Annotated in this window: 37 protein-coding genes (2 of these 37 cut by a window edge); 20 read left to right on the top strand and 17 right to left on the bottom strand. The window is 54.2% G+C overall.

Features of this window, described 5'->3' with window-relative positions:
- A protein-coding gene (locus KIS77_01180; GenBank protein MCW5920926.1) for a TonB-dependent receptor crosses the window boundary here: on the bottom strand, positions 1-83 show its 5' portion. The gene continues 2,254 nt to the left of window position 1, outside the view; the window shows 83 of its 2,337 coding nt (coding positions 1-83); its start codon is at positions 81-83; its stop codon lies off the left edge, out of view.
- Positions 84-554: 471 nt separating this feature from the next.
- On the opposite strand from KIS77_01180, the gene KIS77_01175 reads away from it, so the two are divergent.
- Entirely contained in the window at positions 555-1,349 is a 795-nt protein-coding gene (locus KIS77_01175; GenBank protein MCW5920925.1) for a hypothetical protein, read from the top strand.
- A 299-nt stretch (positions 1,350-1,648) separates the two neighbouring features.
- Here the strand turns inward: KIS77_01175 and KIS77_01170 are convergent, their stop codons facing one another.
- Together KIS77_01170 and KIS77_01165 are read right to left on the bottom strand one after the other, a co-directional pair.
- Positions 1,649-4,195 carry a hypothetical protein gene (locus KIS77_01170; protein MCW5920924.1) on the bottom strand — a complete coding sequence of 849 codons (2,547 nt, stop codon included), beginning with the start codon at positions 4,193-4,195 and terminating at the stop codon, positions 1,649-1,651.
- Between the two features lie 48 nt (positions 4,196-4,243).
- Positions 4,244-4,894, bottom strand: coding sequence for a hypothetical protein (locus tag KIS77_01165; protein MCW5920923.1), 651 nt, complete (start codon positions 4,892-4,894; stop codon positions 4,244-4,246).
- Positions 4,895-5,047: 153 nt separating this feature from the next.
- On the opposite strand from KIS77_01165, the gene KIS77_01160 reads away from it, so the two are divergent.
- Together KIS77_01160 and KIS77_01155 are read left to right on the top strand one after the other, a co-directional pair.
- Positions 5,048-6,700, top strand: coding sequence for a hypothetical protein (locus KIS77_01160; protein ID MCW5920922.1), 1,653 nt, complete (start codon positions 5,048-5,050; stop codon positions 6,698-6,700).
- A 115-nt stretch (positions 6,701-6,815) separates the two neighbouring features.
- Positions 6,816-7,319 (top strand): hypothetical protein, encoded by a 504-nt coding sequence (locus KIS77_01155; GenBank protein ID MCW5920921.1) that lies wholly within the window; start codon positions 6,816-6,818, stop codon positions 7,317-7,319.
- A gap of 181 nt (positions 7,320-7,500) precedes the next feature.
- Here the strand turns inward: KIS77_01155 and KIS77_01150 are convergent, their stop codons facing one another.
- Together KIS77_01150 and KIS77_01145 are read right to left on the bottom strand one after the other, a co-directional pair.
- On the bottom strand, positions 7,501-7,950 hold the full coding sequence (locus tag KIS77_01150; GenBank protein ID MCW5920920.1) for a hypothetical protein: 450 nt from the start codon (positions 7,948-7,950) through the stop codon (positions 7,501-7,503).
- Between the two features lie 60 nt (positions 7,951-8,010).
- Positions 8,011-8,244, bottom strand: coding sequence for a hypothetical protein (locus tag KIS77_01145; protein ID MCW5920919.1), 234 nt, complete (start codon positions 8,242-8,244; stop codon positions 8,011-8,013).
- Positions 8,245-8,490: 246 nt separating this feature from the next.
- Here KIS77_01145 and KIS77_01140 point away from each other — a divergent pair, with 246 nt between their 5' ends.
- Positions 8,491-10,527, top strand: a complete 2,037-nt coding sequence (locus KIS77_01140; GenBank protein ID MCW5920918.1) for a helix-hairpin-helix domain-containing protein — start codon at positions 8,491-8,493, stop codon at positions 10,525-10,527.
- A gap of 37 nt (positions 10,528-10,564) precedes the next feature.
- Positions 10,565-13,204 (top strand): DUF3352 domain-containing protein, encoded by a 2,640-nt coding sequence (locus KIS77_01135; protein MCW5920917.1) that lies wholly within the window; start codon positions 10,565-10,567, stop codon positions 13,202-13,204.
- A gap of 325 nt (positions 13,205-13,529) precedes the next feature.
- On the opposite strand, the gene KIS77_01130 is transcribed toward KIS77_01135, so the two are convergent.
- Both KIS77_01130 and KIS77_01125 read right to left on the bottom strand, forming a co-directional pair.
- Positions 13,530-14,552: a hypothetical protein gene (locus KIS77_01130; protein MCW5920916.1), complete on the bottom strand. Its 1,023-nt coding sequence runs from the start codon at positions 14,550-14,552 to the stop codon at positions 13,530-13,532.
- Between the two features lie 61 nt (positions 14,553-14,613).
- Complete coding sequence (locus tag KIS77_01125; GenBank protein ID MCW5920915.1) at positions 14,614-15,378, bottom strand: NUDIX hydrolase; 765 nt, start codon at positions 15,376-15,378, stop codon at positions 14,614-14,616.
- 507 nt (positions 15,379-15,885) lie between these two features.
- Between KIS77_01125 and KIS77_01120 the strand changes: the two genes are divergently transcribed.
- The 4 genes from KIS77_01120 (at position 15,886) to KIS77_01105 (ending at position 25,393) form a co-directional block, all read left to right on the top strand.
- Positions 15,886-19,155 (top strand): TonB-dependent receptor, encoded by a 3,270-nt coding sequence (locus KIS77_01120; GenBank protein ID MCW5920914.1) that lies wholly within the window; start codon positions 15,886-15,888, stop codon positions 19,153-19,155.
- A 96-nt stretch (positions 19,156-19,251) separates the two neighbouring features.
- Positions 19,252-21,000, top strand: a complete 1,749-nt coding sequence (locus KIS77_01115) for a RagB/SusD family nutrient uptake outer membrane protein (GenBank protein MCW5920913.1) — start codon at positions 19,252-19,254, stop codon at positions 20,998-21,000.
- A 97-nt stretch (positions 21,001-21,097) separates the two neighbouring features.
- A complete protein-coding gene (locus KIS77_01110) occupies positions 21,098-24,469 on the top strand; it encodes a VCBS repeat-containing protein (GenBank protein MCW5920912.1) in 3,372 nt (1,123 codons plus the stop codon).
- Between the two features lie 51 nt (positions 24,470-24,520).
- The gene (locus KIS77_01105) at positions 24,521-25,393 is read left to right on the top strand and encodes an esterase family protein (GenBank protein MCW5920911.1); all 873 of its coding nucleotides are present in this window, start codon (positions 24,521-24,523) and stop codon (positions 25,391-25,393) included.
- Between the two features lie 13 nt (positions 25,394-25,406).
- On the opposite strand, the gene KIS77_01100 is transcribed toward KIS77_01105, so the two are convergent.
- Entirely contained in the window at positions 25,407-26,150 is a 744-nt protein-coding gene (locus tag KIS77_01100) for a response regulator transcription factor (GenBank protein ID MCW5920910.1), read from the bottom strand.
- Between the two features lie 21 nt (positions 26,151-26,171).
- Positions 26,172-27,239 carry a histidine kinase gene (locus tag KIS77_01095; GenBank protein MCW5920909.1) on the bottom strand — a complete coding sequence of 356 codons (1,068 nt, stop codon included), beginning with the start codon at positions 27,237-27,239 and terminating at the stop codon, positions 26,172-26,174.
- 314 nt (positions 27,240-27,553) lie between these two features.
- Between KIS77_01095 and KIS77_01090 the strand changes: the two genes are divergently transcribed.
- From KIS77_01090 to KIS77_01080, 3 genes are all read left to right on the top strand, one after another.
- Positions 27,554-29,923, top strand: a complete 2,370-nt coding sequence (locus KIS77_01090) for a TonB-dependent receptor (GenBank protein ID MCW5920908.1) — start codon at positions 27,554-27,556, stop codon at positions 29,921-29,923.
- A gap of 207 nt (positions 29,924-30,130) precedes the next feature.
- Complete coding sequence (locus KIS77_01085) at positions 30,131-30,706, top strand: hypothetical protein (GenBank protein ID MCW5920907.1); 576 nt, start codon at positions 30,131-30,133, stop codon at positions 30,704-30,706.
- A 69-nt stretch (positions 30,707-30,775) separates the two neighbouring features.
- Positions 30,776-32,611: a M1 family metallopeptidase gene (locus tag KIS77_01080; protein ID MCW5920906.1), complete on the top strand. Its 1,836-nt coding sequence runs from the start codon at positions 30,776-30,778 to the stop codon at positions 32,609-32,611.
- A 34-nt stretch (positions 32,612-32,645) separates the two neighbouring features.
- Here KIS77_01080 and KIS77_01075 read toward each other — a convergent pair whose 3' ends face one another.
- Together KIS77_01075 and KIS77_01070 are read right to left on the bottom strand one after the other, a co-directional pair.
- Complete coding sequence (locus tag KIS77_01075; protein MCW5920905.1) at positions 32,646-34,232, bottom strand: hypothetical protein; 1,587 nt, start codon at positions 34,230-34,232, stop codon at positions 32,646-32,648.
- Positions 34,198-34,419 carry a hypothetical protein gene (locus KIS77_01070; GenBank protein MCW5920904.1) on the bottom strand — a complete coding sequence of 74 codons (222 nt, stop codon included), beginning with the start codon at positions 34,417-34,419 and terminating at the stop codon, positions 34,198-34,200. Before KIS77_01070 ends, KIS77_01075 begins: the two co-directional genes overlap by 35 nt.
- Positions 34,420-34,635: 216 nt before the next feature.
- On the opposite strand from KIS77_01070, the gene KIS77_01065 reads away from it, so the two are divergent.
- The 3 genes from KIS77_01065 (at position 34,636) to KIS77_01055 (ending at position 36,930) form a co-directional block, all read left to right on the top strand.
- A complete protein-coding gene (locus tag KIS77_01065; GenBank protein MCW5920903.1) occupies positions 34,636-35,667 on the top strand; it encodes a hypothetical protein in 1,032 nt (343 codons plus the stop codon).
- 197 nt (positions 35,668-35,864) lie between these two features.
- Complete coding sequence (locus tag KIS77_01060; GenBank protein ID MCW5920902.1) at positions 35,865-36,491, top strand: SCO family protein; 627 nt, start codon at positions 35,865-35,867, stop codon at positions 36,489-36,491.
- 10 nt (positions 36,492-36,501) lie between these two features.
- The gene (locus KIS77_01055) at positions 36,502-36,930 is read left to right on the top strand and encodes a cytochrome c (protein ID MCW5920901.1); all 429 of its coding nucleotides are present in this window, start codon (positions 36,502-36,504) and stop codon (positions 36,928-36,930) included.
- Positions 36,931-36,940: 10 nt separating this feature from the next.
- Here the strand turns inward: KIS77_01055 and KIS77_01050 are convergent, their stop codons facing one another.
- On the bottom strand, positions 36,941-37,897 hold the full coding sequence (locus tag KIS77_01050) for a hypothetical protein (GenBank protein ID MCW5920900.1): 957 nt from the start codon (positions 37,895-37,897) through the stop codon (positions 36,941-36,943).
- The gene (locus KIS77_01045; protein MCW5920899.1) at positions 37,860-38,072 is read right to left on the bottom strand and encodes a hypothetical protein; all 213 of its coding nucleotides are present in this window, start codon (positions 38,070-38,072) and stop codon (positions 37,860-37,862) included. Before KIS77_01045 ends, KIS77_01050 begins: the two co-directional genes overlap by 38 nt.
- 46 nt (positions 38,073-38,118) lie before the next feature.
- On the opposite strand from KIS77_01045, the gene KIS77_01040 reads away from it, so the two are divergent.
- Together KIS77_01040 and KIS77_01035 are read left to right on the top strand one after the other, a co-directional pair.
- A complete protein-coding gene (locus tag KIS77_01040; GenBank protein MCW5920898.1) occupies positions 38,119-42,564 on the top strand; it encodes a choice-of-anchor L domain-containing protein in 4,446 nt (1,481 codons plus the stop codon).
- A 421-nt stretch (positions 42,565-42,985) separates the two neighbouring features.
- Positions 42,986-52,000, top strand: a complete 9,015-nt coding sequence (locus KIS77_01035) for a gliding motility-associated C-terminal domain-containing protein (protein MCW5920897.1) — start codon at positions 42,986-42,988, stop codon at positions 51,998-52,000.
- Positions 52,001-52,188: 188 nt separating this feature from the next.
- Here the strand turns inward: KIS77_01035 and KIS77_01030 are convergent, their stop codons facing one another.
- Positions 52,189-52,845 carry a chromophore lyase CpcT/CpeT gene (locus KIS77_01030; GenBank protein MCW5920896.1) on the bottom strand — a complete coding sequence of 219 codons (657 nt, stop codon included), beginning with the start codon at positions 52,843-52,845 and terminating at the stop codon, positions 52,189-52,191.
- Entirely contained in the window at positions 52,842-53,588 is a 747-nt protein-coding gene (locus KIS77_01025) for a hypothetical protein (GenBank protein MCW5920895.1), read from the bottom strand. Before KIS77_01025 ends, KIS77_01030 begins: the two co-directional genes overlap by 4 nt.
- 189 nt (positions 53,589-53,777) lie before the next feature.
- Between KIS77_01025 and KIS77_01020 the strand changes: the two genes are divergently transcribed.
- Entirely contained in the window at positions 53,778-54,494 is a 717-nt protein-coding gene (locus KIS77_01020; protein ID MCW5920894.1) for a YebC/PmpR family DNA-binding transcriptional regulator, read from the top strand.
- A 15-nt stretch (positions 54,495-54,509) separates the two neighbouring features.
- Here KIS77_01020 and KIS77_01015 read toward each other — a convergent pair whose 3' ends face one another.
- A complete protein-coding gene (locus KIS77_01015) occupies positions 54,510-56,300 on the bottom strand; it encodes a S8 family peptidase (GenBank protein MCW5920893.1) in 1,791 nt (596 codons plus the stop codon).
- 163 nt (positions 56,301-56,463) lie between these two features.
- On the opposite strand from KIS77_01015, the gene rpiB reads away from it, so the two are divergent.
- Complete coding sequence (gene rpiB / locus KIS77_01010; protein ID MCW5920892.1) at positions 56,464-56,895, top strand: ribose 5-phosphate isomerase B; 432 nt, start codon at positions 56,464-56,466, stop codon at positions 56,893-56,895.
- On the opposite strand, the gene KIS77_01005 is transcribed toward rpiB, so the two are convergent.
- Positions 56,873-57,415: a shikimate kinase gene (locus tag KIS77_01005; protein ID MCW5920891.1), complete on the bottom strand. Its 543-nt coding sequence runs from the start codon at positions 57,413-57,415 to the stop codon at positions 56,873-56,875. The two genes, rpiB and KIS77_01005, sit on opposite strands and share 23 nt — an antisense overlap.
- 84 nt (positions 57,416-57,499) lie before the next feature.
- Between KIS77_01005 and KIS77_01000 the strand changes: the two genes are divergently transcribed.
- A protein-coding gene (locus KIS77_01000) for a DUF1573 domain-containing protein (GenBank protein MCW5920890.1) crosses the window boundary here: on the top strand, positions 57,500-57,671 show its start. It continues 308 nt past the right edge of the window; only the first 172 of its 480 coding nucleotides appear in the window; it begins with the start codon at positions 57,500-57,502; the stop codon falls past the right edge of the window.

Below are 57,671 nucleotides of genomic sequence, written 5' to 3'. Positions count from 1 at the left end.
GCGCTATCGGGCAAGGAAAAAAGCGTGACGGTGGCAAAAGCGAGTGGGAGTTGCGATTCGACATCGGTAAGGGAACCTCTCAAGAGGTGTTTGTCAACGGCGGGCGCTCCCGATTCTTGCACTTGGGCACACAACAACGAAGGCAAGGAGCACAATAGAAGAATAAAAAAGCGGGGAGAAAACATCAAGGGATAGAAATTGTGCGAGCGAAAAAGAACTGGAATGAAAAAATCGGGCAATAGTTCAATCAATCAAGTTGCGGCGACACAAAGGAACGCCCTATTTTTCAAGGAGATAGCGGTGTGTAGATGAAAGCGTTAATTGTGACGATGAGGTATCTTGGTGACCTTCCAGTGTTCATCAAACCAATTTTCTCGTTGAGATTTCGCTTGCCTCCGCGTCTAAGCAAATCGCACCGACCTGACTGAACGCACCGCGAGGTCGCAAACAAATTCTCCCCTAAACACCATTGGCATAAAAAATTTCACAAAACAACTCGGCATCAAAATCTTACTACTTTTACCCCACTGTTTAACAAACAAAACGATATTTAAATGACATTGATTGACCAAATCCGCGACCTCATCGCCGAGGGCGAAACCCAACGGTCGCTCGACGAACTCTACAAATACGTCAAGGAAAGCAACGCCGACGTGATTGACAATCTCGTCATGTTGCGCGGCAGAATGCAAGACCTGCAACGCTCCATCAACAACGGCACGATGGACAACCAAACTGCGGCTTTGGAACGCGCCAAAATCAACGAGGCTATTCTTAAAATGCTGCCACAACTGACACCCGAATACCTCGCCGAGGCCAGCAAGCGAAAGGAGCCTTTGCAGCGCGCTGTACCTGCTGCTGCGCCTGCTGTCGCTCGCTCTGCCGAAGCGCCTGCACGCGATATGAAAAAGTGGTACCTCATCGGTGGGGGAGCTTTGCTCGTCGTGGTGCTGCTGATATCCACGCTTGGCGGAGGAGACACCTCCGAAGACTTTCAGGAGCAAACGGTCGCCGAATCCACCGATGCCACATTTCCAAATGCCCCCTCAGAGAATGCGGCCCAACAGAATTTTCAGCAGCAACCCAGCCAAGCCGAACAAGACCATTTGGAATGGCAATCGAATAACGGCGCAGTCTCTTTTGTCACCCAAAACGGCACGAATTGGAATGAACTGGATGGCGGCGGCGCTGTCAGATTCAAATTCAAATTGACCGAAGAAACCGAGGAATACGTCGAGATATACGATGCTTCCCGCGGAACAACCTTGCGCATTTACAACGACAAAGTTCAATTCCAACAAGGCGACAATACCGAATGGAGATTGTTGGCCTATGGCGGGTGGAAATAACCAGCCAAGCATTGGTGCCAGCATGGTTCGCTGAAAACTTGGCGACGCGAATCACACGCACGCTTGCCATCGAGAAAGAGATTCTTTCTTTGAAAAAATGAGGCCGTCTCATAAGTGATGTTTGTTTGACAGGATTGACAAGATTTGCGCCCATTTTCGGGTCAAAAAACCTGTAAATCTTGTTAATCCTGTCGAAATTTAAACTTGTGAGACGGCCTCATTTCATTTTAGCGGCAGCAAGCGCAAGCGCAACCGGGACCGAAGCATTGGTTGCCACAGGCGCAGGCAATGCACCCTCTCTATCTTTTCCCTTTCTTCCCTCCGCTCTTCGCCGGAGCCGCGGGAGTCGCCTTTTTGGGCTTTTCTTTCCTCTCGGCGGGTTCAATATCCGCCAGTTGGTTCGGGTCGCCGAGCGAATGGCGACGATACCACAGGAACAACCCTCCAAAAAACAGCAGCAAGGCCAACACGGAAGCCACTTTTGAGATGGATTCGCCGAGGTAGAACGAGCGCGGCTCGAAGCGCATTTCCAATTTTTGATTTTGGCCCGCTGGCAAGCGCATGGCGCGGATGAGATAGTCGGCCTTGATGAAGTCAGGGGCTGGCTGGCCGTTGAGGTAGCATTTCCAGCCTTTGGCAGGTGGGTACCACATTTCGGAAAAAAGAGCAAGTTGCTCTGTGGCGGCCGAGTACTCGTATTCCATTCGGTCGGGGTGATAACTCGTCAGGCGGATGGTGGCGTTGCTGTCGGGTTGGATGTTCAGCCCATCGAGAGCAGAAGCGAACGACTGTTGCACCACGGCAGAGTCGCGGAAATTGAGCATTCCAAGCGCCTCTATTTCCTCATCGCCATTGGCGACGACCCGCCATCCTTTCACAAACCAAGCATTGCCGAGCGCGGCGGGGTTGCGCACGATTTCGGTGGTCGGTTTCACCACATATTTCACATTGAAAATCCCCGCAAGCCGAAGAATACCCGGCAAGCGATTTTCATCCTCGGGGTACACGTCGCCAAAATATCGCTCCACCACATCTTGGTAGCGTTGGAGTTTGGCCGCGTGGTAGCCGCTCAAGCTTTTGTGGAAATAAGACGTAATCCAGTTGGTCGTCATTTTGCCCCGAGCATAGTCGAGCACACGGTAATGAATGTCTTGGTCTTGCTTGATTTCCATGTCAAAACCATCTTCCGGCGGGCGGGCAAGGGCTTCTTTTTTGTTCTCGTACTTGCTAGCGTCCAAGGTGCGATTGCACACAAACCAGTGGTCGGTGAGTGCCAGCAGCGCAATGCCGCCGACCGTCAGACTGGCTTTAAGGCTGCCTTTCAGGTAAAACCAAATCAACACAGCGGCAGCGAAGATGAAACCCATGGAGCGGAACGCATCGCCGCGCACCAATGCCGCACGGTCTTTTTTCAAGGCAGCAAGCAGGTCAGGCACCTGAGCCAGCATCTCGTCGCGTTGCCCCACATTGGGCGCAAACACAATGGCGAGCAGGCACAAAAACAACGTGGAGCCAGCCGCCACTTGCAACGCTCTTTTTTTCTTTTCGAGCGCGATGTCGGGGTCGCAAAGCTTTTGCAAACCCAAAGCCGCCAACGCCGCAAAACACAATTGACCCATGCCCAGCGCCATCGAGACCGCACGGAACTTGTTGAACATCGGGAAATAATTGTAGAGCAAGTGATTGAGGAAAAAATTCTTGCCCCACGCCAACGAAATCATAAACACGGCGCTGCCCGCAAGCCACCATTTGGCATCGCCCGGCACCAGCAGCGCACCCAGCAAAAACAGAAAACACACAATTGCCCCGAAGTAGATGGCTGTGCCCACAAAGGGCTGGTCGCCCGTGTACATGAGTACAGCCGTTTGTTGGTTGGCTTGCTGCGGAGACAGCTGATTGCTATATTTTCTGGCAAAAGTCTTGAACAACTCCGTGTCTTTATACGACTCATTGGCACCGCCACCCGCATAATGCGGAACGAGCAGCGTGAAGCTCTCCCCCACCCCATAGCTCCAGCCGAACAAATAATCCTTGTCAAGCCCATCGCCTCTGGCGGCGGCTTTGCTCAATTCCGACTTGCCGCGAATCGTCTCTTGGCTGTACTCATAAGTAGGCCAAAGACGCGAGACATTGCATGCAGCAGCCACCACCAAGGCCAACAACGTGACCGCCAGCGAGCGCACCCACGACAAATATGCCTTGTGCCGAATAGCATCCACCTCACGAGCGATGAAATAAATGCCCATCAGCAGCAGGGTGTAATAAGTGATTTGAACGTGGTTGGCGTATATCTGAATCGAAGTGAACAAGGCCAGCATCCCAGCCCCCAAGAGCAAGCGCCCATTGAAAACCAACACCATGCCGGCCAGCATCCCCGGCGCAATGGCCAACGCCGCCATCTTGGTGGAGTGCCCCGCTTCGAGGATGTCCACGTTGTAAGAAGTGATGCCATAGGCCAATGCGCCGAATATCGCCACCCGCCAGTCGGCCTTCAAAGCGCCCAACAGCAAGTACATACAGAACATGGCCGCAAAAACCTGTGCCCACACGGAGGTGTAGTCATTCCAGAGAAACAACGCTTTGAAGACCGGTTCCGTCAAATTGCCTTCCACAGAAGAGTATATCTGGTAGGCCGGCATCCCCCCGAAAGGGCTGTTCGTCCACAAAGGCGCTTTGCCTTCTTTTTCCACATAATAATGAGACTCGGTCTGCATGGCGCGAGCCTTGTCGTTGTCGGGCTGGGGCAGCACCTTGCCATTGAAGGCGTTGGGCGCGAAATACACCGCCGACACGAGCATCAGCACGGCCACGGCAATCAAATGGGGGAGGAATTTTTTAAAATCCATGTGATTTGAATGTTGATTTACTGCGCGGCGAAGGTATTGAAATGTTCCTTAGTTCAAATTGAGGAGCAATTGCCGAAGTGCTTCTGAAGGAATTTCGTGTCCGCCGTCAAAAGGTTTTTCCTCAAAATCCACCCCGTTCCTGTCCTCTATTTCTTGCAGCGTGCTCAATCGGTCAGGTGTCAGGAAAGGGTCGCTGGTGCCGTAGAGTAGGTAGAGATTCTTGTCGGACAAATAGTTGCGGTGCGCGGCATAGTCCAAGTCTTCAGGAGGAAGGCCCGCCCAGAGCACGAGGTCGTGAAAATGCGGGTGATGGCGCAACGCCCACCGGCAGGCAGTGGCCGTGCCTTGCGAAAAACCAAGCAACACGATGCGAACGTCGTAAGGAATCTGTTCGGCATAGTGGCTGTAGAGCGTCTGTAGATAGAGCGAATAGTCGGCGATTTGGTCTTCGCGGTGGTGCTTGGTCATCCAATTGGCGCCGACCGGGCCCGCGAAACCTTTTTTGTAAAAATGGTTCATGCCTTCGGGCGCAAGCACAAGCGTGTGACCATCGTCGAGCAATTTGAAATTTTCCAAAAACTCCGAGGCCAATTGCGCGTAGCCGTGACACACGAGCCACATTTGCCGAACGTGCATGCCCGGCTGGCCGAGCATACAATAATGGGCGGTTTTTGAGACGGTCAACTTGTGATATTCCATGGTGCGATGGTTCGAGGAGAAGCGTTGGCGGGTCGAAAGGTATGAAAACAGCCGCTACCCGGCAAAACTCGTTTTTTTGAAAAAAATGCCCGAGTCGTTTAGCTACATTTGCTTGATGTTATTTCTGTTCCAATACCAAACTGCGTTTATTCCATGCTTCGCTTTTGCTCCGCCTTGGTCTTTTTGCTTTTTTGCGCAAAAGAACCCATCTCTGCCTGCGGCTACAATTTCGTGGGCGACTGCTCCACCAGCATTTCACTAAAAATCAACGGCACACAGGACAGTTTTGCGGTGGCCCCCTGTCCCGGCGTGCTAGGCTTCAACGGCTTCGCATTGGGCAATCTCCAGTCGCTCGAAATCGCGCGCGCCCAAGCCGCCACTTGGGAAAGTTGCGAAAACAACGTGACCAGCGTGGCGCTCCGATACCGCGTGTATGAGCACGGCTTTCCCGGCGGCGCGTGGCACAGCCTCGATTTGCAGGAAGATTACAACACGCTGGTCGGGCCTTACACCACCCGCTATCGCAGCATTGACACCAGCACGAGCCTGACAGATGGCCTGACAGAGGGCAGACGCTATGTTCTGGAAATATATTTTTTTGCGGAAATAGACACCATCGGCGACGACTTCATCCCGGAAGGCACTTTCGTGCAAAACAACAATGGCCTCAACTACCATTTCATCTTCGAATACGGCGGCGACAGCGCCCCACCCTTCGTGGTAGCCACCACAAAAATCGTGGACGTGAAATGTCACGGCGACAGCACGGGCGTGGCCGGCGTGACGGTCTATGGCGACCCGAACGGGCTTTTTTACCATTGGAGCAACGGAGGCATCAATTTCCCCATTCTGAACAAATTGCTCGCTGGCACCTATTCGGTCACGGTGACGGGCGCAAGCGGACACTCGGAAAGCGACACCATCGAAATAGCGCAGCCAGCAGCCCCCCTGAGCGCGTCGTTCACCCTCACGGCGCTCGGCTGCGACGGCTCGCCCGGCCTTGCCACAGCCGAGGCATCGGGCGGCACCACTCCTTATTATTATATGTGGGAAAACGGAGAGCAATTGCCATCCGCCACATTCCCCCAAAGTGGCGAATACGGCCTGCTCCTCACAGATTCCAACCATTGCGAGTCGGAATATCTCGTGGAAATAGCGCCACCGCCCACAGTGGAATCATACCAAACGGCAGAGGTTTGCGAAGGCGAGGCATATTCGATGGCAGGCATGAGTTTTTCGCAGCCGGGCAATTACACCATTCAACTTGACGGATTCCCCAATTGCGACACAGTGGTGCATCTGAGCCTCAGCGTGTCGCCCAAACCCACCATCCAAGCCGACCTCAACGCCTCGGAAGGTTCCATCGCGCTGCTCATCAGTGGAGGCATGGCACCCTACGATATTTTGTGGGACAACGGCTCCACCACCCCCGTCGTCAGCGACCTCGCGCCCGGCACTTACTGCGTCACCGTCGCCGATGCCAAAGGATGCTCGCAAACCGCCTGCGCAACCTTGGAGCCGTCCAGCGCGTGGAATCCGCAAGTCGCCCGCCCGCTGCGCCTCATGCCCAATCCGGTGCTTCCGGGCCAGCCAATCGAGATGATTCTCCCCGTTGATTTTGTCGGCCAGGAAATAAACGTGGAAATACTTGATGGAAGAGGCGCGACGTTATTGCGCTTGAAAGAGCGACTCGGGCAGCCATCCCTAAGCCTGTCCTGCCCTATTCAGGCACCTGTTGGCATAGCGCTCATAAGAGCCACCAGAGCAGATGGAAAGGGGGTAACAGGCAGACTGACAGTGCATTAGCCGGGTACATTTGCGCAAGAAATGTCCAAATGATTTGGTGTTCGCAGTTTCTTTTTACATTTGCACGATTTTTTAAACAAAACTTTCTACTATCACTCTCAAAAATTTTCAGAACATGAGCAAAAAACTGTTTCTCCTTCCGGCCCTCGTGATGGGCGCTTTCCTGCTCTTTATGCCTGCTTGTGGCGAATCCGACCCCTGCAAAGATGTTGAATGCGGTGCCAATGGCATTTGCATCGAAGGCACTTGCGACTGCGACCCGGGATATGAACTGGGAGCCTCCAGCAAATGCGACGTTGAATGGGCAACCAAATTCCTCGGTAGCTATACAGGTACCGATGGTTGTGGTGGAGCGTTGACTCAGCCTGTCAATATTACACGCATCAGCGAAAGACGGATTCGCATCACCAATTTTGGCGGTTTCGGCTCCTATGTGGACGCAGACATCAAAGTAGTCTCCGGCACTGCAAACGCCTTTGAACTCAACAATTATGTAGACCCTGCGCAGCGCAGATTCACTGGCAGCGGTACTTTGACTGGCAATGCAATTAGTGCTACATATACGGTTACATACACCGACGGCACTTCTGAAACTTGCACGTTTAACATCACGAAGTGATTGTTTTTGAAAGATTTTAAATGAAAAGGCCGGCGGGGATATCCCGTCGGCCTTTTTGCTTTTTCAAATTATACCTTGATTCGCTAGGATTTGTTAGATGAACATGATTGATGTTCTTGATTTTTAGCAGATTGCGATTGCAGACATGCCCAAAACCTAGCGGCGCGAAGTATATCTTAAATTAGTTGCCACCTCCAGCAGCGCCGGGGCGTTTCTTTTGCTGCTCTACATCGCCGGGTTTCGCCGCACCTGGGCGCTCCTTTTGTTGTTCTGGAGTTGGATTTCCAGCAGCACCCGGGCGTTCTTTCTGCGGGTCGCTCGGAGATGGTTGCGGAAGCGGGTCAACATTTGGGCCTTTGCCACCGCTACCGGGCTTTGGCTTCGACGGTTGTTTTTGGCCGGGCTTGGCAGCCGCGCGTTCTGCCAACACGGCTTGGAAGCGGCGGTCAGCCTCCGCGTTCACGCGCTCGGTGCATTCAGCATCTTTTTGTGCGCGCAGTTCGTCCAATTTCATCGTGACCATTTGGTCAATTTCGGCCATTTGTTGTTCGCGGGTCTTTTTGAACGAGGAAAAGACCAAGAATGCGACGGCGAGCACCGCTACGCCGAGAGTGAGCAATTTTTTATTCATCGTTGAGAATTTTTTCAGTGAAGGTTTGAAGTGAACATTGAGTGAGCAGAACGAGCGGCATCACTGCACTTGGCCGGACTGCACATCGAGTTGGCGCACGCGCTCCTGAACGCGGTTTTCAAACTCGGCATCGCACTTGGCGGTCATCTCGCTCTCGACGGCAGCGCGGCCAGCCTCAAATTTTTTGGCCACCTCGGCATCGAATTGTTCTTGTGTAAGCAGCTTTTCGCCACAGGAAGCCATGGAGAGGGTGAGTGCGGCCCCGGCGAAGATTCCCAGAATTGTTTTTTTCATGTCAAGAATCGTTTTGTTGGTTAAAAAAAATGACGTGCAAAAGTAGAACGGCGATTGTTAAAGTCAGAATGAATGAGGCGCAAATTTTCGGAGCTGAATAAACGGCGATTTCGCCCTATCATTGTTCGGCCAAAATCAGCCGCTTGGCAAAACCGCTGAATGATGCAAACAAGCACCTTTTTTACACAAAACCTTTCACCAAAAAAATCGCGCCCTCGCCGACTGCCGCTGCCACACCTTCCTCTCGTGGGCCTTTGGCTCATCTGGCTTGCTTGCCTGTTCCCCGCCTCTATTGCCGCGCAAACCGAAGACCCCTCTACGGGCGAATTGCTCGAAAATTTCTTCCGCGACAACGAACTCGCCTCCGAAACCGATGCCCAACTGTTTCTGGAAAATCTCGAAAACTACCGGCTGCGCCCGCTCGACCTCAACCGCGCCACTCGTGCCGACCTGCTCGAACTGCGCCTGCTCAACGACCTCCAAGTGGAAAATTTCATCGCCTACCGCAACCTGCTGGGGCCGCTGCTCAACGAGTACGAACTGCAAGCCATCCCCGGTTGGGACTTGGCCGACATTCGACGCATCCTGACGTATGCGAGGGTCAGCACGGGACTCGACACACGCAACGTGCGCATCATGAGGGGATTCGTGGAAGGCAACAACGAATTTTTGATGCGCTGGCTGCGACAGTCGCCGCCAAACTATCCCCGCAACGCGGAAGGCAGGCCGGATGGCTGGGCACTGCGCTATCGCCACACGTTCGACAACCGCCTGCGATTTGGCTTCACGGCAGAGAACGACCCCGGCGAGGCGTTTTTCAGCGGCAGCAACAAACACGGCTTCGATTTTTACAGCGCCCATCTTTTTGTCCAAAACCTCAACGAGCGATTTCGAGCCGTCGCGCTGGGCGACTACTCTGCCCGTTTCGGCCAAGGGCTGCTCTTGCAGACGGGTTTTTCGCCCGGCAAATCTGCCGAGACCACCGCAGTGATGCGCGGCGGTCGCAAAATCAACGCCTATTCGGCCTTCGGGGAAATCTATTTCTTTCGCGGCGCGGCGGCCACGGTGGCGCTTGGCAAAAACGTGGAAGTCACCGCACTCTACTCCAATCGGCGACGCGACGGCAACATTGCCCAGATTCAGTCCGACACCACAGACTTCGACGCGCCCGAAATTCTTTTCACCTCCATCCAAACTTCGGGGTTCCACCGCACTCCCGCCGAGATAGCCGATGAAAAAGCCATTCGCGAACAGGTGGGCGGCCTTTCGGCGGCTTACCTCTGGAAAAACGGCCACATCACGGCCAACGGCCTTTGGCTCCACTACGACAAACCCTTCAACCCCGCCACCTCCTACTACAACCAGTTCGTGTTCAGGGGCCAGCAACTCGCGGGGTTCAGCCTCGACTACAACTGGCGCCGCCGCAACTGGCTCCTTTTCGGCGAAACCGCCCGCAGCGACAACGGCGGGTTGGCTTCCATCAACGGCCTGTTGCTCTCGCCCGACCGCCACGTCACACTCAGCCTCGTGCAGCGTCATCTGGGCAAGGACTACCAATCTGTCTGGGCCAATCCTTTTGCCGAAACCTCCAACGTGGCCAACGAGCAGGGAATGTATATCGGTGCCGACATTCGATACATCCGGCGCTTGCAGATCAACCTGTACGCGGATGTGTGGCGGCACCCGTGGCTGCGATTCGGCGTGAGCGGGCCGTCGCAAGGGCGAGAGTTTTTGGCGCGGGTGCTCTGGACAAAAAGCCGCGCCTTCTCGGTGTATGCGCTTTGGCAGAGCGAGACCAAAGAGCGAGACGGGTTCGTGGCCGAACAACCCAACCTGCGCGGCTTGCTCGAAAATCGGCGCGACCGATTTCGCCTGCACGTCGTCAGCAAGGTGAGTCCCTCGGTGGAATTGCGCAGCCGGGTGGAATGGACGGGCTACCAAGTGCAGGGATACGCACGCACTTGGGGCTTTCTTGCCTATCAGGAGGCGGTGGTGCGCCCCATTGGCTCGCCGGTGCACGGAACGCTGCGCTACGCCATGTTCGACACCGACGATTTCAACTCGCGGATTTATGCCTTTGAAAACGACCTTTTTTCAGCCATTTCCATACCCGCCTTTTCAGGGCGCGGCACGCGGATGTATTTCAACCTGCATTGGCGGGTCAACGACTGGCTGCGCCTCGAAGGGCGCTACGAGCGCACCAATCAAGTGCGAGGCGTGACATCATCCAACATCACCGGACAAAGAGAGGTCTGGAAATTGCAAGCGCGGATGCGGTGGTGAGACATCATTTTTAAAAAAAGTGTTTGATTTGTGCCCCATGAGCAATCTACCCTCCAGAACAAAACAAATAGCCCTTGGCGCGCTGCTGGCGGTGGCGGTGCTGGCCATCGTGGCATCTTTGTTTGAAAGAAAAAAAAGCGCCTATCAAGCACTGCCATCGCAGGCTGCCGTCGTGTTGGAATTCAACAGCCTTTCCAAAGTCAACTTATTGAAAAAGAGCCTGAGCGCTCCCGTGTGGACGGATGTCATGGAAACGACCTTGTTCCGCAACGCTTGGGGCGACATCGCGGCTGCCGAACGTCTTTTTGGACACGCGCCCGCCCTACACGAGGCATTTTCCCGAAAAAAACTCTTGTTGGCACTCACGCTTGGCAAGGCTGACAGCTTGCATGGTTTGTTCACACTGGACACGGAAACGGACATCAACCTCAAAAAACTGCTGGAAACCAACAGCATCACCCAGCGGATTTTCCCCTCGGTATTTCACGGGCGCACGCTCTACACCGTCTATTTGGACAAAAACGAGCCAGTGGTGGTGGCTGCTTTGGGACCACTATTGCTGTTTTCGCGGTATTCCTACTTGGTGGAAGACGCACTGGGTCAATTGGAAAAATCGCAATCGTGGTGGGCAGGGCGCAAGGCCATGAACGAATTTGGCGTGGGCGCACCGCTGCGCTTGTTTTTCCGGCCATCTGCTATATGGGCACAATACGAGAACAGCACGGCCGCAGGTTGGGAACACGTCCCCGATATGATTTCAAAAAACGTGGAGTGGCTCGGCTTGGCTTGGAATGGCCGCGAGGTGACGGCTTTTGCCGAGACTGGGGGCGCTTTGCGCAATGCGGGCTGGTGGGGCAAGGCCACGCCGGAACAGGATATTTTCGCGGTGCTTCCCAACAATGTCGCCTTGCTCGCAAAGGCATATTTCGACCGGCCGCGCCTCTTTTTTGACCAAATCAAAAAAGGCAACAGCGACGATTTTGACCGCTTCGTGTTGCCGTGGATAGGCGACGAGGCGGCATGGGTGGTCACGGAGCCTTTTTCGCAGGGAATGTTTGAAGACCAATTCATTGTGTTGGCTACCCGCGACAGCGCAAGCGCCTTGGAGCGCCTGCGCGACTATGCGCGACAACGAGGGGCTTTGCGCGTGGAGGATTATCAAACGTTCGAGGTGTTTGAGTTTGCCGCCCAATCGCTGCTGTCGCCTTTGCTGGGAGAAAACAGCCATTTCCGCAATCCTTGTTGTGCAATGATTGGGCGTTATGTGGTCTTTTCGACCACTCGCCCCGCACTCGAGCTCTGGATTGACAAGCACATCGTCAGCCAGACTTTAGCCAACGACACCGATTTTTTGCAACTCCGGCAGAAAAAAACCGCTGGCACGGACAATGGCCAAGTCCTCCTCAATGGAGCCTATCTACCACTTTTATTGAAAAACATCTTCGACCCGCAACGCGAGTCGTTTCAGGCAGCCGACGTGCAAGCACTCTCAAAAATCGGGTGGGTTGGCCTCGATTTGCAACCCGACGGGAATAGCCGCCTGCAAGTCCATGTAGCCACTCAACCGCTGGCCACCGCCCAAACGCAGGCGAGCCTGCTTTGGAAAACACCCTTAGGTGCACCCGCCGCCACACAACCTTTCATAGTGGAAGGCAGCGAGGGCATAGCACTCGTGATGCAGGACTCGCGCCACGAGCTCTACCGCCTCAACGCCAGCGGCGCAGTGGTGTGGCGCCGACAAATGGAGGAGCCTATTTTGGGCGCGGTGCAAGGAATTGATTTTTGGGGCAACGGCTCTTTGTTTTTTCTCTTCAATACCGCCAACCGAATTTGGCTGCTCGATGACAAAGGGCACGACGCACAAGGATTCCCGCTTGAGCTGCTTTCGCCAGCCACCAACGGGGTGACGGCAGTTGACTTCGACAACAACTCAAAGTATAGCTACTTCATCGCCTGCGCCAACGGCAATTTGTATGGGTACGACCAATTTGGCCGCCCCTTGCCGGGCTGGAACCCACAAAGCGGCATCGGCCGGGTGACGCATCCGGTGCTGCATTTTCAACAGGGCAACAAAGATTATCTGGCGGCGCTCAACCAAGCGGGCAGGTTGTTCGTGTTTGGGCGCAACGGCGCGGAGCGCTTCCCGCCTGTTCAGTTTCAAGGCAAGGATTTTGGCCCCCCGCAGGCAGATGCCTCGCCCAAAGCGCCGCGCATCGTTTGTGCCAACGGCGCGGGCACGGTGTTCGTGTGCAAATTGGACGGCACCTCCTTCAATATGCAAATCGGCAAGGGAGGCAAGGGGGATGCGCACTTTGTTTTCACACTTCTTGGTGGCGACGCTCGCCACGACTATGCCTTGTTGAAAGAAAAAACGCTCTCGGCGAGCAGCTATGAGGGCAACACGTTGCGCCCGCTTTTCCAGACGACCTTGCCCACCGAGCAAGACACCTTGTTCGCCGTGCCGCAGCATCGCCTCGGCACCTTGAATCGGGGCAAGCGTCAGATTTGGTTGTTCGCTCCAAATGGGCAGGCATACCCCGAATTTCCGTTGGCCGGCACCACGCCTTTTGCGGTCAGTGGCACGGGTCAAAAGCAAGGGCAAATGCTAGTGGTAGGCGATGGGAGCAGCGTGTATGCCTATAAAATATACGCTTCCCCCGCTGGCGCATCTCGATAGACCGCCAAATTTGATTAAGAGGAGATTTAGAGGGGAGGTAAAAAAAATTTAGGGGCAGGGCAGACGAATGAAAACGGAGGCATCAAAATCGGAAAAGACAAAATAAACAGAGATTGAGACTGCTCAGAAAAGCGTGTCAAACCTTCCTGTATGTTTTTCTACACGGCGAACGCCGCACTCAAAGGAGGTTAAGTTACTGAAAAACCAAAACGCTGTGCCTCCGTGTCTCTGTGTTTTCTCATTGCCCGAATTGGGGCGACACAGTTTTTTGGACGCGCTCTTTTCGATTTTTACTTCCCGATTTTCATACGTTTGCCATGAGAATTTAGGGGGCATGCGCTTCCTTCTCCGACGCATCTCGATAGACCGCCACCACAAAAAGACCCGCGACAAACTCGGTGAGGCGGCGCCAACCGCCGTGTTTTTTGGACACATAGCGATACAGCGGCCCCACCTTGGTGCGCAGGTCGGGCATAAATCCCATGATTTGTTGCAAGGCTCCTTTTTCCTGCTCGCTTTTCTTTTTCGCCCAGCGCCTGAAATGCCATGTCATCACTGGCTGCACGATGTAAAACCAAGCAACCAGCACCGCCACTGTGCGCAGCACCGCATACATCGCTCTTTGGACGCCCGATGCCTTGCCGCCAGCCAGCAAAAACGTGAGCACGATGAAAAGCAAGACGCCGACAGCCAACAGCCACTTGGGTCTCGCTCGCTTTTTTTCGGAAAAATCCTGACCCGCCACTGGCAAGGTCAGCTGTCCGTATTCCGCCATGCGGGCCTCTATCTGGCCCGGCAAACGGGTGAGCCAAAAACCCAACACCACCCCCCACAGCCCATAGAGCGCGATGTAGCCTCCCACCACAAGGGCAGAACCCGACACGCCGCTCTGAAAGCCGAAGAGCTTGAGCACATCGCTCACGAAAATGTCGAGCGCCTCGAAAAGGGGCTTGCCAAAAAAAACTGACAGCATGATGACTTTTTGAACAGCCGACTCCACAATGGCCAAAAAGCCAAACAGATAGGCCGCCAACGCATAAGGCTTGACGTGACACAATATCAACGCACCCGCCACGCCCTGAAACCCCACCGCGAAATAGGCCGTCGGTGGCGAGTGCGGGCTGACAAGCGCCTTCACCAAAATCACCAACACCGTGGAACGCAGGATGACGGACGCTTTCCGACCGCTGGCGTGTGCCAACAGACCGATGCACAGCACCGCAAAACCACCTACAAATATGCCCGTAAAAGGCATTTTCAATGCGTGCATCACTCCGCCCAATGCACATTCGGAAAATGCCCACAGCGCGGTGATGCGAAAAATCGTGTCCGTATTGTTTGCTCGCATAGAGGGAAATGTTTGAGGAGTTTGAGGGCTTGTCCGGCCAAGCGGAGCGGACGGGAGATGATTAAAAAAACACATCCCAGAACACGCCTTCCTCCTCTTTGCCGACATTGAAGCGGTATAGGTAAGGCGCTTTGTGCGCAGCGCCCGAAAATTTTTTCTCCACCCTTTCCAAAATGCCCAATCCGAGCATTTTGCGCTGGAAATTGGCACGAATCAATTTTTTGCCCAAAATGGTCTCATAGAGGCTTTGCAGCTCTTGCATGGTGAAAGTGTCGGGCAGCAAATTGGGGCCGATGAGGCTTTTGCTCAGCCTGAAACGCAGGGTGTCCAGCGCCTTTTGCACAATGTGGGAGTGGTCGAACACCAAAGCAGGCATCTTATCCAAATTGTGCCATTCGCACACATCCGAGCTGCCGTCGGGCGTAGGCATTACTTGCGAAAACTCGACCAGCGCATAATAGCCCACCGAGACAAATCGCTTGGTAATCCAATGCCCCGGCGCGAGGTTTTTGCCAATGGCCGACACGATGACACGTTGCACCGACTCCTCCACGCGGTGGCGCTGGCCAAAGGTGTGGAATTGTTCGAGATACACATTTTTCATCCCTATTTTTTCCTCCAAAATTCGATGGGCTGCCGCGTCCATGTCTTCCTCCAGATAAATGTACCCGCCCGGCAAGGCCCACAGTTCGGTATTTCTGAACCGCACCAGCAACACCTTCAACTCATGGTCGTGAAATCCAAAAACGACGCAGTCAATGGACACACTGGGCAGGAAATGAGGGGACTCTTCCAGATGTTCAAGATGGGCTTCACGCTGTTCCATGAAATTTTTTTTTGCAAAAGTAGTTGCGTATTTCAACATCCGCCGTACCATTGTACCAAAATGATACATTAGCATCAATTCAGAATTTTTTTCTTAAAATGATGATGCTGCTCGAATATAATTTGCGACAGTGATAGAACCACGTTTTTTACTGTTTTTTTGCGAAATTGTGCATAGTGAGTGCCTGTGCCCTACCACCAAGCCAAAAAGGCTTGAATGCCTTTCCCCGAATTTGCTCTTGAATATGCGTGTGCTAATGTGAACACCCACTTACGTCCGAGCGAGAGGGGGCTGCCACGCATAAACTCGGTAAGCAAAAAACAACCACGAACAAGTTGGACACAAAGACTACGTCATGCGGATACGTCCCGCAGCGATGCCTGCCCTTTATTGATTTGAGTGAAGCCTTCGAGCAAGTAGCGAAATAATTGGGACAGGACAATGGAAAGCCAACCAGATTTTAATCAAATAATTCACTCAAGTTTTCTTAACCTAAACTTTTCTATCATGAATCAAGCATTACGAACACCTAAGCAGGGACTGCTCATCTTGCTCCTGTTGCTGCTGGGTGCCGCTTCGCTAAGTGCGCAAGACCGCACCGTGCGAGGCAGGGTGACAGACTCCAACAACGAAGCCATTCCCGGTGCTACCGTCGTGCTGCAAGGCACAACCACAGGCACCACAACGGACGTGGACGGGAACTTTACCCTCAACGTCAGTGGCGACAACCCAGTGCTGGTCATTTCTTCCACCGGCTATGAAAAAGTGGAAATAGCCGTTGGCTCGCAGGCCAGTATCTCTGTCCAGATGAGGGACTCCGACGCGCTGCTCTCTGAATTGGTGGTCACAGGCTACACCGTTGATACCCGCCGGCAAACGACCAGCGCCGTCTCGACCGTGAAAACCAAAGACCTTGCCGTGGTGCCTACGGGCAACGTGGAGCAACAGTTGCAAGGTCGGGTTGCGGGTCTGACGGTCATCACGAACGGTCAGCCCGGCACTGCCAGCCTTGTGCGCATTCGCGGTTTCGGTGCGTTTGGTGGCAACCAACCGCTCTATGTGGTGGACGGTGTGCCCACGCTCAATATCAACTTCCTCGCACCCGAAGACATCGAAAACACGACTGTGATGAAAGACGCGTCCTCCGCGTCTATTTTTGGTGCGCGTGCAGCAGGCGGCGTGATTGCCATCACGACCAAAAGAGGCTCTAAAAAGCCCCAGAAGCTGCAAGTCAGCTACGACGCGCTGGTAGGTTTCACTGACCCCGGCAAAGGGCAGGAAATGCTCAACCCGCAGGAAATGGCTGATTGGACTTGGCAGGCGATTCGCAACAGCTCCGCCAACCCAACTTTCAACCACCCGCAGTATGGCTCCGGCAGCAGCCCCGTGTTGCCCGATTTCATCAACGTCGGCGGACAAGGCGGTTTGTTTGAAAGCGACATCAACTACGCGGAAGAGGTCAAAAAATACAATGTGAACCCTGACAATGGCAACATCTACCAGATAGTGCGGTCCAACAGGGCAGGCACCGACTGGTATGGAGCCATCACGCGCACCGCCCCCATGACGCGCCACAGCCTCGGCTTCACAGGTGCCTCCGAAACGGCTCGCTACTACGTCGGCCTCAGCTTGCAAGACCAATCAGGCATTTTGCTCTACAATGACTTCAAGCGCCACACCGCCCGCGTCAACACAGAGTTTGACTTGGGCAAACGGGTACGCATCGGCGAGAACTTACAGGTCACGTTCCGTCAGGTGTTGGGACAACAAGGCGGTGGCGACGGGGCCAACGTCTCCCAAGACGAGAATGACATCCTCTTTGCTTTCCGCATGCCAACTATCATTCCGGTGTACGACGAATTTGGCGGATATGCAGGCACCGCGGCTCCGGGCTTCAACAACCCAGCCAACCCCGTGGCCCGCCGCGACGGCTCGCGCAACAACCGCAGCCACGGCGCTGGTGGCTTCGGCAACCTCTACGGAGAAGTGGACATCCTCGATGATTTGACCTTCAGGTCGAGCATAGGGGCCAACTACAACCAGTTCTATGGCTACAGCTTCAACCGCCGCACGTACGAGAACTCCGAGAACAACGCCAGCTTTGGCTATTCGGAATTCAGCGGCACCTTCTTCTCATGGGTGGTGACAAACACCTTGCGCTACAAGAAACAGTTTGGCTCAAGCAGCTTTGATGTGTTGGTGGGTCAGGAAGCGCTGAAAGACAACATGTTCCGCAGCATCAACGGGTCTGGCCTCAATCCATTCTCGCAAGCGCCGAGCTACATCACGCTCGACAACGTGTCGAACCGCCAAGTAAGCAGCTTCAATGCCACGCCATGGACCTACAGCTCTTACTTTGGCCGCGCCCACTACTCACTGATGGACAAATACTATGTGACGGGTGTGCTGCGCCGCGACGGTTCCTCTCGTTTCGGCTCCAACAACCGCTACGGCTGGTTCCCCGGTATCTCCGCCGCATGGCGCGTCACCGGAGAAGAATTTATGAGAGGCGCCACTTGGATTGACGACTTGAAAATCCGAGGCGGCTGGGGTCAAATGGGCAACGACCAGAACGTCAGCCCGGTCAACCAGTACAGTCTTTTTGCAGCCAGCCTGGGCAACGCTGCCTACGACATCGGCGGCACAAACACTGGCGTGGCAGAAGGTTTCTATCAAAGCCGCGTGGGCAACCCGAACGCAAGATGGGAGGTCAGCACCACCAGCAACGTCGGTTTTGAGGCACTTTTCTTGGGCGGCAAATTGGATTTCATCGTGGACTTGTGGCAGAAAAAGACTGACGACCTGCTCTTCACAGTGCCGCAGTCGGAAGTATTGGGTGGTTTTGCGGCATCGCCTTCACGCAACGTGGCTTCCATGGTCAACAGAGGCATTGACATTCAGTTGGTGAACAAGGGCAGGTTCAGCGCCAAGTCCAACTACGAGGTCACACTCATTGGTTCTTTCTTGAAAAACGAAATCACGAAAGTGGCCGACAACCTCGACTACTTCGAAGCTTTCCCAGCCAGCAACCGTCTGGGCAGCACCATGGTGCGCAACCAAGTAGGCTACAGTATTTCAGCGTTCTACGGCTATCAAGTACTCGGTTATTTTAAAGACCAAGCTGAGGTGAATGCCGCCCCTGCGCAGGATGGCGCAGGCCCAGGCCGCTTCCGCTATGCGGACGTAAACGGCTACGACGACGACGGCAAACTGACAGGCCGCCCCGACGGCAAAATTGACGACGCAGACCGCACCTTCATCGGTAGCCCGGTGCCAAAATTCACAGGAGGCGCCAACATCAGAGTCACCTTTGGCGCATTCGATGTGGAAACCTACCTCTACACCTCGCTGGGCAACAAAATTTTCAACCTGTCCAAGTGGTTCACCGATTTCTACCCATCCTTCACGGGCGCGGCCAAAGGCGCACGGGTGAAAAACTCTTGGACACCTACCAACTTGGATGCCGAAGCCCCCATTTTTGAGGAAGCGTCCAACTTCAGCACCAACACACAGCCCAACTCTTGGTATGTGGAGGATGGTTCTTTCTTGCGGATGCAAAACCTCACCATCGGGTTCAACCTTCCACAACGCACCATCTCGAAACTCAACCTCCGCCGCGCTCGCGTGTACGCAGGCACGAACAACATTTTCACCATCACCAAGTACAAAGGTCTCGACCCAGCCGTGGGCGGCGCCGCCGATACCAACTTCGGCATTGACGTGGGCAACTACCCCGTGACCCGCAGCTTCATGTTCGGGTTGGGAGTGACTTTCTAAAGGGAGAAAAATGAAGATCAATCCGCAAATAGTAGGCAACAGTTCAATAAATTTGCCTGCTTATTTTGCCAAAAACTTTTTCAAAATTTAAAAAACATGAAAAATCTGACAAATAAATTGACGTTTGCCGCCACCATTGCATTGGCGGCCAACCTCTTGTTCAGCGCCTGCCGGGAGAGCTTCCTCGATGTGGAACCAACCGGCGCACTGACCGACCAAGTGCTGAGCTCGCGCAAAGGCTTGGATGGCCTTTTGGTGGGCGCATACAGCCCACTCACCGGGCGCGGCCTCTGGTATGGCGGCTTCGGCAACTGGGTGCATGGCAGCATTCGCGGAGGCGATGCCAACAAAGGAACGGACGCGGGCGACCAAGCAGTAGCCAACCCGGTGCAACGCTTCGAGACGCTCCCCAACAATGGTGTCGTGGGCGATAAGTGGCGCATCACCTATGAAGGCGTGGCACGTTGCAACACACTCCTTCGACTGACTGCCGCATCCACCGACCCCTCTGTGAGCGATGCCGACAAACTCCGCATCACCGCCGAGGCGCGTTTCCTGCGTGGCCTCTACTATTTTGAATTGGTGCGCATCTGGAAAAACGTGCCTTATGTGGATGAAAACATGACCGCCGATGAAGCCGTCAAAGTGCCAAACACAGCAGACGTTTATCCAAAAATCGAGGCAGACTTTGAGTTTGCCTTCAACAACCTGCCCGAGACGCAGACCGCAGTAGGCCGCGCCAACAAATGGGCGGCAGGTGCTTTCTGGGCCAAGGCGCTGCTCTATCAAGGCAAATATGGCGCTGCTCGCACGTTGTTTGATGACATCATCACGCGAGGCTCAACGGCCAAAGGCGACAAATACGGTCTGATGGACAACTACAGCGATGTGTTCAACGCCTCTTTCGACAACAATAAGGAAAGCGTTTTCGCCGTGCAGCATGCCGTCAACACGGGCAGCACCAACAACGCCAGCCACGAGTTCGTGCTGAACTTCCCTTACAACACCGGCTCAGACGGGCCAGCAGGCTGCTGCGGGTTCTTCCAGCCCAGCTTCGACTTGGTCAACTCCTTCCGCGTGGACGCCAACGGCCTGCCTTTGCTCGACAACTCTTACAACCTCCCAGCCAACGAGGTGAAAAGCGACTTTGGCTTGAAGTCAGCCGACCCGTTCACGCCCGATGCCGGACCACTCGACCCACGCCTCGACCACTCTGTGGGCCGCCGCGGCATCCCATATCTCGATTGGATTGACCACCCCGGCGAGTCATGGATACGCGACCAAAGCTACGCAGGGCCTTACTCTCCGAAGAAGTATGTGTTTCGCAAAGCCACTCAGGACAACTTGACCGACGGTTCTTCTTGGACACGCGGCTGGACATCGCAAAATACCGTTTTGATTCGTTTTGCCGACGTGCTGCTCATGGCTGCCGAGTGTGAGATAGAAGCAGGAAGCCTTGAAAAAGCTCGTGAATATGTCAACTTGGTGCGTGCGCGTGCCGCCAACCCCGCTACTTGGGTGAAGCGCGGCGACGGCTCCAACGCCGCCAACTACGTCATCGGCCTCTACAACACCCCGTGGACAAGCCAAGACGCTGCCCGCACCGCCGTCCGCTTCGAGCGCAAGCTCGAGCTCTCCGGCGAAGGCCACCGCTTCTTCGATTTGGTACGGTGGGGCATCGCGGCCACGACCATCAACACCTACCTGCAATTCGAAGGCGCTCGCCTCACCACCGCCCTCGGCGGGGCCACCTTCACGGCTGGAAAAGACGAGCTCTATCCCATCCCGCAGGGTCAGATTGACATTCATGGCGCGGACGTGCTGAGACAAAACAATGGATATTGATTGCGAGACTTTTTCGCTAATCATCAACAAATCTCACAACGGGGTGATGCCACATCACCCCGTTGTTTTTACCCCTCATCCTTCTCATCAGTTATCCATGAAACACATACTGCCCATCCTAATCCCCTGTTTCTTCCTCGCTCAATGCAAAAAAGAGCCGACGCTTTTTGTGCTGCTCGACAGCAAGCGCACGGGCATTGAGTTCAACAACCGCATCACCGAATACGACTCGCTCAACATCCTCAACACCGAATTCATCTACAACGGAGGAGGCGTGGCCGTCGGCGACCTAAATGGCGACGGATTGCCCGAAGTGATTTTCACGGGCAATCAAGTGGAAAACAAACTTTACCTAAACAAGGGAAACTTGCGTTTCGAGGACGTGTCCCAAGCAGCGGGTTTTGTGAAAAAACACCCGCACCAATGGTCGTCGGGCATCAACATTCTCGATATCAACAGCGACGGCAAAGCAGACATTTATATCTGCAACACCATGCATCCCACCCCGGAGATGCGCCGCAATTTGCTTTACGTCAATCAAGGAAACAACCCGGCGGGCATCCCCCAATTTGTGGAAATGGCCGAGGCCTACGGCATCGCCGACACCACCCACTCCTCCAACGCTCAATTCTTCGACTACGACAACGACGGCGATTTGGACCTCTTCATCTGCGCCAATTTCATGGACAAACCCTACCCCAATCGCTATGTGCCCAAAATATCTGACGGAACAGCCATCAACCGCGACCGCCTCTACCGAAACGACGGCCCACCACAAACATCGCTCAACGGCGAACCTCAGGGAGGCTTCACCGAAATAACCCTAAAAGCAGGCATAATATGGGGCGGATATAGCCACAGCGCCCTCGTAAGCGATTTCAATCAAGATGGCTGGCTCGATATTTTTGTTGCCAACGACTATGTGACCAACGACTTGATTTATCTCAACAACCCCGACACGCCAGGGCACTTTACCAATCAAATCGCGCAGATTTTCAAGCACCAATCCGCCTCCTCTATGGGCAGCGATTTGGCAGACATTGACAACGACGGCAGGTTGGATATGTTCGTGACCGAGATGCTGCCCTACTACAACAAGCGCAAAAAACTCTTCCTCGGCCCCAACAATTACTCCACCTACATCAACAACGAAAACTACGGCTACGAGTACCAATACGCCCGCAATGTGTTGCAACTTCACCGGGGCTTCAACCCCGAAACAGGATTGCCCATCTTCGCCGATGTCGCGTTTTACACGGGCACACAAGAGACGGAATGGAGCTGGACACCCCTCATGGCCGATTTCGACAACGACGGCCACCGCGATATTTTTGTCACCAACGGTTTCCCGCGCGACGTGACCGACCATGATTTTGGCAGCTACCTCAGCGAATACAGCGCCCTGGTGCCGCCATTGGAATTGCAAAAACTGATTCCGCAAATCAAAGTGCCAAAATTCCTTTTCAAAAACGAAGGCGACTTGCAATTCAAGGACGTCTCGAAAGCATGGGGCGTGGCCATACCAGCCTTCTCCAATGGCGCGGCATATTCGGACCTCGACAACGACGGCGACCTCGACCTCATCGTGAACAACATCAACGACCCCGCTTTTGTATTTCAAAACACAGCCAACGACAGCAAACAACCCAACAACTTTGTTCGCCTGAAAATAGAAGGCCCAACGCCCCACTCAGAGGCTTTTGGCGCTGTGGCCACTATTTTTTTTGAAGGGAAAAAACAAAGCGCCCAATTGCTCTCGGCGCGTGGCTATCTGTCTGCCTCCGAAAACGTGATTCACTTTGGGCTGGGAAAAGCCGCGCGCATAGATTCCGTGGTGGTGCGCTGGCCCAACCGCCACAGCCTCACCCTGACAAATGTGGCGCTCAACCAAGTCGTTCAAGCCCGATACGACGCAGCCCGCCCCACCCTACCCCCCGCTGCCTCGGCGGGCATTTTTGAAATCCTGAACCCCAGCACTTTGGGGCTGAGCTATCAACACGACGACAAGGACTTTATTGATTTTGACTACCAGCGCACTCTGCCACACAAGTTTTCGGAATACGGCCCACAAACGACCGTCGGCGACGTGAATGGCGATGGGCTGGACGATATTTACCTGAGCGGCAGCGCCTACGCCGACGGGACTTGGTTCTTGCAAACCCCGCAAGGCAAGTTTGTGCAAAAAAGCGTCGCTTACAAAACAGACCCCTACAAACGCGAGGAAGAACTCGGGGTCCTGCTCTTCGACGCGGACGGCGATGGTGACAACGACCTCTACATCGTGCGCGGAGGCAGCCAACACCCGGCTGGCGACACGCTATATCAGGACGTTTTGTGCGTCAATGACGGAAAAGGCAACTTCTCCATCGCCCCCAATGCCTTGCCTCGAGGGGCTTGGTGCGGGCAGGTGGCGCGGGCAGCCGACTTCGACGGCGACGGGGACTTGGATTTGTTTGTCGCCGGCCGGGTGATGCCTCGCTCCTACCCCAAAACCGACCGCAGTTTCATTCTTCGCAACGATTCCAAAGAAAAGGACAAGCCAGTTTTCACCGATGTCACCCAAGAAATCTGCCCCGAACTGGGACACATCGGTCTCGTCACCGATGCGCTGTGGACGGATTTCAATGGCGACGGACACCCCGACCTGCTGCTCGCCGGAGAGTGGATGCCGATTACTTTTTTGGAGCAACAGGGCGGCAAGCTTGTCAACACGACCGCTCAGACAGGCCTCGCCGACAAAACGGGCTGGTGGTCGAGCCTTGTCGCCGCCGATTTTGACGGCGATGGCGATTTGGACTATGTGGCTGGCAGCTATGGCCAGAACCTCTATTTCAAGGGCACGGCGGAAGAGCCGCTGCGCGTCTATGCCAAGGATTTCGACGGCAACGGGTTCTACGACCCGTTCATCTCACTTTTTTGGCGCGATTCGCTCGGCGAGCGCCGCGAATACTTTTATCACACCCGCGACGACGTGATTAAGCAGTTGATTCCCCTGCGGAAAAAATTCTACGGCTACGGCGATTTCGGCGAGGCGACCGTGCACGATGTTTTTTCAAAAGAGGAACTCAAGGGGGCCCAAATACTGATGGCGAATTGGATGTCCACCAGTTTTATCGAAAATCTTGGCCATGGGAAATTCAGGATGACGGCACTGCCGTGGCAGGCCCAGCTGGCCCCTGTCCATGCCATGCTTCCCTACGATGTGGATGGTGATGGCTTGTTGGACGTGCTGATGCTCGGCAATGACTTTGGTATGGAACTGTTGCAAGGCCGCGCCGATGCGTTCAACGGGCTGGTTTTGAAGAACATGGACAACAACCAGTTCAGGGCGCTCGATTTGGACGACAGCCATTTCTTCGTGCCGGGCGACGGGCGAGCCTTGGCGAAAGCAACACTTGCCGATGGGCGCGAAATCATTTTGGCCACACAAAACCGCGGGGCCCTGCGCGTGTTGTCTATTCGAAAATAAGCATTTCCAATATCCAAATCACTTCGCTCACATTCACAAACATTTTGAACGATGAAACACATTTTCACCTTGCTGTTTGCTGTGTTTGCAGCCGCGTTGTGTGCCCAACAAGGCACCTTGAAAGAGAGCCTCAAAGTAAAAAGCACCATACTCGGCCATGAGGTCGAGTACAGTATTTACCTGCCCTCGGATTATGAGACATCAAGCCGGCGCTATCCGGTGTTGTACCTGCTGCACGGCTTTACCGACGACGAGACGGCCTGGGCGCAATTCGGCGAGGCGCACCTCATTGCTGACCGAATGGCAAATAGCGGCGACATGGCGTCCATGCTCATCGTGATGCCCGACGCGGGCGTGAGTTGGTATGTCAACAGTGCGGATGGAAAAGTGAAGTACGAGGATTTTTTCATCAAAGAATTCATCCCTTTTGTGGACAAGGCCTATCGCACGCGCAGCGCAAAGGAATCAAGGGCCATCGCCGGGCTTTCGATGGGGGGGCATGGCAGCCTCATCATGGCGATGAAGCACCCAGAACTCTTTGTGGCGGCGGCTCCCCTGAGCGCGGGCATCTTCACAGAGGAAGAGGTGTTGGATATGCCAGACGAGGCGTGGGAAAACGTGTTTGCCAAACCCTACGGTGCGGGGCTAAAAGGCAAGGAGCGGCTCACGCCGCATCTGTTCCAAAATTGGATTCTGAAAATCGTGGAAAATGCCAGCGCCGACGACCTCAAAAAGGTGCGCTACTACATTGACTGCGGCGACAAGGATTTTTTGATAAAAGGCAACATGGCCCTGCACGCCGCGCTCATTGACAAGAAAGTGCCGCATGAGTTCAGGGTGCGCGGCGGCGAGCACAACTGGGAGTACTGGCGCACGGCGTTGCCCGAGGTGCTCAAATTCGTGAGCCAAAGCTTTCGCCGTTGAGGGCAAGGCGCTGTTATTTCGAGTATTGCAGCGCCTTCATCAGTTCCTCCCAATTGCTCTCCCCGATGGGTATATCGGCCTCTCCAATTTTGATTTCGCGGTTGCGAATAGACTCAATTTTGGAGAGGTTGACGATGTAGGATTTGTGCACCCGCATAAAGCCGGTAGGTGGCAGTTTTTCCTCGATGCCCTTCAAGGTGGATTTGGTGAGGACGGGTCTTTTCAGATGCTCAAGATAAATCTTGACGTAATCTTTCATGCCCTCAATGTAAGTGATGTTTTTTGTCTCAATTTTCACGAGTGAATATTCTACGTTTACGAAGAAAAAATCAAGTTGTTCTTCGGTAGTTTTTTGTTGTGAAGGCGAGGAGGGCGTATTATGTTCAAGCGCATGGCGCTTGCGATATTCTTCGAGTGCTTTAAACGCGGCCTTGGTGAAACGTTCCAGACTGACTGGCTTCATTAGATAATCAATAACATCCAAGTCGTAGCTTTCCACGGCGTAGTTCGAATAAGCCGTCACGAAAATCACCATAGGCTTGTCAGGCAGGCTTTGAAGGAGTTGAGTGCCCAACATGCCGGGCATCTGAATGTCTAAAAACATCAAATCCACCTTGTTTGTTTGCAGCGCTTCCATTGCCTCGAAGGCGTTTTTGCAAGTGCGCGCCAACTCCAAGAAGGGAATTTGCCGGATGTTGTCTTCCAGCATTTTGCGAGCCAGACTCTCATCGTCAACGATGATGCAAGTGAGTTTCATGTTTCTATCTGATGAAGTTGTTCATTTTGCGTGGCCGAATGCCAGCCATAAGTCTGCTTCAAACCATTCGTCGGTTCGCTTCAGTTCCAGACGGTGCGCGTCGGGGTAGAGCAGTTCCAAGCGGCGGCGCACGTTTTGTAGGCCAATGCCTGAGTTGTTGTCTTTTTCCGTCGCGCCTTCTGGCGTGATTTTGTTGCGCACCTTGAACACCATTTCTTCCCCACTGAATTTCAAATCAATATCAATGATGGGGTCTTTCACCAGCCCCACCCCATGCTTGAAGGCGTTTTCCACAAAAGGAATAAGCAACATCGGTTCGATGAGCTGCCCCCCATTTTCCCCTTCGATGTGCGTGCGAATGTCCACATCTTCCTCAAAGCGTATTTTTTGCAGCTCCACATAGTTCTCCAAATAGCTCACTTCCTTTTCCAGAGGAATTTGCGCATCGTTGGAGTCGTAGAGCATATATCGCATCAGGTCTGAAAGCTTGATGGTGACTGGCTCGGCCAAAGGCGATTTGGAGCGGATGAGATAGACGATGCTGTTGAGTATATTGAAAATAAAGTGCGGGCTGATTTGGGAGCGCAGGAACGAAAGCTCCGACTGTAGACGCTCTTGCCGTTCTTCGCGCTTTGCTTTTTCTCCTTCCAGCATATACATCACCATGACGTAACCCGTGCTGACCGCGATGACGAAAAACACTGGGAAAATAGCCTTGAAGGCATGAAAGCCTATCCCCTTGTGGTCGGGCGCAAGCAGTGCGTTTTTCATCACGCCTTGCAGCAGGATGAAGAAGATTGCAGTCCCCAACAATACAAACAGATACTTGGAAAGACCGCGCTTGCGCAGCAGGCGCGGGGCAAGCCACTCGGTGTTCAGGAAAAACAGGGGAACGTTCGTCAGCATGGCAGGCAGAATTTTCAGAAAGAACTGCTGCCTTTTGCCGTCATCGTGGTCGAAAGAAATGAAAGGCGAACCAAGCCAAAGCCCAAAAAAAGCCAGGATAATGAGCCAGCGCACCAGTTGGTCGGACGTAATGTTTTTTCCGAATAATGTCATGCCAAAAATAAGTCGGACAAATATAGGCATGTCAGAGTGGCATTTTTATGGGTGGCGACAAAGCGCACAATTGAGGCGATGTATACCCAGATTAAAGAGGATTTGAAGATTCTCTTGATTGATTTGTGTGATTTTCAAAGGATTGCGAGCACCGTTCGTTCAAAACCACCTTGTCAGACCCTGTACTCAGGGGCTTGCCCGCCCAAGTGAGGAGGCGGACGGGGCTGATTTGCGTTGACTATAGTGAGAAATAATGGCAGATTGATGCCTCCTTTCCGCAGTCGCTGCTGGGAAAATCAAAATCGGCTTACATTTACCCCAGCTTTTTTTCCAAAAACATATTTATGCGACAACACCTTACCCTCCACTTGCCTGCCATCATCCTGACTTCGGCGGGCCTGTTTTTTTCCACCTTGCTTTTTGCGCAAAACGCTACCCTCAAAGGCATCGTCACCGATGCCTCTACGGGCGAAACGTTGCCCGGCGTCACCGTGCGCGTGGGCGACACTGGTGCCGTCACCGACGAAAGCGGCGCCTACACGCTCTCCCTGGCCCCGGGCAATTACGAAATCAGCTTTTCCTTCATTGGCTACGAATCCAAAACACAGACGGTCAGGCTGCTCGCAAGCCAAACGCGAGAACTGAGCCTGCAACTCGGTGGCGTGGACAACATATTGCAGACTGCCACTGTCACTTCCGGCAAATTCGAAAAACCGCTCGGCGAAGTCACCGTATCGCTCGATGTGCTCAAACCCCGGCTCATAGAAAACACGAACACGACCTCGGTGGACGAGGTGCTGGTGAAGGTGCCGGGCGTGAGCATCGTGGACGGGCAAGCCAGCATTCGGGGGGGCGCGGGGTTTTCCTACGGAGCTGGCACCCGTGTGCTGATTCTGGTGGACGACATTCCCGCCTTGCAAGCCGATGCGGGATTTCCCAACTGGGACGACTTCCCGGTAGAGAATATCACCCAGATGGAGGTACTCAAAGGCGCGGCTTCTGCCCTGTTTGGCTCTTCGGCCATGAACGGCATCATCAATATCCGGACGGGCTATGCCAAGGACAAGCCAGAAACCAGCGCCGCCGTGTTCGGGAAAGTCTGGGGCGACCCAAAGGACAAGGTGAAAAAGTGGTGGGGCACCGATTCGTCCGAAATCCAGCTGCCATTGGAAACGGGGTTCAGCTTTGCCCATCGCCAAAAATTCAACCGGCTGGACTTCGTGCTGGGCGCTTACGGCCTCTATCGCGACAGCTACAACCGCGACACTTATGTGCGCTACGGACGCATCACCCCCAACTTCCGCTACCGCGTCAACGACCGCCTGAGCTTGGGGCTGAACACTAACTTCAACTTTGGCCGCAGCGGGAGTTTCTTCATCTGGGGCAACGACACGGACCGAGCCTATCAAGCAGGGCTGAATTCGGCCTCCCAATCACTCGGACGACTGCGCTTCAACATTGACCCGACCGCCCAATACTTCGACCGAGGCGGCAACCGCCACAAATTTTTGGGTCGCTATTACTATGTGAAAAACAACAACTCCGGCAATCAGAGCAACGACAGCCGAATGTACTACGGCGAATATCAGTATCAGCGCCGCATGGACCACATCGGCTTGGTGGTGACTGCCGGCGTGGTGGGCATCTACACCACCGTGAACGCCGAACTCTACAACAACGCCAAATACGACACGCGCAACTTGGCAGGATACGCTCAACTCGACTACAAGGCATTCAATCGGCTCAATCTCTCCGCAGGTGTGCGCTTGGAGCAAAACCGCTTGCAAAGCCCCGATACCGTGCGTGTCACGCCCGATTCGCTCTATCGGATTCCCAATGGCGTCACCAAAGAATCGAAACCAGTGTTTCGCTTTGGCGCCAACTACCAATTGGCACAAGCTACCTATCTCCGCGCCTCTTGGGGGCAGGGGTACCGCTACCCCACCATCGCGGAGAAATTTATCAACACAGATTTTAGCGTAGGCAACAACGTGCGCCCCAATCCCGCCCTCGTGTCGGAGACAGGCTGGACGGCAGAGCTGGGGCTGAAACAAGGTTTCCGCATCGGCCAATGGCAGGGCTATGTGGACGTGACGGGCTTTGTGCAAGAATACCAAAACATGATGGAGTTCGTGTTGGCAGGGCTGACGATACTCCCCACATTAGGCGCCAGCTTCGAATCGCAAAACACGGGCGACACACGTATCACAGGAGGCGAGATTTCTGTCGTCGGGCAAGGGCAAATCGGGAAAGGCACCTTGTTTATCATCACTGGTTTCACTGGAATCAACCCCAAATACAAAGAGTTCAACGACTCCCTGCAACTGAACGTCTATCGCACTTCCGACACCACCAACGTACTGAAATACCGCTACGACAATAGTTTCAAATTCGACGCGCAATACGACATCAAGCGTTTCTCGTTCGGCGGCTCCGTGCAGTACAATAGTTTCATGCGCTCCATTGATGCTATTTTTGAGGCCAAACTTTTCAATCTGGAGCTCAACACCCCGGAGGAATTCGTGGCCGTGCGCAATTTCCGCAAAACCCACAAGGGTTTCACCGTCGTGGACGTGCGAGCTTCCTACAAGCTGACCGATTCATTAAAACTCAGCGTGCTGTGCAACAATCTGCTCAACGAGGAATATGCCGTGCGGCCTGCCTTGCTCGAAGGCCCGCGCAACTACACGCTGCGCTTGGATTGGAAAATTTAGAAGAGACCTTGAATTGACTCTTCGAAACATTTCGCACAAGCCCTGTTCGATAGGATTGACAAGATTTGCAGGATTGACACCTTCTTTGGCCGAAACCTGCAATCTTGTCAATCCTGCCGAAGCTCAAACTTGTGCCCCCTCTTCTTCTTGATTCATCACTTTCTTGCCGCTGCTTTTTCTTTGCAGACACATACATACCTGAACATCATGATGCATACGGCGCGAAACACCTCGCTATCATATTGGCTGGCTTTTCAAATCGCTCTACTATGGGTTGGGAATGGCTGCGGCACATCGCCGCAGGCCAATCAAAATCCCGAACAGGCAAAAGCCCATTCCGCCGCCGCCACTTTTCATTTCAGCAAGGCAGCCCCTATCACGCACAACGACCATGCAAGCAACTGGTGCAACGAACAGTTCACCGATGCCGTGCTGGTCAGCGCCGACCCGGCCAACGTCAACCGGAGAATTTTTGTGCTGGGGGAAGGCATCTACCGCGTTGCGGTTCAAGCCGGCAACATGGCCAGCCTGTTCCTGCTGCGAAAGTCGAGCGAGCACACGGTGGAGATATTCACCAGCGACAACTTTCCCCTGTGCCTGTCATTTAGAAAAAGCTTTGGCATGGCTCCCGACAATGCTTGGTTCAATTACGACAACGAGCGCGGCATCGCCTACACCGTGGAAGCCCAGCCTACCGACAATGGGTCTCTTTATGTCATCCTCGTTTTGCCACCCACGCCGACCTATGGGCTGAACGTGCACCGCTGTGTCGGTTGTCAATAAAAAGCGGTTTTTCAAAACGACTTTGCCCAGATGGGGGTTTCCATGTAGGTTTGCCCCAAAAAAGTGACCATGAGACGCTGTCGTTTTTTGTCCCCCATTGTTTTTTTATTCGCTCAACTGACGAGCCTCTCGGCCCAAGTGCCTGCCGGATATTGGCAACAGCGGGTCGAATATCAGATTGATATTCGCCTCGACGACCAGACGCACGCCGTGCAAGGCAGGGAAAAGCTAAAGTATTTCAACAACTCCCCCGATACGCTGCGCCGCGTTTTTTTCCACCTCTACTGGAATGCTTTTCAGCCAAACAGCGCCAACGCTCAATGGGCAAAACGGCTTCAGGATGCCGAGACGAGCCGCCAATACACCGAGATGAAACCGGAAGAAATGGGCAAGCAAGACATCTTCCTCGTGCATCAGAATGGCAACGCCGTTTCGTACAAGGTGAACGAAACGATAATGGAGGTGACGCTCAATCGCCCGCTGTCGCCCAATGACTACACCGTGTTCGACATCGCTTGGCAAGGTCAGGTGCCTATTGTGGTAGGGCGTGGCGGGCGCGACAATTCGTCGGGCGTGGCCTATTCCTTCACGCAATGGTACCCGAAAATCTGCGTCTATGACCGCCATGGCTGGCACGCCGACCCGCACGTCGGGCAGGAGTTCTACGGCGAATACGGGTCGTTCAAAGTCAATATCACATTGCCGAAAAAATATCTCGTGGCTGCCACGGGCGTTTTGCAAAATGCCAACATCATAGGTTTCGGCTACGAAGACGAAGGCGCAAAGCCCGCGCCGAACTACGGCTTGGTGAACGTCTGGAAATTCGAGGCTGACCATGTGCACGACTTCGCTTGGTCTGCCGACCCCGAATATGTCCATGAAAAAGTGAAGGCGCGGGACGGGTTGATGCTACACTTCATCTACCAGCCATCGCCGGCAGTCGCGCAGGCTTACAAAGCCCTGAAAAAATTCGCGGTGGAACAACTGCCCTACATCGAGGCAAACTTTGGCAAGTACCTCTACCCCCAATTCACCTTTGCGGAAGGCGGTCAGTGGGCCATGGAATACCCCATGCTCACCCTCATCGAACACAACGGCTCCGACACCGACGTGACCCCCACCGCGCTGCACGAATGGATGCACAACTGGTACTACGGCATGATGGGCAACAACGAAAACGCGGAGCCTTGGCTGGACGAAGGCTTCACCAGTTATGCCACCTCCGACATACTCGGAAACGCCGAGCCGAAAAAGGCCGCCCAAACACGCCGCTCCGCGCTCAAACAAGTGGCCCAAATGGGGAACAAAATCACCGACCCCGTGGCCACGCACGCTTATTCGTATCAAAACTTCGACTGGTATGGGTTCAACGCATACCCCAAAGGCGAGGCTTTTCTGTGGCAGTTGCGATACATCGTGGGCGACGAAACGTTCAGAAACGGAATGTTGCGCTACCACGCCGACTGGCATTTCAAACACCCCTCCGGCACCGATTTCATGCGCACGATGGAACGCGCCTCCGGCATGGAACTCGATTGGTACTATGCTGGCTGGATAAAGGCCGTCAGAACCATTGACTATGGGGTGGAGACACCTGTGGCCGACGGACCTTCGTCGTGCAAATTGATATTGAAAAATCACGGCAGCCTGCCCATGCCCGTCGAAGTGTTGGTCACTTACCGCGATGGCAATTCCGAGCGCCACTATGTCCCCTTGGATTTGCAGTATGGCACCAAAAACTTCCCCGAAAACAGCGGTGTCATCAAACACCCGCCTTGGAGCTTTTCGGTGGACACTTATGAGATTCGTTTGGAGAAACCTGCCACGAGCATCAAGTCCGTCAGCATTGACCCCGACGAATGGACGGCTGACACCAACCGCGCGAACAATCGAAAGGATTTCTGAAAACCACTCGCTGACACCGCCTGCCACTGTCGCACTAATGCCGCGCCAAGAACAGGCGCCGGACAATGCGCATTTCGGCATTTTCGATGGCGACAAAGTACAGGCCGTTGCCCAAGCCGTCCACAGGCAGTTCGAGGGTGGATTCTCCTTTGGGAAAACCTACCCCATTGAGCACGCGCACTTGGCGGCCCATCGCATCGAACACCCTGATATCGGCCTCGAAGGCGGCATCGGGGGCATTGACGTAGATGCCCACCGGCACTCCTGCGGATGCCGGGTTGGGAGCGATTTTCACGGCCATCAGGGAATCTGTTTCTATTTCACCCTCGATGGTCGAGGTTCTGAAATTGCGTTGGCGCGAGGCGGCGCAGGTCACATATTCGTTGAAAGGGCGCACCCTCCAAAAGTACTGGCGATTGCCCTCCAAGCCAGTCACTATTTTGGAGGTGGTGGCCACCACATAGCTTTGGAAGGCGCTCGTGTTGTAAGTAGCCACCCTATCCACTTCCAGCAAATAATAAGTAGCACCGGCCACAGGTCGCCATTCCAGCCGCACTTGGTTGGAGAAGGTCGTGGTGGCACCATTGGGTGGGTCGAGCAACAAGTCCTCCGGGGTGTTGATTTGCAAGGCAGCAGGCACGAAAGAGTTGTTGAGGTAATTGCGCGTGGCCGATTGGCGGTCGGCCAAGATGACAGCCTGCTGCTGAGGGGTGAACTCGTAGTTGCAATTGCTGAAGTAGCCCATGTAGTTGTTTTCCATTGGGTTCACCAGCTCGCCCTTGGGGTCTCTGGCACCGCCGTTGTAATTGGAGCAGCCATTCTGGCAAAAACCAAAATTGTAGTCGGGAGGCGTGTCGCACAACAGGTCGGCAGCGGTCGTGCAATTGGAGCCATCCTGATGCTCCGTGAAGATGAGGCCGCCACCGGGTTTGTAAGGAGCGATGGCTGGCGCTATGGGCCAGCCCGGGGCGTCTGGTCTGAAGCAGGGCGAGCGAGCGGGCTCGTCGCTGTATTCTTCCCATCCATAAAATGTGTGGCGCAAAGAGAAAAAATGGCCGATTTCGTGGGGCAACGTGCCGTTGGAATTGAGGCCGTTGATTTGGTCTCGGCGGCTCACAATCCAATCGTTCGAAGGGCTGTAGTAGGCCAAAGTGGTGCCATTGCCGGGGCCAGTGCCCGCTTGGTTCACGACGTAGATATTTAGAGCGGTCGTGTGTCGCCGATTTTGCATCAAAAGGTTGTTGCTCTGGTTGTTGTACACGTTTTCATTGTTGATGGAATAATCAAACAACCCATAAGTGGGGTGCGGCTTCAAGTAAAACCGCATTTCCATAGGCTCGAATGCCTGATTGAGCACGCACAACTGGTTGAGAATATCCCGCTCCCTTGCTTTGCCACCCCCACTCGCATCGCCCACCAGATGGAAGCACAAAGGGACGTATTGCACCGCTCCGCGCTCCGCCACTTGCCCTGCATTGGCAGCAGCGATGTTTGCCAGCAGGCGCTCGGTGTACGCTGCTTGGTCAGCCGTCGAAGTGCCGCAAACGCCATTCTCGACTTGTGCGGGGAGCGAAAAAGCGAGACCTTCAAACAAGAGCAAAAGGAAGAACAACTTTTTCATCGCGCTTGATTTTTTTAAAAAAATAACGACAGCCGGGCAATTTTAGAACGCCTACCTTAGCCGCATTGTTGGGGAATGACAATTTGGGGCAAATGTTTGCAACTTTGGCCAAGAATTTTGGGTCTGAATCACGAACCCCAAGTCTGCCCCAAGAGAAAGAAATGGCGCGAACAAAGCCTTCAACCAAATTTTTGCTTTTTTTTGGACATCTGAAACACCCTGCGCTTGCTTCACTCGACCCGCCAAAAGGATGTTAACTTTACAATAATTCTGAACGAGGCCTGTTTTGGGATTTTTTTCCAAATAAAATTGTTTGTAATTTTGTAATGTCGTATCTTGCAAACAAAAAGCAACCACATCCAAACACATTCGCCTCTGTTTTTCAGAATTAAATTCTGGTACGATGAAAACGAAACAACATTCCACTACTGGCATCCTCATCAGCCTTCTACTTCTTTTCCTTCCGTTCGCAAGCGGCGGCCAAAAAACGGCAGCCCCCAAGTCGGTTTTTGAGCACCTGACAAAGACCGAAGGTGCCAAAATGACCCTTGAGTTGGACCTCACCACGCTGCTCGAAAATCGCAAGAAGGACCAATACCTCCCTGCCACGCTGACCACCGACGATGGAAAGGCGTACAAAGTGGAGGTGAAGCCGCGCGGCAAGTTTCGCCGCAAAATAGCCGACATACCGCCACTGAAAATAAAATTCAAGAAAAAAGACCTGACGAGCCAAGGGTTCGACACCCTGAACGAGATAAAGCTGGTGCTGCCGGCCTACAACAACAGCCTCGGCGAGGAACTGGTCGTGAAAGAGTATATTGCCTATCGTATGTTCGAGCACCTCACCTCTGCCAGCGTTCGCGCGCGGCTGGTTCGGCTCACTTTAAGAGACATGCACGTGGAGCAATCGCGGAAAATGCTCGCCATACTGCTGGAGGACGAAGAAGAGACCGCTGCTCGCATGAAGGGCGAGCTCGTGGAGCAATACGGCACTTCGCCCGATAGCCTGATTATGAATCAGGCGGCTTTGGTCTCCGTTTTTCAGTACATGATAGGCAACACGGATTGGGATATTGCCATGCAGCGCAACGTGCGGCTCATCAAGTCGCCCGAATCGGGGAAAATTCTGGTGGTTCCCTACGATTTCGACTTTTCCGGCCTTGTGAGCGCTCCATACTCCAGCCCCGCTTCCGACACTGGCCTGAAAACCGTGCGCGACCGCTTCATGATGGCCAACGGCATCAGCCCTGACCACTTGAAGCGAGCGATAAAAATCGTGCGGAGCGCCAAAGAGGACTTCTACTCGCTCTGCCGCACCAAGCACCTGTCAAGGTCGGCCTCTCAGACGGCTGTTGATTATTTGGAGACGTTTTTCCAGCAAGTAGAGGGGCGGGAAGACGTGCCCATGATGTTCAGAATGCCCGAAACAGACTGACCAGTTTAGTTTCTCCATCGCCCATTCAGGCGGTGATTTGTGATGAATCACTGCCTGAATGGCGCACGTTTTCGGCACCTTAACCCAATCCGTGATGATTCGCATTTTTCCATAGCCAAGCCCTTATCCGATTGGCACGTTTGGGCAGATTCCTCATCTTTGCCCCCTCTACGATTAAGTTCAGTTTGTTTTGAGTTATGAAAAAGCTTTGCTTTGTCTTTTTTGTTTTGCTGGGAGGCTTGACGGCTTGTTTCCAAGCACCTGAAAAGCGAGTGTTGCCCATCTTGGGCGAACGCGATATATCGCCCGCTGGCGATACGATTTACCGAGAGATTCCAGACTTTGCTTTTGTTGACCAAGACAGTCAGTTGGTAACAAATGCCACGTTCGACGACAAAGTGTATGTGGTGGATTTCTTTTTCATTCATTGCCCCACGATTTGTCCGAGGGTCAAAAAAAATGGTCTGCGTATTTACGAAAAATACAAGGACGATGCCCGTGTCGTGCTGCTCTCCCATTCCATTGACACCAAAAACGACACGGTGGCGGCACTGCGCCGACACGCTGAAAAACTTGGCATCGAGACCCAGAGGTGGCATTTGGTGACGGGCGAGAAAGATGCGATTTATGGCATAGCCGACGATTATTTCAGCGTCGCCACCGAAAACCCTGACGCACCGGGTGGGTTTGACCACTCTGGGCGCTTGATTTTGGTGGACAAAAAACGCCGTGTGCGGTCTTTCTGCGACGGCACCGATGCCAAAGACGTGGACCGCTTCATGAAAGACATTGACTTGCTGTTGGAAGAGCAATTTCGGCAGTAAGCTCGATTAGATGACGAAAGCAGACTCTACGATTATGGTATTCAGCCAATCGCTTGCCACACTTCTTTTTCTTGGCACTTTTACTCTTGTTTCTTGCGAAAACCATCCTTACCGCGAAGGAGAACGCCTGTACAGGGCCAACTGCGCGAATTGCCACATGGATTCGGGTGAAGGGTTGGGGGCGCTCATCCCTCCTTTGGCTAGCGCTGACTACTTGAGACTAAATCGAGAGAAACTGCCCTGTGTATTGCGATACGGCTTACAGGACACGATTGTCGTGAATGGGAAAATCTATGCCGAAGCGATGCCCGGCGCAACAAAACTCTCGGAAATTCACATTACAAACATCCTGAACTACGTCAATACCGCATGGGGGAACGCGAACGAGCCTTACCGACTGGATGAGGTGCGGATGCTGCTGGAGAATTGCGCCGAATAGGGACTTTAGTTCAATTGGTGTTGGCCAACTTTTTTTGGATAGCCTCTACTGTTTCCAATGGAATCTCTAGAAGTTCCGCTATCTGGTTTGTGGCGAAGCCTTTGACTAGAAGCTTTTCAATGTGCTTTGCGGTCACCTCGGCTATTCCCTCCGCGCGACCCTCCGCGCGACCCTCCGCGCGACCTTCGGCTATTCCCTCCTCGCGGCCTTGTTTTCGGGCCAATTGTTTGTAATGCTTCGTGACGATTTGTTCGATAGTCATGGTTGGCGCTGATTTGTAGTGTTTATCTATTTCGTGTGCAAATTTATCGTGGTTTTCCATGTTTTCAAAATTCACATATCCATCAATGAAGTCCAGCAATTTGCGAATTTTCTCTTTTTCAAATCCTTTTTGCAGCAGTTTTTTGACCAGCGACAATTTGATTTTCATTTTGCCTTCATCATCAAGCCTGTGTTTTTGGAGGCCATAATAGGCTGCCTCCATCACAATAGCAAAAGGATTGAGACTGCCTTCGTACTCTTCCGGCGGGTGGGCAGACACTTTGTAAATCGGATATTCGTAGCGCAAACGGGTTCCCCAAATGCCACGCTCGTAAGCATCGGGTAAAAAGCGCTCGTTTTCATCGGTGAGCACAGCCAGAGCAGCTACTTGCCTGTCGTACCGCTCAGAGATTCGATAGTATGCCTGATACATTCGCTTGGGGAAATCGGGGTCGTGATACCCCTGTACCTCGATATGAATCAACAACCAGTTGTATCGCCCATTTTTGAGTCTGATTTTCACCAACTTGTCCACTACCCGGCCTTTTTGCTGAGTGCGCGGAAAGATTCGGGCCAATTCTTTGTCCAAAAATTCAGGTACATGGGAGAAATCAATCTCGTCGGCATTTTGAGGAAAGAAAAAATACATGGAGTCTTGGAAAAAGTCCTCAAAGATAGTTTTCCAAAGCTGGTCTCGAATGCTCATATTGTTGGGTTGATTTGACGTTGGCGACGATTTGATAATGGTGTGCGAAGATATCCAATCGGCACTTCACAAACACGATGCCTCGGCTTTCAGGCAGCCCAATATGCCAGCCCGCGACACAAAAGCCCCGCAGCAATTTGGCATATTGGCCGCTCTCCCTACTTTTGGCACTCATTCCCTAAGGCGGGAGTGACCTGGAAGCAATTGCCTACATACTAAAGATGAAAAAAGTTTTCCTACTAATCGCCGCGCTCGGGATGGCGAGCGCGATGTCTGCGCAAACCCCTGTAAATGATGACTGCGCCGGTTTGATTGACCTCGGATTCGCGCCGAACTGCACGCCTGATGTTTACACCAACGTCGGTGCCACGCCGACCAATATTGGGAACGACAACTTGCCCAGTTGCTTCAACAGCGGAGTAGCGCAACGCGATGTGTGGTTTATGTTTACCTGTCCCGACACGTTGTTTGATTTTCGCATCACGCTGACGGGCGTGGGCAACACTCCCATCACGAACCCGGAGTTTGCGGTTTATCGCGGCGACTGTGAGTTTGACGGCTTGGCCGAGCTCTTGTGTCGCAAGGCGACGCTTGGCGAAACCAGCCTTTTCCTTGATGTGACGGGGCTTACGCCCGGAGCGCAATACTTCATCCGGGTGTCGGACTATTCGCTGACGGCGACCCCCAGTTCCGGCGAATTCACCCTTTGCGTGGACAAGATACCCCCGATTGTCACGATTGACCAAGGCAGTTCATCGCTGTGTAGCGGCACGCTTTACGACTCTGGCGGACCTGACGGCGACTATGGGCCGAACGAAGACCACACGTTTGTGATATGCCCAAACCAACCGGCTCCCTGCATCACTTTCACATTGGAGTATTTCAATATCGAGGATGGCTTTTTCGGCGATGTCTTGTCTTTTTATGATGGCGACAACACCAATGGGCAACCCATCACCCAAATAAATGGCCCCGGTTTTTTTGACCCTGCTGGCGGCGGCGGCGTTTGCTTTCAGGTGCAAGCCACGAGTGGGTGCCTCACGGTTCAGTTCATTTCAAACGCAAATGTTCAGTTTGAAGGCTGGAAGGGAACTTGGGAGTGCAGCAGCAGCCCTTGCCCTCCGCAAGAGATGTTGAGCGTGAACAACAACGTCACTCCCGCTCAAATCGCTGATGCGGTAGCCACCCCGCTGACGACGGTGACTGTGGCTGGCATCAATTGCCCTAGCGGCGGCTATGGCACATTCAGCTTTCCCACTGACAACAATACCCTCGGACTAGGCAAAGGCTTGCTGCTCACTTCCGGCAGCACACAAGTGGCTATCGGGCCGAACCTGCAGACTGGGGCAGGCGTGCTGCACAACTCGCCCGGCGATGCCAACCTTGACTATTTGTCGCAACAACAGGGCAACGGCCAGCCTTCTTTCGATGCTTGCATCGTGGAACTGGACGTTTTCGCTGGCACGGACGAGCTCGTGTTCGAGTACATTTTTGGCTCGGAAGAGTATCCAGAATATGTGAATTCAAATTTCAACGACATATTCGCATTCTTGATTTCTGGGCCGGGCATCGCGGGCGACCCAGGCTTGGGAGGGGCCAAGAACATCGCTATTTTGCCTAACTCCAACACGCCTGTGCAAATCAACAGCGTGAACAACCTGAACAATTGGCAATACTACCGCAACAACGAGGGCAACCAGACATTGGCCCAAGTGATTCAGTACGACGGCTTGACAGCCGACTCTTTGGGAAAGAAAAAAAGCCTCACGGCGCGTTCCAATGTGGTTCCCTGCAACACTTACCGACTCAAATTGGCGATTGCCGACAGGGGAGATGCCGCGTTCGATTCGGGTGTGTTTGTTTCCGAAATCAAGGCAGGCACCCCGGACATTACGGTTCAATTTGCTGGCAACATTAATTATCTGACCGAAAACTGTCTGGAAGGAATCCCCAACACGGTCATTTTCACGATACCAAACCCGCTCCCGCAGGTATCCAATTACACGGTCACGATAAGTGGCTCGGCCACTCGCGACGTTGATTACACGACCAACATACCCAATATCATAACCTTCCAGCCGGGCCAGACCAATATTTCGTTCAACATAACCCCCATACCCGATGCTTTGATAGAGGGCACAGAAACCATCATCATCCAACTTTCCAACGATTTTGGATGCGGCACCGTGCTTTTGCAAAACATCGTCATCGAATTGAGAGACCAAGCGGAGGTGAGCGTGGTGGGTGGCGACACCCTCTTTGTGTGCGCTGGCGCCACTCTCCAATTGGAGGCCGAAGGCGCAGTGGATTATTTTTGGTCGCCGCCCGGCGCGGTGAGCAACCCATTCATCCCAAATCCCACGACCATGCCGACGCAAGATTTTTGGTTGTCGGTAACGGGCACTTTGGGGGTTTGCACTGACACGGATTCTGCTTTTGTAAAAATCGTGGACCCTGCCATCGAAATTGTCGCTTTGAGCGACACCAACGTGTGCCAAGGAACACCCGTGTTTTTGCAAGCCAACAACAATGTCGGGAATACCGGCCTCGTATGGGCTCCCGCTGTCGGACTGGACGACCCAACAAGCCCGACCCCGACCGCCACGCCCTCTGTCACCACCACTTACACTGCAACCGTCACGATTGCAGGTTGTTCGGCAAGCGACCAAATCACCATCAATGTGGATACCTTGTTTTTTCCAAAATTGCAGACCGACACCACAATTTGTCAGAATTACTCGGTGTCGTTGGGTGAAATACTGAGCGGCACCACCAAGTACGAATGGACACCGCCCACAGGCCTGAACGACGCGAACAGTTCAGGACCAGTTGCTACACCCGACGCGACCACAACCTACACGCTCACCGCCACAAGCGCGAATGCCTACTGCTCACAAACAGGCACCGTCGCCGTCACCGTCATTCCCGCCGACGTGGATATTTTGGGGGCTGAATATCGGGAGATTTGCCTCGGCGACACCGTGCAACTCACCGCAGTCGTCAACCCTGGCGATGCCCAATCCGTGCAGTGGTCGCCGCCGTTTTACCTGAGCAACACCACTGGCCCCAATACCGTGGTGACGACCGATGAGACCATCACCATTGTTGCCACTTATGTGGTGGGTGGCTGCTTGGTGCGCGACTCCGTTCGCATACGAGTGGATTCGTTGCCCGACCAAACGATTGTTCGGATTGAAGACAAGGAAATTTATTGCCCCGGCGACACGGTGATTCTGGCTTCGCCTACTTATGAACCCGCTAATTTTCCAGATATTCAAATCAACTGGTTGCCTTTTGGCGGTCAGGAAACGCCCGTTGATTTGTGGAACATGGTTATCACAGCCACCGTGACCCACGTTTTCGAGCGCGTCGTCGTCAATCGCGGTTGCACCGACATCTCCTTCATTGAAGTGCCGGTGGGGGTGCCGCCGATGCTCACCATCGTGGCCACTCCGCCCGAAATTTGTCCCGGTGAAACCTCACAAATCCTCGTGACCGTGGACCCGCCCAACACCAAGTTGGAATGGCAGGACATGCCCCCCTCATTGTCTTGTTCCGAATGCCCCAACCCTGTTGCATCGCCCAGCGCCACCACAACCTACAACTTGACTACGCCCGAGGCTGATTGTCCCTCTGGAGCGAGCATTACCGTTCAAGTGCTGCCGCTTCCCGCGCTCAATTTGCCATTCAACCCTGTCATTTGCCTCGGCGGGCCGGGCAGACAACTCAACACCATCACAGAGCCGGGGGTCACTTACACTTGGACGCCACCCATCGGGTTGGACAACCCCTTTAGCGCCACCCCGACGGCCAATCCGACCGTCACCACCACATACAACGTGCTAGCGGAAGGGCCAAGGTGCGTCGCGCAAGGCATGGTGACTGTGACCGTCGCTTCCGCCACCGTTGACGCAGGCCCCGACCGCACCATCTGTTTTGCAGAGGGCACCACGCTCACAGCGACCGTGAATGGCACCCCGGGCAATATCACTTGGCAACCCGGAGGACAGACTGGCCCGACATTCAACGTCAACCCGCCAGCCACCACCACTTACACGGCCACGCTGATTTACGGAGCCGACTGCGTGGCAAGCGACGAGGTGACTGTGACGGTGATACCGAGCGTGACCATCAGCCCCATCATGGCAGAGCCTGACCCTTCCGATACGCTCTGTATCGGGGTGCCTATCACATTGCAAGTGGAAGTGACGCCAACGGATGCGACCATTGCTTGGCTACAAAACGGCACCATACTGACTGGCATCACTGGCGATTCGGTCACGTTCGTTCCACAAGTGGTGGAAGGCTCCTCGACCTTCTCGGCAAGAGCGACCAATCCGAATGGCTGTTCGGCAAATTCCGCCGAAGTCACTTATGATTTCAAGCGCTGCATAGCCGTTCCGAATGCTTTCACGCCGGGCAATGGCGATAATGTGAACGACTTCTTTGGGCCACTGCTCTTCGGAAGTAACACGGAAGTGCGCACATTCCAAGTGTTCAATCGTTGGGGCACCAAAGTGTTTGAGTCCACGCCCAATCAGCCGCGCTGGGACGGCAGGCACAATGGGAAGGATGCGCCCAGCGACGTGTACGTTTATTACATCGTGCTGCGCTACGCTAACGGCGACGAAGAAAAAATCAAAGGAGATGTGACCTTGCTGCGCTGACAAAAAGCGCCCTAAAAAAAGCCATTGGTCAATTTGAGCACAACATACGAGCCGCCCTGAACATTCGGGGCGGCTCGCGCTTTTTGTTCTAAGAAAACCAAACCTGCCATGCAGACGAAAACACAACACTTTTTGCCGCGAAATGCCATTTTGGCCCTTTTTTGACGAAGCAAAATTTTTTATCTCTTTTTTTTCGTCATTTGCCAAACGTTTATGAAAAATGCAGTACGTTTGCCAAATAACAAAACAGTTGCTTTTTTGCGAAGCCATCTTCTAAACTCCGGGCGGCGAAAGCGTTCTCGCTAGTATCTAAGCAACTACTCTCCTACACCGATTTATTTCATCCTTACACCCCGTGCCCTTCGCAACGGTGGAATGTTCTTTTCCGTAAGGCTCTAAACACATAAACTTTCTGTTCTTCATGAAATTTTTCTACCACGTCCTTACTTGTGCCCTGTCAATCCTGTGTTATCCGCTTTTTGGTCAATGTCCACCTCCGGGATTCCCCGACGCGGGGAATACATGCGTCCAAGCGCCCGTGTTGTGCGAAAACCTCGACGGTTACTGCAACACCATCAATAACAACAACCAGCAGCAAAACTTTCCAGGATGTGGCGGGCAGTTTGTGCTGAACAATGATGAATGGTTCGCATTTTTTGCTGGCACCACCTCTATCACCATCCAAGTGACCCCCACCAACTGCACGCCCGGCCCAAATATGGGCTTGCAAGGCGGCATCTATTCTGCTTGCGTCAGCCAGCCATTGGCCCTGCAATGCCAGTGCACGCAGAACCCATTCATTCTGAGCTCAAACAACTTCGTCGTCGGTCAGATTTACTACTTCGTGCTTGATGGATGCGCTGGCAACGTGTGTGACTACTCGATTACCGTGCTTTCCGGCTCCACCGTCGGTGTGCCGCCCAATGACCCCGGCCCCATCACCGGCTTGCAGGAGGTGTGCCAAAACTCCACGACAGGCTACTCGCTTCCACCAGTTGGAGGCGCTACGACATATACTTGGACCCTCACGCCAAACATAGGCACCATCAGCGGCTCCGGCCCGAACGTGAACGTCAGCTGGGGCAACAATACCACCTCTGCCGACCTTTGCGTCACCACCGCAAACGGCTGCTATGCCAACCCCACCCCATCGTGCATCACCATTGACGTGATTCCGACACCTACCGCTACCATCTCGGGTAGTGGGCAATTGTGCCAAGGCGGCGGTGGCACCGTCAACTTGACGGTCACTTTCACAGGTGAGGGGCCATGGACGTTTACCCCTACCTTTAATGGTTCCCCCCAAGCGCCCATCACGACGAGTGAAAACCCGTACACTTATACGGTCAACCAAGTGGGCAACTATGGCTTGCAAAACGTGTCCGTGCCGGGTGGCGCGAATGGCTGTAACGGTACGGTTTCCGGCTCGGCATCAGTGACACAAGTCACCATCAATACCTCTGCCACGGTCATCAACTCTCAATGTGGCCTCGACAATGGCGGCATCAACCTTACCGTCAGTGGCGGCAGCCAACCCTATTTGTTCCAATGGTCAAACGGCGCGACAACAGAAGACCTCAGCAACATACCTGCCGGCTCCTACACCGTCACCATCACGGAAGCTACCGGTTGCACGAGGGAATTCACCGCAACCGTCAATGACAACATCGTAAACCTCAACATCACGGCCAACGTCACAGCCAACACAACCTGCAACGGGGGAAATGGCGCGATTGATGTCAGCGTCAACCCGCCGCCCGGAAACTACACCTACCAATGGTCGAACGGCGCAACCACGCAAGACATCAACAACCTTGAGCCAGGCGCTTATACAATTACCGTGACCGCCGGGCCAACCTGCAGCAACACCGCCACTTTCAACGTAGGCAACAACCCCAACCAGCCAAACGTGACAGGCACCACCACGCAATCCACTTGCGAGTTGGATAATGGCAGCATCAATATCAATGTGTCTGGAGGCGTGCCGCCCTACCTCTTTACATGGTCGAACGGCTCCACATCGGAAGACCTGAACAACATCCCGGCGGGCAGCTATTCGGTCACCGTCACGGGAGCCAATGGCTGCACGCAGGTAGGCAATTTTACTGTCGGCAACAACAACCCCACTTTCAACATCAACGCCAACATAACCGCCAACACCACCTGTATAGGTGGAAATGGAGCTATCAACCTGAACGTTACCCCAGCCAACCCGAACTATACCTACACATGGTCGAACGGAGCCACCACACCAAATTTGAGCAATTTGGAGCCCGGCTCTTATACCGTCACCGTGAGCGCAGGCGGCGCTTGCACACAGACGAACACTTTCACCATCCCAAACAACCCGAACAATCCGAACATAAACCCGAACGTGATACCGTCCACCTGCGAACTCAGCAATGGAAGCATCAGCATATCGGTCACAGGTGGTGTCTCGCCTTATACTTTTCAATGGTCGAACGGTTCTAGCTCGCAAAACCTATCCAACATCCCCGCCGGCAGTTACACCCTCACCGTCACGGGAGCCAACGGTTGCTCTTCGGTTGCCAACATAAATGTGAACAACAACAACCCTCCCATCACCATCAACGGCACCCCGGTAGCCAATACCACTTGTTCGGGTGGCAATGGCAGCATCAGTATCAGCGTCGCGCCACCCAACCCAAACTACACATACACATGGTCGAATGGCGCCACCACGCCCAACATCAACAACCTGCCCCCCGGCACTTATACCGTCACGGTGAATGCCGGCGGCGCTTGCACCCAAACGGCCAGCTTCACCGTGGCAGACAACCCTAACTTGCCAGTCATCAACATCACCCCCGTGTCCAGTACTTGCGACCAAAGCAATGGCGGCATCAACCTGAGTGTCTCAGGAGGTGTCATGCCTTACACGTTCAGCTGGACCAACGGAGCCACCACACAAAACCTCGTCAACATTCCGGCAGGATTCTACGGTGTCACCGTCACAGGCGCGAATGGCTGCACCGCCAGTACAGGCGTGAACGTTTCCAACGAAAACCCGCTCATCACAGTGAACGGAAACGTGATTGCCAACACCCTTTGCAATGGAAACGGAAACGGCAGCATCACCACATCCGTCGCGCCGCCAGGCGTTTACACCTATTCATGGTCGAACGGTGCCACCACGCCCAGCATCAGCAATTTGGTGCAAGGCACCTACACCGTCACCGTGACGGGCAGCGGCTCATGCAGCCAAATCGCCAGCTTCACCATACCCGAAAACCCCAACGGCCCCACCATCAACGGCAACCCAACCAGCAGCACCTGCGACTTGTCGAACGGCGGCATCAATATCACCGTGAGTGGCGCCGTCCCGCCCTACACCTACCAATGGTCGAGCGGACAAACAACTCAGAATATCAACAACGTGCCAGCAGGCAGCTATTCCGTCACCGTCACAGGAGCCAACGGATGTACCAATGTCGCCAATTTCGACATCGGAAACAACAATCCCCCCATCAACGTGACTGGAAACGCAACCATCAACACAGTATGCGTTGGCGGCAACGGCGCCATCACCCTCAACGTCACACCACCCGCACTTGGCCCTTACACATATCAATGGTCGAGTGGCCAAACCACGCAAAACATCAATGGCCTACCAGGCGGCACCTACACCGTCACTGTACAGGGGCAAGGCTCCTGCTTCCAAACAGCCACCTTCGACGTAATTGACCAGCCCAACGTGCCGATTATTTTCGTTGAATATAAATTTGCCACCTGTGGCCTTAGCAACGGAGGCATTGACCTGACCGTGAGTAGCGGCGTGCCACCATACACCTACCAATGGTCGAGTGGGCAGACCACCCAAGATTTGAACAACGTACCGCCGGACTTTTACTCCGTCACCGTAACGTCCGCCAACGGCTGCACCTCCGAAACCAGCGGCGATTTGCCCGACGACATCATTGACATTATCATCAACGGCACAGTGCTGAACAAAACCTCCTGCACCACCAACAACGGGCGCATCACGCTGCAACTCAACCCCGCCCCCCCCACATCGAGCATCCAATGGTCAAACGGCGCTTTCACGCCCGTGCTCAACAACCTCGCGGCAGGCTCTTACACCGTCACGGTGACCGTTGGCACTTGTAGCAAAACCGCCACCTTCGTGGTGCTCGACGAATCGCAAGTGCCCAGCCTGACCCACGCCGTCACTCCTGCCACTTGCGGTGTCTCCAATGGCTCCATTGACCTCACCGTCACGGGCGGCCAAGCCCCCGTCACGTTCGCTTGGTCGAACGGAGCCACGACGGAAGACCTCAACAATTTGCCGCCGGGCAATTACGCCGTCACCGTCAGTGCGGCGGGCAACTGTTCCGCAGTCAGTTCCATCACCATCCCCAGCAATGATGTGGTCATCAACCTTTCGGGCACCGCAGTTGAGAACACTTCGTGTCTGACCCCCAATGGCTCCATAACCCTCAACGTCACCCCGGCGGGGAATTATACCTACAATTGGTCGAACAGTGCCAACACGCCCAACATCAGCAACCTCGCGCCCGGCAGTTACTCGGTAACCGTCAGCACCGGATTAACCTGTTCGGCCACAGCCAGTTTCAACATAGCCAACAATGCCACCGCCCCCAATTTGGCCGCTGCCGCCACACCCTCCATTTGTGGGCTGAACAACGGCTCGGCCAGCGCCAACCCAACAGGCGGAATGCCCCCTTACACCTTCTCGTGGTCGAACAGCGGCAATACCAATCAAATCAATGATTTGGCACAAGGCAATTATTCCGTCACCGTCACGGGTGCCAACGGGTGTTCCTCTACCGCGACCGCAAACGTGGTCAACAACAACGTGGCGCTCAACGTAACAGGCGTTATTTCTGAAAACACTTCATGCACAACGGGCAATGGCGCGGTGAACATCAGCGTGTCACCTGCGGGCAACTACACCTACAACTGGTCGAACAGCGCCACCACCGAAGATTTGAACAACCTGAACGGCGGCAGCTACACAGTGACCGTCAGTGCAGGCGGCAGCTGCTCGTCCACTGCAACATTCACGGTGACCAACAACACCCAAAATCCAATCATCACCCCAACCGTGACACCCTCAATATGCAGCAACGACAACGGCGGCATTGACCTCAATATCAGCGGTGCCAGTGCGCCTTATACCTTTGTTTGGTCGAACGGCGCCACCACAGAAGACCTCGCCAACATTTTTTCCGGCAACTACTCCGTCACCGTGACCGCCTCCAACGGATGCACCGCCACTACCACGCTGAACGTGCCCAACAACAGCTCCACATTCAGCTTGGGTGGCAGCGCCACACCCGTCACCAACTGTGCCACCCCCAATGGCTCGGTTAATTTGGTGATAACCCCACCCGGCAATTTTATCATAGAATGGTCGAACAACGCCACATCGGAAGACCTCAGCAATGTGCCACCCGGCACCTATACCGTCTCCGTGACCGACCCCGCTGGAACAGGATGTACCGCCACAGCATCGTTCATTGTGGACGACAACACTACCCTCCCGACAGCTTCACAGACCGTCACTCCCGAAGTTTGTGATTTGGAAAATGGCGGCGTTGACCTCAACGTGAACGGCGGTACCGCGCCTTACACCTACAATTGGTCAAACAATGCCACAACCCAAGATTTGAACAACGTGGCTGCCGACACTTACACCGTCACCGTGACGGATGCCAACAATTGCACCACCACTGCCACGGCAACCGTGCCCGACAACTCCATCACCTTCTCGATAGCAGGCTCCACTTCCCCCAACACCATCTGCGGGACAAGCAACGGCAGCATTGACCTCACCGTGACACCTGTTGGCGTTTACACCTATAATTGGTCGAACAACGCCACCTCGCAAAATCTCAACGGACTGGTGGGCGGCAACTATTCGGTCACCGTCAGCGCAGGTGGCAGTTGCACCAGCGTGGCTTCGTTCAACGTGGGCGACAACACGCTTTCCCCCGCCATTGCCGAAATCGTGGCACCTGCCTCTTGCGCCAAAAGCAACGGAGGCATTGACCTCTCGGTGAGCGGCGGCGAAGCGCCATACACTTATTCGTGGTCGAACAGCGCCACGAACGAAGACCTGAGCAACATTCCGGCAGGCAACTACTCCGTCACCGTCACGGGTGCCAACGGCTGCTCCTCAGTGGATGCCTTCGTGGTGCCTGACAACGTGATAACACCCGGCGTGAGCGGCACGACCACTTCCAACACCTCTTGCTCGGACAACAATGGCTCCGTCACCATCGGCGTAACACCACCCGACAACTACACATTCACTTGGTCGAACGCACAGACTTCCCAAAACCTGACCAGCCTCGCGCCGGGCGACTATTCCGTCACCGTCAGCGCAGGAGGCAACTGCACTAGCGTCGCCACTTTCACCGTAGGCGACGATACGCCCTCGCCCGACATTGATGAAACTGTGACAGCCGCTACCTGCGCCAAAAGCAATGGCAGCATTGGCCTCTCGGTGAGCGGTGGCGAAGCGCCCTACACCTATCAATGGTCAAACAACTCTAATGGCGTAAACCTGAGCAACATACCCGCAGGCAACTACTCCGTCACCGTGACGGGCGACAATGGCTGCTCCTCGGTGGCAAACATCACCGTCCCCGACGGCGTGATAACACCCAACGTGAGCGGCTCCACCACACCCAGCACATCCTGCGTGGACAACAATGGCACCATCACCGTCAGCGTGACACCACCCGATAATTACACGTTCGTTTGGTCGAACGCCCAAACATCGCAGGACTTGGCCAACGTGGCACCAGGCGATTACACCGTCACTGTGAGCAGCGGCGGCGCTTGCACAGCAGTCGCTACCTTCACTGTCGCCAGCAATACGGCCCCTGTCTTGTTTAGTGGAGCGACCACCGATATCAAATGTTTTGGTGGCAACGAAGGCACCATTGACCTGAGCGTGACCAGCGGCACGGCCCCCTATCAGTTCGCTTGGTCGCCCAACCAACCCGGCAACCCGGCAAACCTCACCGACCTCGTCGCGGGCAACTATACCGTGACAGTCACCGATGCCGAAGGATGCACGAGCACTGCCACATTCAACATCAGCCAACCAGCCAGCGCCGCGCAAATTGCATGCAGCGCCACCGCAACCGTCAGCGCCCCCGGCCTCACAGACGGCGCCGGACAGGTAAATGTGTCGGGCGGGACAACGCCTTACGTCGTCAATTGGTCGCCGGGTGGCACCCCAACCAATGTTTCGTCTGGCACATTGCCCTTGAACAATTTAGGGACAGGCACTTATGTAGCCACCGTCACGGATGCCAATGGCTGCACCGATGTTTGCGACTTCACAGTAGGTCTTTTCAATTGCAATACTGCCGTCGGCGATATGTCGAATGCGCCTTTGTTCGTGTGCGGCCCTGAATGTATCACCGCTACCTACAATTCCGCCGGCGAGTTTTTGGATGCCAACGACGTGCGGCAATTTGTGCTGCACACCGGAAGCGGCGGTCAAATCGTCAACGAAATCGCCCGCAGCAGCCAGCCAACTTTCTGCTTCGACCCAGCGACGATGACCTTCGGCACGACGTATTACATTTCCGCCATTGCAGGCAACAACGACGGCTCTGGCAATGTGGACTTGAGCGATTTTTGCGCCGTTATCTCGGTTGGCACGCCCATTTCATTTAGAGAAAAACCAGCAGCCAGCATCACCGCGCCCGAACCAATTACCTGCGCCGTGAAAACCGTGACCTTGACGGGCAGCTCAAGTCTGACAGGCTCCTCCTTCCAATGGACGACCGTCGGTGGCTCCATCGTGGGCAACCCAGCGCAAGCCACCATCACAGTGGACGCCGCTGGCAATTATCGCCTGACAGTGAACGCCAACGGCTGCGCCGACACGACCGCCGTGACGGTGAACAACCTAACCAACCAGCCCAAGGCATCCATCGCGTTCAATCCCAGCGACGTGCTGGATTGTACCATCAGCGAAATTATCCTATCCGGCACCATCGAGGGCACCACAGCACCCAACACCATCTGGATACTCAACGGCGCGTTTTATTCAGGTGGAAACCCCGTGCCCGTCACCCAAGCTGGTTTTTACGAGTTCATAGTGCTGGACACCATCACATCCTGCTCCGATACCGCCTCCATCACTATCAATGAAAACTTGGCCTTCCCGCCGCTTTTCATCAACCCGCCCGGCTTCCTCACTTGCTTCAACACCACCGTGACACTCACGGGTGGCTCGCCAGTGAATGGCATCAACTTCAGGTGGGCTACCATCAACGGCGCGGACACCACCATCGTCGGCACGGGCACCACGCTCACGGTGAGCCAACCCGGCACCTATTATCTCATCGGCAACGACCCAAGCAACAACTGCATCAACCTTGTCGCCACAACGGTGAGCAACGACCAGTCAATACCCACTGCCGATGCGGGCACAGCCTTTAGCATCGCTTGCTTTGGCGAGCTCGCCACCATCAATGGCAGCGCCACGGGCGTGGGCACGCTTTCCTACCAGTGGACAAGCCCTGATGGCAATATCGTGTCGGGTAGCAACACCCTCACGCCGACCATTGACCTGCCGGGCACATACACGCTCGTGGTCACCATCGTCGCCACCGGCTGCACCGCCACCGACCAAGTGGTGATAGAGCCGAAGGTGCCAGTCATCCAACTTCGCACGAACCAGCCCCCCTGCTACAATGACAGAGGCGCTATCGTGGTGGAAAGCGTGGAAGGAGGCAAACCACCCATTCGATACTCGCTCAACGGCGACGTGTTCACACAGAACACCCTTTTCACCAACCTGCTCCCCGGCGATTATACCATCGTAGCCATTGATGCCGTGGGGTGCAGCGCGACCGCGACCACTACCATCGTGGAAGGGGAATTGCTGGAAATCACTTTGGAAACACGCGTCGTCATCAAGCTTGGCGACAGCTATCAAATCAACACGGAAGTCACGGTGCCACCCAGCGAGTTGGCAGTCATCCAATGGACACCGAACACTGGCCTGGACTGCGACACCTGCCTCAACCCGCTCGCCACCCCGCTCACTTCCACTCAATATCGTCTGAACGTCGCCAGTCAAACCGGCTGCAAGGCCGATGCACGACTATTGTTGCTGGTGGATAAAAGCGTGGACGTGTATGTGCCCAACGTGTTCTCGCCCAACGGCGACAGCGAAAACGATGTGTTCATGATTTTTGCCGACACTCGAAGCGTGGTGAAAATCAAGTCGTTCCAAATATACTCGCGCTGGGGCGAACTCGTCAGCGAACACTACGATTTCTTGCCCAACGACCCCGCTTATGGCTGGGACGGCAGACATCGGGGCCAAACCATGAACCCCGCCGTGTTTGTGTGGTATGCTGTGATTGAATTGTTCGACGGGCAGGAGGTGCTGTATGAAGGTGACGTGACCCTACTGAGGTAAGCAGGAGCGCCAACTGTTCACTTGAAACAATAAACAAGAGTCATCCCGAGCGTTCGGCGATGACTCTTGTTGTTTATGCGAATAAGAGGTTGAATACTAAACGAAAAGAAGTTCAACCCCTCATTCGCATATTAGACTTGTCGTGGTGGAGGTCTTTGGCGACGGGAAAGCCCTCCACCACGACAAGTCTATTTTTTCAAAAACTCGTACCCGCCTTTGGTGGCACCCCACACCTGTTGGCCTTGTGCGTCGAAGCCTTGGTCCCAACTGAGCAACATATCCTTAGTGATGGTCACTTTGGAAGAAGCATATTTGGCTCCTCGTATATTGCTCTCACAGCCCTCGCCCCGCGTAGCGCCCACAAACGCCCCGTTCTTTTGTTTTTCCAAAAAAACGGCGCAGCCTTCACGCAGCGTCAAGTCCGACGGTTCCAATTGGTCGAATGAGGAAGGATTTTTGTATGCCCCGGCCCACTTGGCTGGCTCGGGCAGCGTATATACGATGCTTACGAAACCTTTTCGGCCCTCGCGCTCCACTTTATAGATGCGCTGTCGGTAGGGCTTGTCTTCGGCGGCGGCGGTAGCCTGCTCCACATAGAGCCAATAATTGGCCCTATCAGCCAACCAAATGGGACGAATGTGCAAGCGGATGTCGAGAAAATCGGAATCGCGCAGACTTTGCGCCTCACTGCTAAAATCGCCAATCATCCATGCCACGAGCGTTCCCAAATCGGCATCGGTAGCTCGTTCGGCGCTGCGCGAGGGCGCACATTGCAAAAACAAGCCTGCTGCCAGCAGGAGCATGGCGAGCAGGCTTGTATAGTTGTCAGAAAAACGAACAATCATTGCTTCTTGTTTGGGGCGGTGCTTGGCTGGGGTGCCAGTTGGGCTGGCGCGGCAGAAGGCTCGGCATCTGGCGCTGTGCCTCCGCCAAAATCATACGTTTGGCCGTTGAGGTATGCCCAACTGACTGGTGCCCACTCCGTCAAGCTTTGGCGCAAGTACTTCTTTTTGGTGCGGCCTTGTGCCAATATCGTGCGTTCCAAAATCAGTTTTTTCAAATTCGGATTGCAATAATTCACCGCCGAGGCAAATGGAACGTCGCCGCTGAGCGGCAGGATTTCCAAACAGGTCACAGCGTGATTGAGCGCATCCACGCCATCAACAATTTTGTGAAATTCAAGCAGTTTGCGAATCGCCGCCGCATCGCCCGCTTTGGCTTTTTCAACCAAATCCACATAATTCACTTTGGCTAAATCGGCCATTTTCAGCACGTTCTGGAAAATCTCCACCTCGTACGTTTTGCGCAGCGAGTCCGGCACGACGGTGATAGACTCCACGGGCGGTTTCCATTCCTCATGGTTGCCTTTTTGAGGTGTTTCGGCACCGGGAGCAGCAGGAATAATAGCTGTACTGGTGGATTGCTGCGTCTCCAAAGCCCCAGTGCCCAAGCTTAGGCCTGTGCCTTGCGGCGCGGAGGAGGAGGCAGGGTCCGTGGTCGTTCGGGTGCGAGGAGCATCTTGCCCACACACACTCAACGTTTGGAAAAACAGGAGGCCAAAAGCCCAGCAACACAAATTTCTTTTCATGGGAAATCAATTTTTGCTTGGTTAAATAAACGCCGCAAAGGTGGGCAATTTGCGCCACATTTCCTTCCCTTCAATTTTTGCCGAACGCTTATTTGCTCTTCGCAAAATATCTACTTTTGCGCCGTTTTTCGGCAAATCGAATCTCTACACTCAACTTCTAACACTCTCAACTTACCATCACCGCATAATATGGGACGCGCGTTTGAATTCCGCAAGGAGCGAAAATTTAAAAGATGGGCCGGCATGGCCAAGACCTTCACCCGCATCGGGCGCGAAATCGCGCTGGCCGTGAAAGCTGGGGGCGCCAACCCAGAGTACAACTCCCGTCTTCGACTCGCCATCCAAAACGCCAAATCGGCCAATATGCCCAAGGCCAACGTGGAGAGCGCCATCAAAAAGGCTTCGGGCAAGGAAGCGGAAAACTTTCAGGAAGTCCTCTACGAGGGAAAAGGCCCCCACGGGGTCGCGATATTGGTGGAGACCGCGACCGACAATCCGACTCGAACAGTAGCTAACGTTCGGATGTATTTCGACCGAAATGGCGGGGCGCTCGGCACCTCTGGCAGCGTGGCTTTTCTATTCGCTCGCAAAGGCGTGTTCAAAGTGAAGGCAGAAGGAAGGGACTGGGACGAACTTGAGCTGGAACTGATTGATGCTGGCTTGGAAGAGCTGAAACGCGAGGAAGACGAGGTGGTGTTGTACACCAGTTTCACCGATTTCGGCACCATGCAAAAAACATTGGAAGACCGAGGCATCGAAACCACTAGCGCGGGCTTGGAATGGATACCCAACCAGACAAAAAAATTGGGCGATGCAGAGGTGGAGCAGGTCATCAAACTGATTGACCGCTTGGAAGACGACGACGATGTGCTCAACGTGTTCCACACGATGGATATGTCTGAGTGACCTGCCCCGCCTTTATCATTCCTTCACCAAGCGGCCTGATGCCGTCCCGGTGGTTGTTTTTATTTGCCAAAAATAAATCCCGCTAGGGTTGTTTTTCATGGACACCTGTACCAATTCGCGGTACTGCGCCGTCCAATTTTTGCTGTACACCAATCTGCCATCGGAAGAAAACACATCCAACACTGTCTTCCCAACTGTGTTTTGAATATCGAATATCGCCTCGTCGGTCACAGGATTGGGGAACACCCGCGCTTGGGGCGCGGGTGCCTCGGGAGCGGATACCTGATTGTAGGCAAGCGCCGCGTTCACGGCTGCCAATGCGTTCACCCGGCCATGCCCGTAGGCGTGATTGGGCGTTTGTCCGCTGGGGATGCCACAGTTCGATGTGTCGCCAATCGGAACAGCTGTTTCTTTGATGAAGTTCTCTATGAGTTCCACTTGGCCAGCCAAGTCGGGTCGTGCCGAAAGCACCAGCGCCACCAATCCCGCCACATGAGGCCCTGCCATGCTAGTGCCGCTGAATGCGGCATAATTGCCGTTGGGGGTACAAGAGCGAACGAACTGACCCGGCGCGGCCACCTCTGGTTTCAACCGATTGCTGCCATCAACAAGCACCGGCCCACGGCTACTGAATGTGGCGATGGTGTCGTCGAAGCGCGTGGCGCCAATGCTGAAGCTTTCCTCGAAGTACGCAGGCGGGGCGTAAGTGCTTCCACAATTGGGGCCAAAATTGCCATTGCTCACCACCACGAACACGCCAGATGCTTTGAGATTGACAATCGCCACTCGCAACAAATCATTGATAATAAAGTCTGTACAGCCCTCGATAGTGGCACAATACCAAGAGTTGTTGATGACGTGCGGTGCTTTGGAGGGGTCTTGGTTTTGGCCATTGAGGTCGGTGGGAGCCAAGAACCACTGAAAACACTCAAGGTAGGTGGACGGCTGCCCCCAGCCGCGTTCCATGTTGCGGCACCCGACCCATGAGGCGCCCGGTGCCACACCAATCTGGTTGCCGAGGCCATCGTCGCCCACCATAGTGCCCATTGTGTGAGTGCCATGTGAGCCATCGTCGCAGGGGGCTGGCGCGTTGAACCCGCAGGGGTTCGTCCCGACCGGGTTGCCGAGCGTGTCGTAATTGAGCGGGCTGAAATCGTGGATGGCATCGTGCCAGTTGTAATGGTGCTGAGCGGTGCCCGAAAAATTGTCCCAGCCTCGATAGTGAGGCTGCAAAGTGGGATGCACCCAGTCGTATCCAGTATCCGCGCCCCCGATGGTAACGCCTTGCCCCGTGTACCCGAGCGCCCACACAGCAGGTGCGTTGATGCGTTCCACGCCCCATTCGACAGCGCCCCGCCCCGCAGCAGTGGGAGCAGCCAATGAGGTCTCCACTGGCCCTTCAAACTGCACCCAGGGGTCGGCTCCGAGCCAGCGCACTTCGGGCAATTCGGCCAATAGGCGCACCAATTGGAGGTCAGCCTTTTTCACCGCAAGCGCGTTCACGAGATAAAGACCGTTGACGGAAGCATCTTTTTCCCTCAATAGCCGCACCGCGTTGGCTTGCGAGCGCATAGCCGTTTCCATTAGGCGCTGATAGACGAAATGCGCTTTTTCAGACTTGGTTTTTAAAAAGCGAGCGCCACTGATGTCAGCCTGTTCCCGAAAGACCACCAGCAAATCGGCTGAATGCCCCTCGTTCAATGCGGACAGTATTTCAGCAGAGACCTTTGCCCGCCAAGCGGTGCTTTGGCTAAAAGAAATTGTGCTGGAAAGCGACAGCAGCGCAAAGAGCAGAAGTTTTTTCATTGATTTGAAAATCAAGTATTTAAAAGTTAACCGAGTTGGATTTCACAGGGCGTATCGGGACAGGCCAAAAGTAAAACCTCGCAAGATACCCGCCCGGCCAAAATCAGCAAACGCCTATCTTTGCCACAAAATCATTTCACCTCATACTTCTCACATCCTACACATGAAAATCGCAATCGGCTGCGACCACGCAGGATTCCCCTACAAAGATGGCATCGTGGAGATGCTCCAATCGCAAGGACACATGGTGCTCGACTTCGGAACCAACTCTTTCGACTCTGTGGACTACCCCGATTTCGCGCATGAAGTGGCAAAGGCGGTCGAATCCGGCCAAGCCGACAAAGGGGTGGTGCTCTGTGGCAGCGGCAACGGGGTGGCTATCACCGCCAACAAACATCAAGGCATACGATGCGCCCTGTGCTGGACAGAAGAAATCGCCGCGCTCGCCCGACAGCACAACGATGCCAACGTCATTGCCCTGCCCGCTCGGTTTGTGCCAGAAATACTGGCGCAGGCAATGGTGCGTATTTTTATGCAAACCGATTTTGAAGGAGGGCGGCACGAGCGGCGGGTCAATAAAATCGCGTGTTCTTAAAGCGCCCGTTGCGCACGGCAGTCGTCAGTTTTTCCAAAACCAAAGGCTCGTCGTCAGTAAACTCCAACACAATCTCCGCCTGTCCGTAAAATGGCTCGCGCGGTGCCAAACGGCGCTCAATCTCGGCAGTCAATGCCGACTCCTCTACCCCCTTCAACAAAGGCCGCTTTTCCTTTTCGTGCTGCAACCTGCTTGAAAGCACGCTTGGCGAGGTCTTCAAGTAAATGGTAGTGCCGTGTCGTTTCATCCAAGCCATGTTGTCGGAAAAACAAGGCGCCCCTCCACCAGTGGCAACGACGGATGGTGGCAAAGCAGCAAGGCGGCGCAGGTACTCGCGCTCAAGCACCCGAAACACGGTCTCGCCCTCCGCATAAAAAATTTCGGACACGCTGCGCCCCTCACCCTCCTCAATGAACGCATCAAGGTCAAGAAAGGGCCAACCCAAGTGTTCGGCCAGCACGCTGCCCCAATGCGTTTTGCCGCTACCCATGAACCCTACGAGAAAAACATGTTTGTCCATTCACTTTTTGTTTTGACAAAAGTGCCAATTAGCAGCCGGCCTGCGCCGTATTTTTGCCAAAAATCGAGAAAAAACATGGATAAAATGAATAAGCATCTCCTTTTCAGCCTTTTGGTGACATTCACGTTGGCTGCTTGCAACAATGCCCCTTCGGAAAATGTGCAAAAAATCAAATCGGATGGCTCTTCCAATGCCGACATGGTACGCAACCCCGTCAGTGCCAATCAACCCATGGACACTGTAAACGTGGCCCGCA

The sequence above is a fragment of the Saprospiraceae bacterium genome (assembly GCA_026129545.1).
In the GTDB taxonomy this organism is placed as follows: domain Bacteria; phylum Bacteroidota; class Bacteroidia; order Chitinophagales; family Saprospiraceae; genus M3007.
The sequence above is the reverse complement of the archived record's forward strand: the minus strand, read 5'-3'. Positions and strand labels throughout refer to the sequence as shown.

What these genes read in the sequence shown, in the direction of transcription:
- KIS77_01175 (MCW5920925.1), top strand. Translation starts at nt 555, where the DNA reads ATGACATTGATTGACCAAATCCGCGACCTCATCGCCGAGGGCGAAACC.
- KIS77_01170 (MCW5920924.1), bottom strand. Translation starts at nt 4,195, where the DNA reads ATGGATTTTAAAAAATTCCTCCCCCATTTGATTGCCGTGGCCGTGCTG.
- KIS77_01165 (MCW5920923.1), bottom strand. Translation starts at nt 4,894, where the DNA reads ATGGAATATCACAAGTTGACCGTCTCAAAAACCGCCCATTATTGTATG.
- KIS77_01160 (MCW5920922.1), top strand. Translation starts at nt 5,048, where the DNA reads ATGCTTCGCTTTTGCTCCGCCTTGGTCTTTTTGCTTTTTTGCGCAAAA.
- KIS77_01155 (MCW5920921.1), top strand. Translation starts at nt 6,816, where the DNA reads ATGAGCAAAAAACTGTTTCTCCTTCCGGCCCTCGTGATGGGCGCTTTC.
- KIS77_01150 (MCW5920920.1), bottom strand. Translation starts at nt 7,950, where the DNA reads ATGAATAAAAAATTGCTCACTCTCGGCGTAGCGGTGCTCGCCGTCGCA.
- KIS77_01145 (MCW5920919.1), bottom strand. Translation starts at nt 8,244, where the DNA reads ATGAAAAAAACAATTCTGGGAATCTTCGCCGGGGCCGCACTCACCCTC.
- KIS77_01135 (MCW5920917.1), top strand. Translation starts at nt 10,565, where the DNA reads ATGAGCAATCTACCCTCCAGAACAAAACAAATAGCCCTTGGCGCGCTG.
- KIS77_01130 (MCW5920916.1), bottom strand. Translation starts at nt 14,552, where the DNA reads ATGCGAGCAAACAATACGGACACGATTTTTCGCATCACCGCGCTGTGG.
- KIS77_01125 (MCW5920915.1), bottom strand. Translation starts at nt 15,378, where the DNA reads ATGGAACAGCGTGAAGCCCATCTTGAACATCTGGAAGAGTCCCCTCAT.
- KIS77_01120 (MCW5920914.1), top strand. Translation starts at nt 15,886, where the DNA reads ATGAATCAAGCATTACGAACACCTAAGCAGGGACTGCTCATCTTGCTC.
- KIS77_01115 (MCW5920913.1), top strand. Translation starts at nt 19,252, where the DNA reads ATGAAAAATCTGACAAATAAATTGACGTTTGCCGCCACCATTGCATTG.
- KIS77_01110 (MCW5920912.1), top strand. Translation starts at nt 21,098, where the DNA reads ATGAAACACATACTGCCCATCCTAATCCCCTGTTTCTTCCTCGCTCAA.
- KIS77_01105 (MCW5920911.1), top strand. Translation starts at nt 24,521, where the DNA reads ATGAAACACATTTTCACCTTGCTGTTTGCTGTGTTTGCAGCCGCGTTG.
- KIS77_01100 (MCW5920910.1), bottom strand. Translation starts at nt 26,150, where the DNA reads ATGAAACTCACTTGCATCATCGTTGACGATGAGAGTCTGGCTCGCAAA.
- KIS77_01095 (MCW5920909.1), bottom strand. Translation starts at nt 27,239, where the DNA reads ATGCCTATATTTGTCCGACTTATTTTTGGCATGACATTATTCGGAAAA.
- KIS77_01090 (MCW5920908.1), top strand. Translation starts at nt 27,554, where the DNA reads ATGCGACAACACCTTACCCTCCACTTGCCTGCCATCATCCTGACTTCG.
- KIS77_01085 (MCW5920907.1), top strand. Translation starts at nt 30,131, where the DNA reads ATGATGCATACGGCGCGAAACACCTCGCTATCATATTGGCTGGCTTTT.
- KIS77_01080 (MCW5920906.1), top strand. Translation starts at nt 30,776, where the DNA reads ATGAGACGCTGTCGTTTTTTGTCCCCCATTGTTTTTTTATTCGCTCAA.
- KIS77_01075 (MCW5920905.1), bottom strand. Translation starts at nt 34,232, where the DNA reads ATGAAAAAGTTGTTCTTCCTTTTGCTCTTGTTTGAAGGTCTCGCTTTT.
- KIS77_01065 (MCW5920903.1), top strand. Translation starts at nt 34,636, where the DNA reads ATGAAAACGAAACAACATTCCACTACTGGCATCCTCATCAGCCTTCTA.
- KIS77_01060 (MCW5920902.1), top strand. Translation starts at nt 35,865, where the DNA reads ATGAAAAAGCTTTGCTTTGTCTTTTTTGTTTTGCTGGGAGGCTTGACG.
- KIS77_01055 (MCW5920901.1), top strand. Translation starts at nt 36,502, where the DNA reads ATGACGAAAGCAGACTCTACGATTATGGTATTCAGCCAATCGCTTGCC.
- KIS77_01050 (MCW5920900.1), bottom strand. Translation starts at nt 37,897, where the DNA reads ATGAGCATTCGAGACCAGCTTTGGAAAACTATCTTTGAGGACTTTTTC.
- KIS77_01045 (MCW5920899.1), bottom strand. Translation starts at nt 38,072, where the DNA reads ATGAGTGCCAAAAGTAGGGAGAGCGGCCAATATGCCAAATTGCTGCGG.
- KIS77_01040 (MCW5920898.1), top strand. Translation starts at nt 38,119, where the DNA reads ATGAAAAAAGTTTTCCTACTAATCGCCGCGCTCGGGATGGCGAGCGCG.
- KIS77_01035 (MCW5920897.1), top strand. Translation starts at nt 42,986, where the DNA reads ATGAAATTTTTCTACCACGTCCTTACTTGTGCCCTGTCAATCCTGTGT.
- KIS77_01030 (MCW5920896.1), bottom strand. Translation starts at nt 52,845, where the DNA reads ATGATTGTTCGTTTTTCTGACAACTATACAAGCCTGCTCGCCATGCTC.
- KIS77_01025 (MCW5920895.1), bottom strand. Translation starts at nt 53,588, where the DNA reads ATGAAAAGAAATTTGTGTTGCTGGGCTTTTGGCCTCCTGTTTTTCCAA.
- KIS77_01020 (MCW5920894.1), top strand. Translation starts at nt 53,778, where the DNA reads ATGGGACGCGCGTTTGAATTCCGCAAGGAGCGAAAATTTAAAAGATGG.
- KIS77_01015 (MCW5920893.1), bottom strand. Translation starts at nt 56,300, where the DNA reads ATGAAAAAACTTCTGCTCTTTGCGCTGCTGTCGCTTTCCAGCACAATT.
- rpiB (MCW5920892.1), top strand. Translation starts at nt 56,464, where the DNA reads ATGAAAATCGCAATCGGCTGCGACCACGCAGGATTCCCCTACAAAGAT.
- KIS77_01005 (MCW5920891.1), bottom strand. Translation starts at nt 57,415, where the DNA reads ATGGACAAACATGTTTTTCTCGTAGGGTTCATGGGTAGCGGCAAAACG.